This window comes from Nocardia lasii (genome assembly GCF_042658545.1).
In the GTDB taxonomy this organism is placed as follows: domain Bacteria; phylum Actinomycetota; class Actinomycetes; order Mycobacteriales; family Mycobacteriaceae; genus Nocardia; species Nocardia lasii.
The window spans coordinates 145,496-186,423 of sequence record NZ_JBHSQN010000017.1 but is presented as its reverse complement, the minus strand read 5'-3'; the positions used below and the strand labels follow the sequence as shown (position 1 = coordinate 186,423).

Annotated in this window: 44 protein-coding genes; 25 read left to right on the top strand and 19 right to left on the bottom strand. The window is 69.5% G+C overall.

The window, feature by feature from the left end; all coding sequences use genetic code 11:
• The 7 genes from ACFP3H_RS26135 to ACFP3H_RS26105 all read left to right on the top strand — a co-directional run.
• On the top strand, window positions 1-564 hold a 564-nt coding region (locus ACFP3H_RS26135), incomplete at its 5' end, for an SRPBCC domain-containing protein (RefSeq protein ID WP_378609916.1).
• A 128-nt stretch (window positions 565-692) separates the two neighbouring features.
• Window positions 693-1,784 (top strand): ABC transporter substrate-binding protein, encoded by a 1,092-nt coding sequence (locus ACFP3H_RS26130; RefSeq protein WP_378609914.1) that lies wholly within the window; start codon window positions 693-695, stop codon window positions 1,782-1,784.
• Complete coding sequence (locus ACFP3H_RS26125; protein WP_378609913.1) at window positions 1,784-2,644, top strand: ABC transporter permease; 861 nt, start codon at window positions 1,784-1,786, stop codon at window positions 2,642-2,644. Before ACFP3H_RS26130 ends, ACFP3H_RS26125 begins: the two co-directional genes overlap by 1 nt.
• Window positions 2,620-3,384, top strand: coding sequence for an ABC transporter ATP-binding protein (locus tag ACFP3H_RS26120; RefSeq protein ID WP_378609911.1), 765 nt, complete (start codon window positions 2,620-2,622; stop codon window positions 3,382-3,384). Before ACFP3H_RS26125 ends, ACFP3H_RS26120 begins: the two co-directional genes overlap by 25 nt.
• Window positions 3,381-4,730 carry an LLM class flavin-dependent oxidoreductase gene (locus ACFP3H_RS26115; RefSeq protein WP_378609910.1) on the top strand — a complete coding sequence of 450 codons (1,350 nt, stop codon included), beginning with the start codon at window positions 3,381-3,383 and terminating at the stop codon, window positions 4,728-4,730. Before ACFP3H_RS26120 ends, ACFP3H_RS26115 begins: the two co-directional genes overlap by 4 nt.
• Before the next feature lie 211 nt (window positions 4,731-4,941).
• Window positions 4,942-6,156, top strand: coding sequence for an MFS transporter (locus ACFP3H_RS26110; protein WP_378609908.1), 1,215 nt, complete (start codon window positions 4,942-4,944; stop codon window positions 6,154-6,156).
• 141 nt (window positions 6,157-6,297) lie between these two features.
• A complete protein-coding gene (locus ACFP3H_RS26105) occupies window positions 6,298-7,443 on the top strand; it encodes an alpha/beta fold hydrolase (protein WP_378609907.1) in 1,146 nt (381 codons plus the stop codon).
• On the opposite strand, the gene ACFP3H_RS26100 is transcribed toward ACFP3H_RS26105, so the two are convergent.
• A complete protein-coding gene (locus ACFP3H_RS26100; RefSeq protein WP_378609905.1) occupies window positions 7,444-8,028 on the bottom strand; it encodes a TetR/AcrR family transcriptional regulator C-terminal domain-containing protein in 585 nt (194 codons plus the stop codon). It lies immediately after the preceding gene.
• Window positions 8,029-8,178: 150 nt separating this feature from the next.
• Between ACFP3H_RS26100 and bioB the strand changes: the two genes are divergently transcribed.
• The 5 genes from bioB (at window position 8,179) to ACFP3H_RS26075 (ending at window position 11,596) form a co-directional block, all read left to right on the top strand.
• A complete protein-coding gene (bioB, locus tag ACFP3H_RS26095) occupies window positions 8,179-9,192 on the top strand; it encodes a biotin synthase BioB (RefSeq protein WP_378609904.1) in 1,014 nt (337 codons plus the stop codon).
• A gap of 49 nt (window positions 9,193-9,241) precedes the next feature.
• Window positions 9,242-9,451 carry a biotin synthase auxiliary protein BsaP gene (gene bsaP / locus ACFP3H_RS26090; RefSeq protein WP_378609903.1) on the top strand — a complete coding sequence of 70 codons (210 nt, stop codon included), beginning with the start codon at window positions 9,242-9,244 and terminating at the stop codon, window positions 9,449-9,451.
• The gene (locus ACFP3H_RS26085) at window positions 9,451-10,092 is read left to right on the top strand and encodes a DUF2567 domain-containing protein (RefSeq protein ID WP_378609902.1); all 642 of its coding nucleotides are present in this window, start codon (window positions 9,451-9,453) and stop codon (window positions 10,090-10,092) included. Before bsaP ends, ACFP3H_RS26085 begins: the two co-directional genes overlap by 1 nt.
• A gap of 153 nt (window positions 10,093-10,245) precedes the next feature.
• Window positions 10,246-11,355 (top strand): AI-2E family transporter, encoded by a 1,110-nt coding sequence (locus tag ACFP3H_RS26080; protein WP_378609901.1) that lies wholly within the window; start codon window positions 10,246-10,248, stop codon window positions 11,353-11,355.
• An 85-nt stretch (window positions 11,356-11,440) separates the two neighbouring features.
• Window positions 11,441-11,596 (top strand): hypothetical protein, encoded by a 156-nt coding sequence (locus ACFP3H_RS26075; RefSeq protein WP_378609900.1) that lies wholly within the window; start codon window positions 11,441-11,443, stop codon window positions 11,594-11,596.
• 1 nt (window position 11,597) lies between these two features.
• On the opposite strand, the gene ACFP3H_RS26070 is transcribed toward ACFP3H_RS26075, so the two are convergent.
• The 6 genes from ACFP3H_RS26070 to nadA form a co-directional block, all read right to left on the bottom strand.
• A complete protein-coding gene (locus ACFP3H_RS26070) occupies window positions 11,598-11,975 on the bottom strand; it encodes a type II toxin-antitoxin system VapC family toxin (protein WP_378609898.1) in 378 nt (125 codons plus the stop codon).
• Window positions 11,972-12,214, bottom strand: a complete 243-nt coding sequence (locus tag ACFP3H_RS26065; RefSeq protein WP_378609896.1) for a FitA-like ribbon-helix-helix domain-containing protein — start codon at window positions 12,212-12,214, stop codon at window positions 11,972-11,974. The genes ACFP3H_RS26070 and ACFP3H_RS26065 overlap by 4 nt, the downstream gene beginning before the upstream one ends.
• Window positions 12,215-12,262: 48 nt before the next feature.
• A complete protein-coding gene (locus tag ACFP3H_RS26060; protein WP_378609895.1) occupies window positions 12,263-13,411 on the bottom strand; it encodes a hypothetical protein in 1,149 nt (382 codons plus the stop codon).
• Between the two features lie 60 nt (window positions 13,412-13,471).
• A complete protein-coding gene (nadC, locus tag ACFP3H_RS26055) occupies window positions 13,472-14,332 on the bottom strand; it encodes a carboxylating nicotinate-nucleotide diphosphorylase (RefSeq protein WP_378609893.1) in 861 nt (286 codons plus the stop codon).
• Window positions 14,333-14,472: 140 nt separating this feature from the next.
• Window positions 14,473-16,128 carry an L-aspartate oxidase gene (locus tag ACFP3H_RS26050; protein ID WP_378609892.1) on the bottom strand — a complete coding sequence of 552 codons (1,656 nt, stop codon included), beginning with the start codon at window positions 16,126-16,128 and terminating at the stop codon, window positions 14,473-14,475.
• Between the two features lie 31 nt (window positions 16,129-16,159).
• Window positions 16,160-17,197: a quinolinate synthase NadA gene (gene nadA / locus ACFP3H_RS26045; RefSeq protein ID WP_378609890.1), complete on the bottom strand. Its 1,038-nt coding sequence runs from the start codon at window positions 17,195-17,197 to the stop codon at window positions 16,160-16,162.
• 78 nt (window positions 17,198-17,275) lie between these two features.
• On the opposite strand from nadA, the gene ACFP3H_RS26040 reads away from it, so the two are divergent.
• Window positions 17,276-17,992: an NUDIX hydrolase gene (locus ACFP3H_RS26040; RefSeq protein WP_378609889.1), complete on the top strand. Its 717-nt coding sequence runs from the start codon at window positions 17,276-17,278 to the stop codon at window positions 17,990-17,992.
• Between the two features lie 276 nt (window positions 17,993-18,268).
• Here the strand turns inward: ACFP3H_RS26040 and ACFP3H_RS26035 are convergent, their stop codons facing one another.
• The 3 genes from ACFP3H_RS26035 to ACFP3H_RS26025 form a co-directional block, all read right to left on the bottom strand.
• Window positions 18,269-18,670 (bottom strand): PIN domain-containing protein, encoded by a 402-nt coding sequence (locus tag ACFP3H_RS26035; protein ID WP_378609887.1) that lies wholly within the window; start codon window positions 18,668-18,670, stop codon window positions 18,269-18,271.
• Window positions 18,658-18,903 (bottom strand): type II toxin-antitoxin system Phd/YefM family antitoxin, encoded by a 246-nt coding sequence (locus ACFP3H_RS26030; RefSeq protein ID WP_378609886.1) that lies wholly within the window; start codon window positions 18,901-18,903, stop codon window positions 18,658-18,660. Before ACFP3H_RS26030 ends, ACFP3H_RS26035 begins: the two co-directional genes overlap by 13 nt.
• Before the next feature lie 143 nt (window positions 18,904-19,046).
• Window positions 19,047-20,225 (bottom strand): winged helix DNA-binding domain-containing protein, encoded by a 1,179-nt coding sequence (locus ACFP3H_RS26025; protein WP_378609884.1) that lies wholly within the window; start codon window positions 20,223-20,225, stop codon window positions 19,047-19,049.
• A gap of 89 nt (window positions 20,226-20,314) precedes the next feature.
• Here ACFP3H_RS26025 and ACFP3H_RS26020 point away from each other — a divergent pair, with 89 nt between their 5' ends.
• The 4 genes from ACFP3H_RS26020 (at window position 20,315) to ACFP3H_RS26005 (ending at window position 26,808) form a co-directional block, all read left to right on the top strand.
• Window positions 20,315-21,169 (top strand): arylamine N-acetyltransferase family protein, encoded by an 855-nt coding sequence (locus ACFP3H_RS26020; RefSeq protein WP_378609883.1) that lies wholly within the window; start codon window positions 20,315-20,317, stop codon window positions 21,167-21,169.
• Between the two features lie 111 nt (window positions 21,170-21,280).
• Window positions 21,281-23,335 (top strand): acyltransferase family protein, encoded by a 2,055-nt coding sequence (locus tag ACFP3H_RS26015; RefSeq protein ID WP_378609881.1) that lies wholly within the window; start codon window positions 21,281-21,283, stop codon window positions 23,333-23,335.
• 52 nt (window positions 23,336-23,387) lie between these two features.
• Entirely contained in the window at window positions 23,388-25,130 is a 1,743-nt protein-coding gene (locus tag ACFP3H_RS26010; RefSeq protein WP_378609879.1) for a penicillin-binding transpeptidase domain-containing protein, read from the top strand.
• Window positions 25,131-25,218: 88 nt separating this feature from the next.
• Complete coding sequence (locus ACFP3H_RS26005; protein WP_378609878.1) at window positions 25,219-26,808, top strand: protein kinase domain-containing protein; 1,590 nt, start codon at window positions 25,219-25,221, stop codon at window positions 26,806-26,808.
• 57 nt (window positions 26,809-26,865) lie between these two features.
• Here ACFP3H_RS26005 and ACFP3H_RS26000 read toward each other — a convergent pair whose 3' ends face one another.
• The 3 genes from ACFP3H_RS26000 to ACFP3H_RS25990 are packed head-to-tail and all read right to left on the bottom strand — an operon-like array spanning window position 26,866 to window position 28,888.
• Window positions 26,866-27,654: an ABC transporter permease gene (locus ACFP3H_RS26000; RefSeq protein WP_378609876.1), complete on the bottom strand. Its 789-nt coding sequence runs from the start codon at window positions 27,652-27,654 to the stop codon at window positions 26,866-26,868.
• The gene (locus ACFP3H_RS25995) at window positions 27,651-28,385 is read right to left on the bottom strand and encodes an ABC transporter ATP-binding protein (RefSeq protein ID WP_378609875.1); all 735 of its coding nucleotides are present in this window, start codon (window positions 28,383-28,385) and stop codon (window positions 27,651-27,653) included. Before ACFP3H_RS25995 ends, ACFP3H_RS26000 begins: the two co-directional genes overlap by 4 nt.
• Before the next feature lie 20 nt (window positions 28,386-28,405).
• A complete protein-coding gene (locus tag ACFP3H_RS25990) occupies window positions 28,406-28,888 on the bottom strand; it encodes an MTB12 C-terminal domain-containing protein (protein WP_378609873.1) in 483 nt (160 codons plus the stop codon).
• Between the two features lie 162 nt (window positions 28,889-29,050).
• On the opposite strand from ACFP3H_RS25990, the gene hisD reads away from it, so the two are divergent.
• From hisD to hisH, 4 genes are read left to right on the top strand one after another with little or no spacing between them, the layout of a single operon-like run.
• The gene (hisD, locus tag ACFP3H_RS25985; RefSeq protein WP_378609872.1) at window positions 29,051-30,388 is read left to right on the top strand and encodes a histidinol dehydrogenase; all 1,338 of its coding nucleotides are present in this window, start codon (window positions 29,051-29,053) and stop codon (window positions 30,386-30,388) included.
• Window positions 30,385-31,506: a histidinol-phosphate transaminase gene (locus ACFP3H_RS25980; protein ID WP_378609870.1), complete on the top strand. Its 1,122-nt coding sequence runs from the start codon at window positions 30,385-30,387 to the stop codon at window positions 31,504-31,506. The genes hisD and ACFP3H_RS25980 overlap by 4 nt, the downstream gene beginning before the upstream one ends.
• A 20-nt stretch (window positions 31,507-31,526) precedes the next feature.
• Complete coding sequence (hisB, locus tag ACFP3H_RS25975) at window positions 31,527-32,144, top strand: imidazoleglycerol-phosphate dehydratase HisB (protein WP_378609929.1); 618 nt, start codon at window positions 31,527-31,529, stop codon at window positions 32,142-32,144.
• Window positions 32,141-32,770: an imidazole glycerol phosphate synthase subunit HisH gene (gene hisH, locus ACFP3H_RS25970; RefSeq protein WP_378609869.1), complete on the top strand. Its 630-nt coding sequence runs from the start codon at window positions 32,141-32,143 to the stop codon at window positions 32,768-32,770. The genes hisB and hisH overlap by 4 nt, the downstream gene beginning before the upstream one ends.
• Before the next feature lie 117 nt (window positions 32,771-32,887).
• On the opposite strand, the gene ACFP3H_RS25965 is transcribed toward hisH, so the two are convergent.
• The 4 genes from ACFP3H_RS25965 to ACFP3H_RS25950 all read right to left on the bottom strand — a co-directional run bounded on the left by ACFP3H_RS25965 (window position 32,888) and on the right by ACFP3H_RS25950 (window position 36,909).
• A complete protein-coding gene (locus ACFP3H_RS25965; RefSeq protein ID WP_378609867.1) occupies window positions 32,888-33,844 on the bottom strand; it encodes an alpha/beta fold hydrolase in 957 nt (318 codons plus the stop codon).
• 52 nt (window positions 33,845-33,896) lie between these two features.
• On the bottom strand, window positions 33,897-34,679 hold the full coding sequence (locus ACFP3H_RS25960) for a helix-turn-helix domain-containing protein (protein WP_378609866.1): 783 nt from the start codon (window positions 34,677-34,679) through the stop codon (window positions 33,897-33,899).
• A gap of 295 nt (window positions 34,680-34,974) precedes the next feature.
• Window positions 34,975-35,559: a Uma2 family endonuclease gene (locus tag ACFP3H_RS25955; RefSeq protein WP_378609864.1), complete on the bottom strand. Its 585-nt coding sequence runs from the start codon at window positions 35,557-35,559 to the stop codon at window positions 34,975-34,977.
• Window positions 35,560-35,664: 105 nt separating this feature from the next.
• Entirely contained in the window at window positions 35,665-36,909 is a 1,245-nt protein-coding gene (locus tag ACFP3H_RS25950) for a DUF2786 domain-containing protein (RefSeq protein ID WP_378609863.1), read from the bottom strand.
• Window positions 36,910-37,097: 188 nt separating this feature from the next.
• Between ACFP3H_RS25950 and ACFP3H_RS25945 the strand changes: the two genes are divergently transcribed.
• Window positions 37,098-37,700 carry a maleylpyruvate isomerase family mycothiol-dependent enzyme gene (locus ACFP3H_RS25945; protein ID WP_378609861.1) on the top strand — a complete coding sequence of 201 codons (603 nt, stop codon included), beginning with the start codon at window positions 37,098-37,100 and terminating at the stop codon, window positions 37,698-37,700.
• On the opposite strand, the gene ACFP3H_RS25940 is transcribed toward ACFP3H_RS25945, so the two are convergent.
• Together ACFP3H_RS25940 and ACFP3H_RS25935 are read right to left on the bottom strand one after the other, a co-directional pair.
• Window positions 37,657-38,139, bottom strand: a complete 483-nt coding sequence (locus tag ACFP3H_RS25940; RefSeq protein ID WP_378609860.1) for a DNA-binding protein — start codon at window positions 38,137-38,139, stop codon at window positions 37,657-37,659. The two genes, ACFP3H_RS25945 and ACFP3H_RS25940, sit on opposite strands and share 44 nt — an antisense overlap.
• The gene (locus ACFP3H_RS25935; protein ID WP_378609859.1) at window positions 38,136-38,375 is read right to left on the bottom strand and encodes a hypothetical protein; all 240 of its coding nucleotides are present in this window, start codon (window positions 38,373-38,375) and stop codon (window positions 38,136-38,138) included. The genes ACFP3H_RS25940 and ACFP3H_RS25935 overlap by 4 nt, the downstream gene beginning before the upstream one ends.
• Window positions 38,376-38,540: 165 nt before the next feature.
• Here ACFP3H_RS25935 and priA point away from each other — a divergent pair, with 165 nt between their 5' ends.
• The 3 genes from priA to hisF are packed head-to-tail and all read left to right on the top strand — an operon-like array spanning window position 38,541 to window position 40,899.
• Window positions 38,541-39,272 (top strand): bifunctional 1-(5-phosphoribosyl)-5-((5-phosphoribosylamino)methylideneamino)imidazole-4-carboxamide isomerase/phosphoribosylanthranilate isomerase PriA, encoded by a 732-nt coding sequence (gene priA, locus ACFP3H_RS25930; protein ID WP_378609857.1) that lies wholly within the window; start codon window positions 38,541-38,543, stop codon window positions 39,270-39,272.
• A gap of 8 nt (window positions 39,273-39,280) precedes the next feature.
• Window positions 39,281-40,111 (top strand): inositol monophosphatase family protein, encoded by an 831-nt coding sequence (locus ACFP3H_RS25925; protein WP_378609856.1) that lies wholly within the window; start codon window positions 39,281-39,283, stop codon window positions 40,109-40,111.
• Window positions 40,108-40,899, top strand: a complete 792-nt coding sequence (gene hisF, locus ACFP3H_RS25920; protein ID WP_378609854.1) for an imidazole glycerol phosphate synthase subunit HisF — start codon at window positions 40,108-40,110, stop codon at window positions 40,897-40,899. The genes ACFP3H_RS25925 and hisF overlap by 4 nt, the downstream gene beginning before the upstream one ends.
• Window positions 40,900-40,928: the final 29 nt, after the last annotated feature.

Here is a 40,928-nt window from a genome sequence, read left to right as displayed (position 1 = left end):
AGTAGGACACTGCCGGAACATCATTGCGAAAGGCCCCCAGCATTGCTGGGGGCCTTTTTGCGTTGCCGATCACCGAACCCCAGCTATCGTGGAGCAATGGCGACCACCAGGATCGGCACGCATATCGACGCGCCGCGTTCGACCGTCTATCGGCTGCTTCTCGACGGCGACGCGGTACGGGTATGGATGGTGCCCGACGGAATGGCCAGCGAGGTACACCGATTCGAGCCGGAGGTCGGCGGGTCGTTCTCGATCACGCTCATCTACGACGCCCAGACCGAGTCGGGACAGTCCGAGCTGCAGCACGATGCCTACTTCGGCACCTTCCGTTCGCTCGTGCCGGACGAGCAGATCGTCGAGGCGCTCGAGTTCGTGACGGTGCGCCCGGATATGACCGGCGCGCAGACCGTCACATTCACCCTCTCCGACGAGGACGGTGGCACCCGGCTCGACATTCTGCACGAGGACGTGCCGGCGGGGCTGAGCCCGGCCGACAACGAGATCGGGTGGCAGATGGCGTTGGCGAAGCTGACCTCGTTGGCCGAGCGCGGCACCGTCGACTGAGGGGCCGACGCACCGGCTGACCTGTGGTGCGGTGAGATCGGCGACGAACTCGGTTGTGGCGGCGGGTAATTCGAATCACGCCAAAGCTAAAGGTATTCTGGACGGTCGCCGATTGTTTGAATTCATTCATGCACCGATCGACTTTCTCCCTGCCCGGCCTGCGTGGCCGCGCCACCGCCGCGCTCGTCGCGATGGCCACCGCCGCAACCCTCGGCCTGACCGGCTGCGCGACGGGTAACGAGGCACCGATCGGTACCCCGGATGCCGCGCTGCCGACCGAGGTCCCGCCCGGCACCACCCTGGTCGTGGCCGATCAGCAGGAGCGTCTGCAGACGGCGCTGCGGTTGTCCGGCGAGCTGGACAAGTTGCCGTTCAAGATCGAGTTCGCGAACTTCGTCGGCGGTCCCGCCATTCTCGAGGCCTTCCGGGCCGGCGCGGCTGATGTCGGCCAGGTCGGCGACGTCCCGCCGATCCACGCCCTGGCCGCGGGCCAGGACGTGCCGATCATCGGCTCCTACCAGACCAGCCCGTCGGCACTGAAACTCGCCGTGGCGCCGGGTCGTTCGATCAGCAAGCTCACCGACCTCAAGGGTAAGAAGATCGCGTACGCCGAAGGCACCGCCCAGCAGGCGTCGGTGCTCAAGGCGCTCACCAAGGCCGGGCTGAAGCCCACCGATGTGGAGCTGGTCCGGCTGCAGCTGGCCGAGTTCCTCGACGCGGTGCGCACCGGCCAGGTCGATGTCGCGCCGCTGATCGAGCCCAATGTGACCCGCCTGCTGCGGACCCAGGGCACCTCGGTGATCCCGGATTCGGAGACCACCGGCATCTACAGCGGACTGGCCTACCTGTACGCGCGTCGCGCGGTGGTTCAGGATCCCGCCAAGGCCGCGGCCACCCGCGCCCTGGTCGGCGCGTTCGTGCGCGCCTGGCAGTGGACCAACACCCACCGCGACGAATGGGCCGCGCGCTACTACGTCGACAGCCAGAAGGTCAGCGCCGACGACGCCAAGCGGATCATCGATTCGCTCGGCACCTACACCTTCCCGCACCTCGACGACGCCCTGGTCGCCCGCCAGCAGGCCACCATCGACGCGATCGACGCCGTGGGCGAGCTGCCCAAGAAGATCAAGGCCGTCGACGGTTTCGACCTGCGCTTCGACGCGGCCGTCACCGAGGCCGTCAATGCCAGCGGGGCGGCGTTCGCGCCGGCGGCGAGCTGATGGCCACCCTCGACACGGGTGTGCTGCGGCGGATCAGGACGAGCACGGCCCCGGTCGAGGCGCTCGCCCCGCGCGGGCGGGGCAGTCGTAGGCTCGGGCCGGGCAAGCCGATCCCGTTCGGCTTCGCGATCGGTCCGGCGCTGCTCATCGGCACCTGGGTGGTCGGCTCCGCGATCGGCGCGATCGACCCGGAGACGCTGCCCGCGCCGTGGACGATCGCGCAGACCGCGGGCGATCTGATCGCCGACGGCCGACTGCAATCCAACCTGCTGACCTCGCTGCAACGCGCGGTGATCGGCCTCGTGCTCGGTGTCGCGATCGGCGTGGTGCTCGCGCTGATCGCCGGCCTGAGCCGGCTCGGTGAAGCCGTGGTCGACGGGCCGGTGCAGATCAAACGCGCCATCCCGACGCTGGCGCTGATCCCGCTGTTCATCGTGTGGTTCGGCATCGGCGAGGAGATGAAGCTGATCGTCATCACGACCAGCGTGCTCATCCCGGTCTACATCAATACCCACGCCTACCTGCGCAGCGTGGACGCGCGGTATGTGGAGCTCGCCGAGACCGTCGGGTTGTCGCGGTGGGGGTTCCTGCGGCGGATCGCGCTGCCGGGTTCGCTGCCGGGCTTCTTCCTCGGGCTGCGGTTGGCGGTGACCATCTCGTGGCTGGCGCTGGTGGTGGTCGAGCAGGTCAACGCGACCAGCGGCATCGGCTACCTGATGTCGCAGGCACGCACCTACGGCCAGATCGACGTGATCGTGGTCGGCCTGGTGATCTACGGACTGCTCGGACTGTTCGGCGACCTCGCCGTGCGGGCAACGGAACGAAAGGTGCTGGCATGGCGACAGACACTGGGCGACTGAGCTCCGACGAGCGGGTCGTCGTGCGCACCCGCGCCCTGACCCGTGGGTTCGGGCAGCGCGTCGTGCTCGACGGCGTCGACATCGAGATCCGGCGCGGGGAGTTCGTCGCGCTGCTCGGTCGCAGCGGTTCGGGCAAGAGCACGCTGCTGCGGGCACTGGCCGAACTCGACTCCGAGGTGCCCGGCTCGGGCGAGCTGACCGTGCCGACGCAGCGCGCGGTGGTGTTCCAGGATTCGCGGCTGCTGCCGTGGTCGCGGGTGCTCGACAACGTGGTGCTCGGGTTGACCGGGCGCGACGCGGCGCAGCGGGGGCGCTCGGCACTGGCCGAGGTCGGCCTCGCCGGCCGCGAGAAGGCATGGCCGCGTGAGCTTTCCGGTGGCGAGCAGCAGCGGGTGGCGTTGGCCCGCTCGCTGGTGCGCGAGCCGGAACTGCTGCTGGCCGACGAACCGTTCGGCGCGCTCGACGCGCTGACCAGGATCAGGATGCACGCGCTGTTGCAGGCGCTGTGCGAGCGGCACCGGCCCGCCGTGCTGCTGGTGACCCACGATGTGGACGAGGCGGTGCTGCTCGCCGACCGGGTGCTCGTCCTCGACGAGGGACGGATCGCCATCGATCAGCGCATCGAGATCCCGCGGCCGCGCAGGCACGCGCACCCGGAGTTCGTGCGCCTGCGTGAGGTCCTGCTGGCCGGACTCGGCGTCGACACCACCGAACTCGAGAAAGTGAAACAGGCGTCATGAGTGCACCGCGTCAGCTCAGTCTCAACGCGTTCATCTACCCCTCCGGCCACCACGAGGCGGCCTGGCGGCATCCCGACAGCAGGCCCGACCGCATCTACGACGTCTCCTACTACCAGGAGATCGGGCGCACCGCCGAGGCCGCCAAGCTCGACGCGGTGTTCTTCGCCGACGGTCCCGCGCTGCGCACCGACGTGCGCCACAACGCCGCGCCGGGCCTCGAGCCGATCACCCTGCTCACCGCGATCGCTTCGGCGACAACACATCTGGGCCTGATCGCGACCGCGTCGACCACCTACTACGAGCCCTACAACCTGGCTCGGCTGTTCTCCTCGCTCGATCACATCTCCGGTGGTCGCGCGGGCTGGAACATCGTCACCACCGGAACCGATTTGGCCGCGGCCAATTTCGGGCTCGAACGTCATCCCGATCACGCGCACCGCTATGCCCGTGCGCGCGAGTTCGTGGACGCGGTGGTGGGGCTGTGGGACAGCTGGGAGGACGACGCGATCGTGCTCGACCGGGCGGCGGGCATCTACGCCGATCCTGACAAGATCCATCCGATCGACTTCGTGGGCGAACACCTCAGTGTGCGTGGGCCGTTCAACTCCGCGCGGACCCCGCAGGGGCGGCCGGTGCTGGTGCAGGCCGGTGCCTCGAACGAGGGTCGGGCATTCGCGGGCAAGTACGCGGAAGCGATTTTCACCGCGCACCAACGACTTTCGGACGCGCAGGCCTTCTACGCCGATATCAAGTCCAAGGCCGCCGAGTTCGGGCGGACCGCCGACGAGGTGAAGATCCTGCCCGGGATCAGCCCGTTCATCGCCGATACCGAGGCGGGCGCGCTGCGGTTGGAGCGCGAGTTCAACGAGCTGACCGTGCCCGAGTACGGGATCAAGCAGCTGGAATCGATCACCGGGACATCGCTGCGCGGCTACGCGCTCGACGAGCCGGTGCCGGTGGAAGCCTTCGCGGGGGCGGGCGATGTCACCGACAACGCGCGCAGCCGGTTGCAGGTGGTGGCCGGCATCGTCGAACGCGAGCGCCCGACCCTGCGCGGACTGCTGCACCGGCTCGCGGGTGCTCGAGGTCACCGGGTCTTCGCCGGGACACCCGAGCAGGTCGCTGACACGATCGAGGAGTGGTTCACCCAGGGCGCGGCCGACGGATTCAACGTGATGCCGCCGTACTACCCCGGCGGGCTCGAGGTCTTCGCCGAGACGGTGGTGCCGATCCTGCAGGAGCGCGGGCTGTTCCGCACCGAGTACACCGGCACGACCCTGCGCGATCACTTCGGGCTCACCCGCCCGGAGAGTCGGTTCGCGCAGTCGCCCGCTGTCGTCGGATGAGCGCGGAATCCGCCGACTGTTGCTGTCCGGGTGGGTATCCGTCGCGGAGTTGTCGACGGTGCGCCGACGCGGTGGACCGTGGCTTCGCTCTCGCGTCGTCGGCGGTTCGGCCGCGGGTTGTCGGGCACTGTGCCGCTCGACCCGGGCGACGCCGGCCCCGGACCCGGGACTGCGGACGCGTTCGGTTCGTGTGCCTGACGGATAGTTCGCGATGAGCGCGACGCTGGAAACCGCACCGCCGCACTTGCGTTCGCTGGTCTGGCCGGTGTTCGCGCCGATGGCGCTGTACGGCACCGGCGCGGGTGCGGCCGCGCCCATGTATGCCCTGCGGGCCCTGGATCTCGGGGCCTCGGCCGGCCTGGCGGGGCTGATCGTGGCGCTCGGCGGGCTCGGGATGGTGCTCGCCGACCTGCCCGCGGGCCGCATCGTCGCCCGGATCGGGGAGCGGGCGGCGATCGGCGTGGGCAGCGTGCTCGGCACGGTGGGTGTGCTCGCGGCGATCTTCGCGCCCGGCCTCGGGGTGCTCGCGGTGGGCATGCTGCTCAACGGTGCCGCGAGCGCGGTGTGGGGATTGGCGCGCCAGACCTATCTGGTGTCGGTGGTCGCGCCGCACCAGCGCGGACGCGCCATGTCGGCGCTGGCGGGTTCGCACCGGCTCGGCTTCTTCTGCGGGCCGTTCCTCGGTGCGGCCCTGGTACACGGGTTGGGGCCGGTCGGGGCGCTGTGGTTGCAGTTGGTGACCACGGTGGTGGCCGCGCTGGCGATGTTGGCGATCCGGTCCAGCGAGATCGGTGATCCGGCGCTGTTGCGGCCGGTGCACACGGTGCTGTCGGAGAACCGCCGGATCCTCGGCACGCTCGGGCTCGCCTCGGTCTCGGTCGGGGCGGCCAGGGCGTCGCGGGCGGTGCTGTTGCCGCTGTGGGCGGCGCATCTGGGAATCGATCCGGCCACCACGAGTTTGCTGTTCGGCCTGGCCGGCGCCATCGACGTGCTGATGTCCTATCCGGCCGGGGTGTGGCTCGACCGGGCGGGCAGCCGGGTCACCGGCACCGCCTGCGGCATCTGCTTCGCCCTCGGGTACGCGGTCCTGCCGTTCACCCACTCCGCGCTCACCATGGGCATCGCGACCATGCTGCTCGGCCTGGCCAACGGGCTGAGCAACGGCCTGATCATGACCGTGGGCGCCTTCGCCTCCCCACCCGACCGCCGCGCGGAATTCCTCGGCGCCTGGCGGTTGACCCACGATGTGGGGGCGTTCGCGGGCCCGGTCGCGGTCGGCGTGATCGGCGCGCTCGCCGGCCTGGCCGCCGCGGGCGCGGTGATGGCGTTCGGCGTCGGCTTGGGCGCGCTCGCGATGTATCGCTGGTTCCCCGGCCGTCTCCGCCCGGAGCCCGCCGCTGTTTCCAGCGTGGATCCCGACCTGTGAGCCCGCGGCACGGGCGTGCGACGGATGCCCACCTCAGCCGTGATTTCCGCAAGATTTTCGGCGAACCGCCCAGCAGCTTCGCGCGCCGCTCCGCGAACTGACGGCCCGACCGGACGACCGAGTCGTCCGTACGGTGGAGGGATGTCGTCATTTCCGGAACGGCATCCGTCCACCGTCGCGGACTTCGACGATGCTCGCCGACGGGAACGGTTGCGAGAAACCCGGCTGGGACACGGTTGGCGCCGATTGCGCCGGACCCGGCTGGTGGTGCTGCGGATCATCGGGGTGCTGCTGGTCGCGCTGATCGTGTTCGGGCAGTACTGGACCCACGATGTGGCCCCCGAACGCGAACGGCTCGCGACGACCTCGCCGGAGCTGCTGCCTGTCGATCTGCCTGCGGATTCCCGCGATTGGGACACCGCGGTGGTCGATCTGGTCGGGCTCGGGGGCGTCAACGCGGTGCCGACCGCCGCGGCGCTGCCGGTGCTGAACCAGCTCGGGGTGGTGTGGGCGGTGCGCTACGACAACGCCGGTATCGACACCAAGGTCATCGCCGACATGATCGTGCGCGCGGCCACCTACGGCAATGTGCGCAATATCGTGCTGGTCGGCCACAGCATGGGCGGGGTGATCGCGCTCGAGGTGGCCCGCCACATCCACGAGCACAGCAATCGGCGGCTGGTGGCGGTGATCCTGGACTGCACACCGTTGGACCTCGACGCGGTGCGCCCCGAAAGTCGCAGTCGCGGTGCCGAACTGGTGCGCTGGCTGGGGTGGTTGCCCGGGGCGAGGGAGAGTCGGTCGCTGCGGTTCGCGGTCGAGATGTCCGCGCGGCGTGAACGTTTCGAGCAGCCGGGCGGACTGCTGCCCGCGATCGACCTCGACGAACTGCGCGAGACCACCTCGGAAGTGTTGCGCGACAAGATCTTCTCCGATGACGCCGCGAGCAACGGACTGATCGAAGCGCAGTTCCTCGCCATCGTCGCCGGTGGCGGCACCGCCGACCTCGCCGCCCTGGCCCGTCCGAATCCGACCAAGCGCAACCCGGCGATCGTGTTCATCCGGCCCCGCGACGCCGCCCGCGACCAGGTGGTCGACGTGGAGTACTCGCACGAGATCCTGATCGAGAAGTCCGGCGGGGTCGACGGCACGCTGCTGGTGGTGCGGCCCACCGAGATCGGACACGCGAACCCGATCCAACGACCCGCCGAGTACAACGCGGTCATCGAATCGCAGGTGCTGCCGTTCGTGCGCCGCTACCAGGACGCCAACCGCGGCGACCCCTGATCAGCGCACCCGCGCCCCGAGCACCGCCCGCACGCCCGCGATGAACAGTTGCAGACCGAAGTCGAAACGCGCGGTGGGATCGGGGGTTTCGAGCAGGGGAGTGGTCTCGGGCGGCAGCGCGCCGACCGAATCCATCTGCATGCGCGACTGCTCGTCGACGGTCTGACCCAGGACGTAGTAGAGCAGGGTGTAGGCCGTGAGATCGGCCTCCTCCCTGGTCATCCCGGCACGAATGACGATGCCCGCCAACCGTTCCCGCGCCTTGCTCGTGGTCAGCCGGGAGGCGTAGGTGGCCGAGACCAGTTCGGCGCCGTCGCGATAGGACAGCAGGCAGTCGCGCAGGCGATGCGCCAGTTCGGTGAGCTGCGCGGGCCACTCGGTGGCCGTGACGGGCGCGTCCATCGGGGCCAGGACGCGGTCGGCCACCGCGCCGAGCAGGCTCTGCTTGTCCTTGACGTGCCAGTACAGCGCACCCGGCTGCACCTGCAACGAGCCGGCCAGGCGCCGCATCGTCAGATCGGCGAGCCCGTACTCGTCCAGGATCGCGACAGCGGCATCGACCACATCCGTCTTGCGCAGGTGCACGCGTGTCCTTCCGTCCGATTTCGCGACCCGAGTGTCGTGACTCACGTTCAGCCGCTACCCTATCCTGAACACCGTTCAAGTTGCACGGCTACGCCGGGTGGATCACACCCGCGGCTCGTGCGAATACCCCCGTCGAAGGGACATCACGTCGTGACGCAGGCCCCCGTCCAGACCGACATTCTGGCCATCGCCCGTGAGCAGGTGCTCGATCGTGGCGAGGGCCTGTCCGAGGCCCAGACCGTCGAGGTGCTGCGGCTGGGCGACGACCGGCTCGAGGCGCTGCTCGAACTCGCCCACGAGGTGCGGATGAAGTGGTGCGGCCCCGAGGTCGAGGTCGAGGGCATCATCAGCCTCAAGACCGGCGGCTGCCCCGAGGACTGCCACTTCTGCTCGCAGTCGGGCCTGTTCCAGTCGCCGGTGCGCGCGGCCTGGCTCGACATCCCCAGCCTGGTCGAGGCGGCCAAGCAGACCGCCAAGACCGGCGCCACCGAATTCTGCATCGTGGCCGCCGTGCGCGGGCCCGACGCGCGCCTGATGGCGCAGGTCGCCGCCGGTGTGGAGGCCATTCGCAACGAGGTCGACATCCAGGTCGCCTGCTCGCTGGGCATGCTCAACCAGGAACAGGTCGACCAGCTCGCCGCCATGGGCGTGCACCGCTACAACCACAACCTCGAGACCGCCAAGTCGCACTTCCCCAAGGTCGTCACCACCCACACCTACGAGGAGCGCTGGGACACCCTGCGCATGGTGCGCGAAGCGGGCATGGAGGTGTGCTGCGGCGGCATCCTCGGCATGGGCGAAACCATCGAGCAGCGCGCCGAATTCGCCGCGCAGCTGGCCTCGCTCGAGCCCGACGAGGTGCCGCTGAACTTCCTCAACCCGCGCCCCGGCACCCCGTTCGGCGATCTCGAGGTGCTGCCCGCCGCCGACGCGCTGCGCGCCATCGCCGCGTTCCGCCTCGCGCTGCCGCGCACCATCCTGCGCTTCGCCGGTGGTCGCGAGATCACCCTGGGCGACCTCGGTGCCAAGCAGGGCATGCTCGGCGGCATCAACGCCGTCATCGTCGGCAACTACCTCACCACGCTCGGTCGTCCGGCCGAATCGGATCTGGATCTGCTCGGCGAGTTGAAGATGCCGATCAAGGCGTTCAACGACACTCTGTAAACCGCTGTGTACGATCGAGAATCGACCCCGACCAGCACGAAGGACTGCGATGGATGAGCGCTACAACCCGTTCACGGGCAAGCGAATCGTGCCCGGACTCGACGACGCGACCCCCGCGTCGGCCGCGCTCGGGCTCGAGCCGCCGCGGTTCTGTGAGCAGTGTGGTCGGCGCATGATCGTGCAGATCAGCCCGGACGGTTGGTGGGCCAAGTGCTCCCGGCACGGAATCATCGAATCGGCCCAGCTGGAACGTCGGTAGTGCTCGGCGGCGGAGAACGCCCGGAGGTGTTGCGGCGCGAGCTGATCGGGGTCGGCGTCGTCACGGGCGTGGTGCTCGTGGCGAGCGCTCTCGCCGGGGTCGTCTGGGGTGTGCTCGCGCCGACCGAACGGCTGCGGGTGACCCAGCCCGGTCGCGCGGCCGTGCTCACCGGGGAGAGCCAGCACCTGTTCGACGGGGTCGGGATGTTCCTGTGCATCGGCGCGGTGGTCGCGGTGCTGAGTGTGGCGGGGGCATGGCGGGTGCGCGTCGCGCGCGGTCCCGCGCTGGTGCTCGGCGTGCTGCTCGCCTCCGCGCTCGGGGCGGCGCTGATGATGTGGATCGGGGAATGGGTTGCGGGCGTTCGACATCCGCGACCCGACGAGCCGGCGATCGGTCAGATCGTCGCGCTGCCCGCCGAAGTCGGGACCTCGCTCGCGCTGGTGGTGCAGCCGTTCCTGGCCGCGCTGATCCTGCTGTTCCTCACCGCCCTGCACCCGCGCACCGACCTCGGCACCGGATCCGCCGGACTGCTCGGTGATCTGCGGCCCGCCGAGTTCGACGAGGACTACCGGCAGCCCTACGGTGTCGAACCCACGCGGCCCACCGCCGACTTCGACCCGAGTTCGCCCCCGCGCGCCTGATTCGTTGTCCAACTCGCCCGTCGGCCAGCCGGGTCGGCGGGCTTTCGGCGGGTACCGTCGGTTCGTTCGATGCTGTCGACGGTGCGCCCCACCTCGCACGACCGGCGTGCGACGCCGAAATCCTCGGTGGTCGGCCCGATCCGAGGAGCGCCGATGGACAAGTCGAGTTCTGCCACCGAAGTTCGTGTCGCCGAGGACTGGTCCATTCCGCGCGGCCTGATCGTGCTGCTGTCGGTGGCCGCCGCGGTGGTGGCGATCGCCGGGATGAAGGCGTTCTCCGGGGTGATCGGTCCGGTGTTCCTCGCGCTCATGCTCACCGTGGCGGTGCAGCCGATTCAGGAATGGGCGCAGCGGCGCGGGTGGCCCGCGTGGACCGGGATGGTCGGGGCGCTGCTGGCGGTGATCGCGATCCTGGTCGGCATCGGCGGCGCGCTGGCGCTGTCGGCGGTGCAGTTGGCGACCCTGCTTCCGCAATACGACGACAAACTCAACGAGCTGCTCGACCACGGGCGCGGGTGGTTGTCGAACTGGGGCGTCGGCGACGAACAGATCCACAACGCGCTCAACGGCATCGACGTCGGCAAGGCGGCCGGGGTCGTGGAACAGGTGCTCGGCGGGGTGCTCGGGCTGTTCTCCAATCTGTTCTTCGTGCTGGCGCTGCTGCTGTTCATGGCCTTCGACGGGATGAGCATGGGGCGTCGCATCCAGGTGGTCAAGGAGCAGCGGCCCGCGATCGCGCAGGCACTGCTGTCCTTCGCGAACGGGACGCGCCGGTATCTGGTGGTGTCCACGGTGTTCGGGGCCATCGTGGCGGTGCTCGACGGTGGGGCGCTGTGGTTGATGGGGGTGCCGCTGCCGGTGCTGTGGGCGCTGCTGTCGTTCATCACCAACTACATCCCCAATGTCGGCTTCGTGATCGGGGTGATCCCGCCCGCGCTGCTGGCCCTGCTCGACAGCGGGCCGGTGCTGATGATCTGGGTGATCGTGGTCTATTCGGTGATCAACTTCGTCATCCAGTCGATCATCCAACCCAAGTTCGTCGGCGACGCGGTCGGCCTCGGCGTCACGGTCACCTTCCTGTCCCTGGTCTTCTGGGCCTGGGTGATCGGCGCGCTCGGTGCCCTGCTGGCGATCCCGCTGACCCTGCTGGTGAAGGCGCTACTGCTCGACATGGACCCGTCCACCCGGTGGGCCGACGTGCTGATCGGCGCCCCGATGGGCAAACCCGCGGACAAGTCCGACGCACCGCCCGACAAGCAATAGCGTCGCCCCCCCCGAAAACCAGTGGATCCCGACCACCCTGGCTCCCTATCCTGAAAGCATCGTATCGACGGGGGAGAACCAGACAATGAAGACCGACAAGAAGCCGGCGCCCGAGCGCCCCGACCTCACCGCCTGGCGCCGCCGCCACGCCCTGCGCACCTCGTCTGCCGCCACCCCCGTCCCCAGCGCCCGCACCTACCGCCGCACCCCGAAACACCGCACCCGCCACCACGATTCCTGAACTACACGACGTCGACTCGGCAGGTGAGGCCCGGGGCGGTGGCGAGGCGGGCGTCGGTGGTCAGGAGGGCGGTGGCGGCGAGGGCTTCGGTGAGGGCTACGTAGGTGGCGTCGTAGGCGCTGAGGTTGCCGCGCAGTTCCCACATTCGGGGGCGGAGGGGTTCGGCGGGGAAGCGGGTCAGGATCAGCTGGGTGAAACCGTCGAAGGCCAGGGCCGCTTGGGTTTCGGTGAGCGCGCCGACGCGGGCGAGTAGTCGCAGGGCGTTGGTGACCTCGCTGTCGATCAGGTGGGGAACGGCCAGTTCCTCGTCGCCGAGGCAGGCGGGGTCGACTACGCCGATGACCAGGTCGACGACCACTGCGGCATCGATGACGATCACTCGCCGCGACCTTCGCGCAGCGCCGACAACACCGTTTCCCGATCGACGGTCGCGCCGACTTCGTCGCGGGTCCGATGAATCACGGTGCTGTTGTGCCGGGCGATCTGCGTGCGTCGCGCCACCTGGTCGAGTTCGCGCAGCAGATAGCGCGTCAGGGACAGACCTTCCGCTGCCGCCGCGGCGGACAACGCGTCGTGAACATCATCGGGCACATCGCGAATCTGAATCACTTTCGGCATAACACCAGCGTATCACCGTGGGTGCAGTATGCACCCACGGTGATCGACTCACCGCGGGGGTGGTTCGGCCTGGGCCGGGTGGGCCCAGAGGGCGACCACGCGGGGTTCGCCGGTGGGGGCCACGTCGCCGTAGAGGGGGATGGCACGGTCCCAGAATTCCCAGATGCGGGAGCGCATGCCCGCGTCGGCGGGGTTGGCCAGGCGCCAGCCGACGGCGAGGGAGACGATGTCGGGGGCGTCGAGGACCAGTTCGATGCGGGCGTGGGGGAAGCGGTCGAGGTAGGTGCGGATGGCGTCGGTGAGTTGGTCGGCGGCCGCGCGCAGGTCGTGGCCACCGTTGCCGTCGCCGCGCAGTTCGAGGGTCGGGGCGTCGGGGGAGGTGCCGTAGCCGACGGCGAAGGTGGGGAAGCGGCCGCCGGTGTCGGCCAGTTCCAGGGCGGTGAGGCGTCGGCCGGGGGCGGAGGTGGCGTCCATCATCTCGGCCATATCGCCGCGCGAGACGATGATGATCAGTCGAATGTGTTGGGCCGCGGTGTCTTCGGCGGGTCCGTCGGGCAGGACCACCGCGGCCTTGTCCACGATCTGCGCGTGCATCACCGTCGGCAGCGGCGTGAACGGGGTCGTCGCCCGCGCGCCGGGGGTGTGTGGCGGCGGCGCCGGATAGGAGAAGGCCGCGGTGGGATGGTGGTCGTCGACGGCGAGCAGGCGGGTACCCGCGCGCGGCAGCCAGTCGTAGCCGATCGCGACCGCGATCGGCCAGGCGAAGTCGGGCACCACCGAGTACCCGGAATCGCTGCTGTCGCCGTTGAGCGCGGCGTCGAAGATCGCGCGCACCTCGGCCACGGTCTCGCGCAGATCCACCACCCCGTCGTCGGTGGCGGTGGAGAACGTGCGCCGCACCGCGCACAGATCCTGGGTCTCCTCGGCCGCCGCCGCGATGGCGGCCTGATGCAGCGAGGGCACCCGGCTGCTGTCGGCGCGCAGGTAGTACAGCGTGCCGGAGGTGTTGCGCCGCCACAGATACCGCAGTTGCAGCAAGCCCACCAGCAGGAACAGGAACAGCAGCACGAAGAACACGATGATCTGCACCACGGCGGCAGGCAGCAGATCCTCGGCGACCAGGCCCATCACCGTGACCAGCAACGTCGAGCACAGCGCCAGAAGCAGTGGCAAACCGTATTGGTTCCAGCGACTCATCCCGCGAGGCTACCGGCGAGCTACCGCCGCGCCATGGATGCCGAACCGCATGTCACAGCCTCACATATCGAGCCCGAGGTCGAGCACCCGCACCGAATGGGTCAGCGCGCCGACCGCCAGGTAGTCCACGCCGGTGCCCGCGTACTCGGCGGCCTGCTCCAGCGACAACCCGCCGGAGGACTCGAGCTTCGTGGCCGGTGCGGCGGTATCGCGCCGCTGCACCGCGGCCTGGGTCTGCCACAGCGGGAAGTTGTCGAGCAGAACCAGTTCGACGTTCTCGGCGAGGACGGCGTCGAGCTGTTCGAGGCTGTCGACCTCCACCTCGCAGGCGATCTCCGGGGCCAGCGTCCGCACCGCCCGCAGCGCGTCGACGACCGAACCGGCGGCGACGACATGGTTGTCCTTGATCAGCGCGGCGTCGCCCAACCCCATCCGGTGATTGACGCCCCCGCCCGCGCGGACCGCGTACTTCTGCAGGGCGCGCAGGCCGGGCAGCGTCTTGCGGCTGTCGCGGATCTGGCACCCGGTGCCCTCGACCGCGTCGACCCAGGCCGCGGTGGCGGTGGCGATGCCGGACAGGTGGCACACCAGGTTGAGCATGGTGCGCTCGGCGGTGAGCAGGCCGCGGGTGGGCGCGACGACGCTGAGCACCGAGGTGCCCGGTTCCACGCGCGTGCCGTCGTCGACCCGCGCCGCGATCTCGTAGCTGCCCGCCCCGAGCACCTCGTCGAGCACGAGCAGACCCACGTCGATCCCCGCGACGGTGCCGTGCTGACGCGAGACGACCGAGGCCTTGCTCACCGCGTCGGCGGGCACGGTGGCCACGGTGGTGATGTCGGGTCCGTAGCGCAGGTCCTCGTCGAGGGCGGTGCGGATCAGCGTCAGCAGCTCATCGCGGTCGAGAGTGGGGTCCAGAGCCATTACTGCACTCCTAGGTCGAGGGCGCGGGGGGCGCCGGGGTCGAAAGGGCGAAGGTGACTTCGCGAAAAAGGATGTACGACTGCGGTTTACGAGGTGCTAGCCCCTGGCGCGGCGACTTCGGTCCGGCCGACCGCGCCCGCTCACCGTGCGCCCATCGGTAGCGCGGCGGAGTTCGACGGCACGGGGGACAGGGTGAGCCCGGTGTGCGGATCGAGGCGGACCGCTGTGCTGTGCAGACGGCCTTCCACGGTGTCCGGGTAGTCGGACCGTGTGTGACAGCCGCGGCTCTCGGTGCGCGCGGCCGCCGCGACCAGCAGCGCCCGCGCGGTGAGCGTGAGCGCCGCGTCCTCGACGCGCCGAACCTGCTGTGCGGCGGTCAGCGAAACCGCCACCGGCACAGCTTGTTTCGTGCGGGCGTCGCGGATGGACCACCCGCTGGATTCGGAGGTGACCGTCGATGTCGCCCCCTCGATCCGTCGCAGTGCCTCGGCGAGTCCGCCGCCGTCGCGCACCACCGACGCGTGCTCGGTCATCGCCTGCTGTATCACCGCGCGGTCGGTGAATTCCACTGTCCACGAGTCGATCTCGTCGACCCGAGCCCGCACGCCGAGCCGTTCGACGGCCGCCGCACCGGCCCGCTCGCCGACGACGAGCCCTTCGAGCAGGCTGTTGGACGCCAACCGGTTCGCGCCGTGCAAGCCGGTCCTGGCCACCTCGCCCGCCGCGTAGAGCCCCGCGATGCCGGTCCGACCGTCGGTGTCGGTGAGCACGCCACCGCACTGGTAGTGCGCGGCCGGGGCGACCGGAATCAGTTGTGCCGCAGGGTCGATGCCCGCGGCCAGGCACGAGGCGGTGATCGTCGGGAAACGCTGGGCGAACCCGTCGATGGCTCGTGCGTCGAGGAAGACGTGATCGGTGCCGAGCGCGCGCATCCGCTGCGCGATCGCGCGCGACACCACATCGCGCGGCGCGAGATCGCCGCGCGGATGCACCCCGGCGGTCACCGAATCGCCGTGGGAGTCGACGAGAATCGCGCCCTCGCCGCGCACCGCCTCGCTGATCAACGGTCGTCGACCCAGCCCGCCGGGCGTGTAGAGCACCGTCGGATGGAACTGCACGAACTCGAGATCGGCCACCGCGGCCCCGGCCCACAGGGCGAGTGCCACACCGTCACCGGTCGCGCCGGGCGGGTTGGTGCTCAGCGCGTAGAGCTGCCCGAGACCGCCGGTCGCCAGCAGCACGGCGGGGGTGTGCACGACACCGAAACCGTTGTCCGACACCGCGACAACCCCGCGCACACCCTCGGGCCCGGTCAGCACCCGCAGCGCGGCCGCACCGAACATCACCGGCAGCCCCGCCGCGTTGAGCGCGCGCTGCACCTCCGCGCCGGTCGCGTCGCCGCCGGCGTGGATGATGCGCCGGGTGCTGTGTCCGCCCTCGCGGGTGCGTGAGATCTGACCGTCGCGGCCGAGGTCGAAGACCGCGCCCAGGTCGGTCAGCGCGGCCACCGCGGCCTGGCCACCCGCGACGATCGAGCGCACCGCGTCGACCTCACACAGTCCCACCCCGGCCTCGACCGTGTCGCGCACGTGCGAGTCGACCGAATCGCCGCGCGGCGCGACCACGGCGATGCCGCCCTGCGCGTACTGGGTGGAGGTGTCGGTCGGGCCGCCCTTGCTCAGGATCAGCACCCGCAGACCGCGCAGCGAGGCGGTGCGCGCCGCCGTGAGACCGGCGACGCCGCCGCCGATCACCAGCAGGTCGGCCTCGGCCTCCCAGGACACCGGAACCGTCATGGCCGTTACCGGTTCGCCCGCACGGCGCCGGTCACTCGCCACCGCCGGAGTTGCCGATCGCGATCATCCGCTGCACCGACGCGCGCCCGGCCTCGGCCATCGCCAGATCGACGTGCACCTCGTCGGCGCCCTCGACCAGGCAGCGCAGCAGCGCGGCCGGGGTGATCATCTTCATGTACGGGCACGACGCGCGGTCGTTGACGGCCTGGAAGTCGATGCCGGGCGCGGCCTTGCGCAGCTGGTGCAGCATGCCGATCTCGGTGGCGACGAGCACCTGCTTGGACTTGGCGGTCTTGGCGGCGTCGATCATGCCGCCGGTGGACAGGATGTGCACCCGATCGGCCGGGAACGAGCCCTCGCCGGCCAGGTACAGCGCCGAGGTGGCGCAGCCGCACTCCGGGTGCACGAACAGCTCGGCATCGGGGTGGGTGCGGGCCTGCTCGGTGAGCTCCTCGCCGTTGATGCCCGCGTGCACGTGGCACTCGCCGGCCCAGATGTGCATGTTGGCGCGGCCGGTCTCGCGCTTGACGTGGGCGCCGAGGAACTGGTCGGGCAGGAACAGTACCTCGCGGTCGGGGTCGATCGAGGCGACCACGTCGACGGCGTTGGAGGAGGTGCAGCAGATGTCGGTGAGGGCTTTGACCTCGGCGGTGGTGTTCACGTACGAGACCACCATCGCGTCGGGGTACTCGGCCTTCCAGGCGCGTAACTCGTCGGCGGTGATGGAATCGGCCAGCGAGCAGCCCGCGCGCGCGTCGGGGATGAGCACGGTCTTGGCCGGGCTGAGGATCTTGGCGGTCTCGGCCATGAAGTGCACGCCGCAGAACACGATGGTGTCCTCCTCGGCCTCGGCCGCGATGCGCGAGAGGGCCAGCGAGTCGCCGACGTGATCGGCCACGTCCTGGATCTCGGGCAACTGGTAGTTGTGCGCGAGGATGGTCGCGTTGCGTTCGCGCGCCAGGCGGCGCACCTCCTGCGCCCATTCCGGCGTCGCCTCGACACCCGCGTAGCCCGTGGGTCCGTCGAATACCGAACCCATCAGCGTCTGCTGTGCAGTCGTCGTCGCCATGGTGGCTCCCTTCCTCGTGCGCGCGGCTACGTCGCCGCGATTCGCACCAAACCAGGTTTTCGACTTATAATCGAAAACGTGCCCCATAGTAACACCATCCATGAATCGCTCACCGCGGTGTTCCAGGTTCGCCGCTTCGACCCCGACATTTCCGCTGGTGGGAGGGTCAAGCACCCGGAGTTGGCGGTTCTGCTGTGGGAACGGGCACTCGATCCGCAGAAGGGAACGTGGTCGCTGCCGGGCGGGCGCCTACGCGACGACGAGGACCTCGACACCTCCGCGCGTCGCCAGCTCGCCGAGAAGGTCGACGTGCGCGAGTTGGCCCATCTCGAGCAGCTGTCGGTGTTCTCCGATCCCGACCGGGTGCCCGCGCCGCGCCGCATCGCCTCGGCCTACCTCGGGCTGGTTCCGCTGACCACCGAACCGGAATTGCCCGACGACACCACCTGGCACCCGGTGGCGAACCTGCCCGACATGTCCTTCGACCACCGCACCGTCGTCGACCACGCCCGCACCCGCCTGGCCGCCAAACTCTCCTACACCAACATCGCCTACGCCCTGGCCCCCGACATCTTCACCATGTCGACCCTGCGCGAAATCTATTGCGCCGCACTCGGCTACGACGTAGACACCACCAACCTCCAACGAGTCCTCACCCGCCGCAAGGTGATCACCCCCACCGGCGACACCGCCCCACCCGGCCGCACCGGCGGCCGCCCCGCCGCCCTCTACCGCTTCACCGACTCCGGCCTACGCGTCACCGACGAGTTCGCCGCTCTCCGGCCGCCGTCCTGAGTTCGATCTCCGTCGCGCTGGTCACCTGTCTCACCACCGACGAATCCGACCTCGCCCGCAGCGCCGCCCTGATCGGCGTCCCCGTCGACGAACTCCGCACCACCGGCCTGACCGGGTCCCCCGCCGAAATAGTCGACCGCATAGGCCACTACGCCGCTCTCGGCGCCACCCGCGTCTACCTCATGATCCCCGAACTGGAATCAGACCCCGCCCCCCTCGAACCCATCGCGGCCCACATTCTTCCGCAATTCTGAAACCGGCTCAGCGCATCCGGCGTCAGACCGGCAACACTTCAACGAGGTCTTCCAGTCCGCGGAAGTCGTCGATATTGCGGGTGTAGAGAGTCGCGGCGTGCGCGTGTGCGGTTGCCGCGATGATGAGATCCATTGTGCGAGCGCGCGGTTGCCGCCCGGCCTTGACGACGGCTGCTGCGATGAGGCCGTAGCTGGCGGCCACCGCGTCATCGACGGGTAGTGCGTCGAAGCGGCGTTGCAGCAAGGTCAACCTGCGTAAGCGTTCGGCTCGCACTGAATCGGACTTCGCGACCAGGACGCCGAAATGGAGCTCTGCGACCGTGGCTGCGCTGATCGTGAGGAGGCCGGGAATCGGTGTGATGCCTTCGGTGATCACGACGCTGGTATCGAGGATGGCCCGGCCCTCGGCGGTCACCTCGTCCACGGATCGCGTAGCTGCTGATCGAGCAGATCGCGGTCGCTGTCCCAATCCGGATCCGCAGGACCCGACCACAGTTCGGCGATGTCGTCGTAGCGTCGCCACTGTGCGGGAGAGACCGGTACCAGGCGCACGCTCGGCCGACCTGCCACCGTGATGGTGACGTCTTCACCATTCTCCGCCATGCGTACCAGCTCGGAGGCCTGTTGTCTCAGCTCGCGCAACCCGAAAGTGCCCATACTCCGAGTGTAGCACTTGTGCTACACGGCGTGGACGTGCTTCGTGGGGGCGCCGCCGGAAGTCGGCAAGATTCTGCCGGTTGGGGGTATTGCGGGGTCGGTTCGAGCTGAGATTCGGTCCAATCGGCAGGATTCTGCCGGTATCAGGTGGTGAGTTCTCGTTGGAGGGGGGTGCGGAAGCGGGGGATGGAGCGGGTGGGGCCGTACCAGGTGGTGGTGCGGGTGGTTTCGTGGTCGATGAGGGCGCGGGTTTCGGGGGTGACGGGTTCGAGGAGGCGGGTGGCTATTTCGCCGTCGGGGCGTTGGGCCCAGCCGCCGACGATGCGGCCGTCGGCCCAGATGGTGGGGCCGATGTTGCCGTTGGTGTCGAAGAGGGCGGGGGCGTGGGGGCCGAGGAACCAGGCTCGGGATTGCCAGCCCATGGGGGTGGGGTCGAGGGCGGGGAGCAGCGCGGCCCAGGGTTCGGGGGCGGGGACGGGGGCGAGGTCGTCGGTGAGGATGATGCCGGGGGTGCCGTCGAGGTCGACCTCGGTGATGTCGAGCTGCGCCAAGGCTTTTCGGACTTCGGTGAGGGTCCAGCCGGTCCACCACTTCAGGTCGGTGACCGGGGCGGGACCGAAGGTGTAGAGCCATTTGCGGACCAGTTCCACGCGGGCCTGGTCAGGGGGCAGGGGTGAGAACCCTTGGGGTAGCCAGGTTTCCACCGGCGACCAGGTGTACTGGCTGCTGGTCCAGCTCCCGTTCGGGCGCCCGCGCACGATGCGGCCCTCCGCCCCGAGCACGACCAGGACCCAGGTGGTGATGCTGGTGGGTTTGGAGTAGGACTTGCCGGGGGCGGTGTCGATCTGGGTGCGCAGGCGCGGCACGTCCTTGCTCAGTTGGACGCCGGTGGCCGCGCCGCGCGCCAGCAGGGCCGCGTGGGTCTCGGCTTCGACCTCGGCCAACCACGGCGAGATGTCCCCGTCGACCGCACCGGCCTGTTCGATGTAGCGGCCGTAGGCGCGGCGCTGCTTGTGCGCCAGCGCGTCGCAGGTGGAGGACTGCAGCACCGGCAGCAGCTCGGTGGGGGCCACGAACATGGTGCGGCGCATGGCGAGCATGCGCAGCAGCGCGCGGTCGTCGTAGAGGGCCCGCTCGACGTCGGCGGGGACGAGATCCAGGCCGCGGGCACCCACCGACAGGAACACTGTCGCCGGGTCGGTGGCGTGCAGGACCACCAGCGAGCGAGCGATCTCGACCGGGTCGTCCACGCGGGCCGAGGGCGCGAGTCGGTGCCTGGTCGCCAGGCGGGCGCGGCGCTGCGCGACGTCGATCGTGAGCATGTGCGGATCGTAGGCGCGGGCACCGACAAGCGGGAACAACCCGCGACACCGTGCGGTTGTGCGAGACAGGCGAACGAAAAGAGGATGCGATGAGCGACGATCACCGGTGGCTGGGCGAAGAACTCGATCTGGACGTGTACCTGGCGCGCATCGGCTACGACGGGCCGCGAACCGCGTCGGTGCCGACCCTGCGCGCGCTGGTGCGCGCCCACACCACCACGATCCCGTTCGAGAACCTCGAGATCCTCCTCGGACGCGGAATCCCCCTGGATCTGAACTCCTTGCAGGACAAACTGATTCGGCAGAAGCGCGGCGGCTACTGCTACGAGAACGTCACCCTGTTCGCCGCCGCGCTCGAACGGCTCGGCTTCGGCGTCACCGGACTCAGCGGCCGCGTCACCGTCGGGGTGGCCGACACCGGCGTGCTCCGCCCGGCGACCCACGCCCTGGCCCGCGTCACCACCCCCGACGACGACCGGGTCTGGATCTGCGACGTCGGATTCGGCTTCGGGCCGCTCGAACCGTACGAATTGGTCGACAGCGCGGGCGAATTCGCCCTCGGACAGTGGCGCTACCGCCTCGAACGGCGCCTCGACGACCCGGCCCTGTGGGTGCTGTACCAGCACGGTGCTGACGGCTGGCTCGACCGCTACACCTTCACCGAGAACCCGCAGTTCCGCATCGACTACGCGGTCGGCAACCACTTCGTGTCGACCGCGCCGCGCTCGCCGTTCACCACCCGCCCGTTCGTGCAGCGGTTCCTGCCCGACGCGCACCACGTCCTCGACGACCTCACCTGGACCTCGCAATACCCCGACGGCACCGCCACGTCCCGCGAACTGGAACCCGCCGAGCTGCCCAAGATTCTCGCCGAGGTGTTCGACATCGACCTCGCCGACGCCGACGCCCGAGCCCTGGTCGAGACCCCCTGGCGCACCCCCTAGCACCCCGGCGAAACGGCCCGGCGGTTTGCGTCCACGGTGGACCTGCGGCAAATTAATGGTTACTTGCCGGGAAACAACTCCTCTGTGGGGGCCGATTCTGTGGGGTCGTTGGTGCCGAATGTTCGATCCGCTCCGCCTGCCACCTCGGGCGCGGAGCTACGCGGCGGCGCCACCAGACGGGGCGATCTGGACGGGCTGCGCGGGATAGCGATCGCGCTGGTGGTCGCGTTCCACGTGTGGGCGGGCCGCGTCTCGGGCGGGGTGGACGTCTTCCTGGTGCTGTCGGGATTCTTCTTCACCGGCGCCGTGGTGCGCACGGTGGAACGCGGCGGCGGGGTCGCGCCGATGCAGACGGCGAGACGGACCGTGCGTCGTCTGATGCCGTCGCTGGTGGTCGTGCTGGCCGGCGTGCTGGTCGCGACGGTGGTGTTGCGGCCCTACACCCAGTTGGGCGAGGCGGCCGCGCAGACGATGGCCTCGATGTTCTATGTCCAGAACTGGTACCTGGCGATCGCCGAACAGGACTACCTCTCACCCGATCCGTCGGTGAGTCCGCTGCAACACCTGTGGTCGATGTCGGTGCAGGGCCAGTTCTACCTGGCGATCGTGGTGCTGCTGGCGGGGTGGGCCTGGTTGCGCAGGCGCGGTGCGGCCGGGCGGACCACGCTGACGATCGCGCTGGTGGGCTTGGGCGCGCTGTCGTTCTGGTACGCCACCGCCGGTCACGCCCAGCACCAGGCGTGGACCTACTACGACAGTCTCGCGCGCGGGTGGGAGCTGCTGGCCGGTGCGGTGTTGGCGCTGGCCGCGCCCTGGCTGCGGCTGCCGAACCGGGTGCGCGGGCTCGCGGCGGCGCTCGGCGTGGCGATGGTGTTGGCGTGCGGGCCGATCTTCGACGGGGCCAATCAGTTTCCTGGCGTCGCGGCGCTGTGGCCGGTGGGTGCGGCCTGCCTGGTGATCGTCTCGGGCTTCGGCACGGCCACGGCCTGGCCGAACCGGGTCCTGGCCGGGCGCGTGTGCACCGAACTCGGCGCCATGGCCTATCCGCTGTACCTGTGGCACTGGCCGATCCTGATCTTCTATCTCGGTGAGACCGGGACGGCCAACGCCGGGGTCGTCGACGGGCTGGTGGTGATCGGCGTCTCGCTGGTCCTGGCGTACGCGACCACGCGACTGATCGAGACACCGCTGCGCCTGCCCCCGCGCGGGGCGCACGTGGAGAGGCACCGGGGGACCGGGTTCCTGGTCGCGGCCACGGCGGCGGCGGTGCTGATCGGCTCGCTGGGCTGGCAGCTGGTGTTGCTCGCCAATCCCGCGGTGCCGCCGCAGGCCCTGGACGTGCACCGGTATCCGGGGGCGGCCGCGCTGTTCTCCGGCGCCGAATACTCCCCGGAACCCATGCGCCCCACCGTGTTCGAAGGCCAGGCCGACACCCCGGCGCCGACCACCGACGGCTGTATCACGCCCAACCGCGAGGTCCGGGTCTGCACCTACGGCGATCCGAACGCCGACCGGTCGATCGCGCTGGTGGGCGGTTCGCACTCCGAGCACTGGCTGCCCGCGCTGGAGGTGCTCGGCCGCGAACACGGGTTCCGGGTGATCTCCTACCTCAAGGAGGGCTGTCCGGTCGTGCTCGTCGACCAGCCCTCCTACGCCGAATGGCCCTTCCCCGAATGCCACGAGTGGTCCCTGGAGGTCCTCGACCGACTCGCGGCCGAACCGCCGAACTGGGTGCTGACCCTGTCCACCCGCTACCGCATGAACGGCCTCGGCGACGAGGTGCCCGCCGAATACCTCGAGGTGTGGTCGGCGCTCCAGGACCGCGGGCTCAATGTCCTGGCCCTGCGCGACACCCCCCGCCTGCGCCGCGACGGCGTGCTCTACCGCGCCACCGACTGCCTGGCCCACCGCGGTGATCCCGACAGCTGCGGCCAGAACCGCAACGACGTTCTCGACCCGCACGACCCGGCCGCCGAACCCGCCGCCGGCTACCCGAGCGTGTATCCGATCGACCTGTCCGACGCCCTGTGTCGACCGCAGCGCTGCCGGGTGGTCGAGGGCAATGTGCTCATCTACCGCGACGACCACCACCTCACCGCCAGCTACGCGCGCTCGCTCGCCCCCGAGCTCGGCCGCCAGATCGGGGCGGTCACCGGCTGGTGGTAGCCGGTGGTCACAGCAGCCCCACCGGCCCCACGGAGGGGTTACCCTCGGACGGGTGCGGATCCCACGCAAGGCCTCGATCCTGGTCGTCGTGCTCGCGGCGCTTCCGCTGGGCTGCTCCTCGGGGCCCGATCAACCGCAGACGGTCGCCGAATCCTTCGCCGCCGCGCTGACCAGCGGTGACGCGTCCGCCGCCGCGGCCATGACCGACGCGCCCGAGCAGGCGGGCCCGGTGCTGAGCGCCCTGTTCGACAACCTCGGCAAGAACGACACCGTGCGCGTCGCGAGCACCGACGACGACTCCTTCACCCTGGAATCGACCTGGAAGTTCGGGCCGGACGGTCGCAACGAGTGGACCTACACCAGCACCGGCCGGGCCGCCGACGACAACGGCTGGAAGATCGACTGGAACCCGCAGACTGTGGCGCCCGGCCTCGACCTCGGTCCGCTGAGTTACAGCCCGGTCGTCGCGAAACCGGCTCGGGTGCTGGACGCCTCGGGTGGGGAGCTGATGACCGAGCAGGTGGTGACGCTGGTGACCGTCGCGCCCGATGCCGATCTGGGCGCTGTCGCGGGGGTACTCGCGCCGCAGGGTGTCACGGTGGCCGGATTGCAGGCCGAACTCGGTGCGGCGCAGGGTAAATCGATCACCGCCGTGGCCCTGCGCGAAGCCGACATCGCGCCGGTGCGCGCGGCGCTGACGGGAATGCGCGGGGTCGGCCTGACACCGCAGACCCGGCTGCTGACCGTCGACAAGGCGCTCGCCGGTCCCACCGTCGCGGGGCTGGCGCAGCTCTGGCAGGAGCAGACCGACGCCACCGCGGGCTGGGCGGTGCGGGCGCGGACCCCCGAGGGCACCCAGCGCATCGCCGGGCCCGACGCGAAGCCGAGCGCCGACATCGCCGCCACCCTCGACATCGACCTGCAGAACGCCGCCGAGGACGCCCTCACACCCATCACCACCCCGGCCGCCATCGTCGCGCTGCGGCCCTCGACCGGGGAGGTGTTGGCGCTGGCCCAGAACGCCCCGGCCGACGCCGAGGGCGCGATCGCGCTGACCGGGCTCTACCCGCCGGGCTCCACGTTCAAGACCGTCACCGTGTCCGCCGCGCTGCAGGCGGGCGACCTCACGCCCGACACCGTGCTGCCGTGTCCGGGTCGCGCCACCATCGAAGGTCGCACGATTCCCAACGACAACGGCTTCGACCTCGGTATGGTGCCCCTGCACACCGCGTTCGCACGCTCGTGCAACACCACGATGGCCGAACTTGGAGTGACATTGCCCGCTGACGCGCTCACCGCGGCCGCACTGCAGCTCGGACTCGGGGTGGATTATGTGACACCCGGCTTGACGACTGTCACCGGGAAGGTTCCGCCCGCCGAGACGCCCGCCCAGCGGGTCGAATCGAGCATCGGGCAGGGCACCGTGACGGCCTCGCCGTTCGGGATGGCGCTCGTCGCCGCCTCGCTGGCCAACGGATCCGCGCCCGCGCCCAGCATCGTCCGCGGGCGGCCGGGCACCCCCGACCGCGCCCCGGTGGCGGTGCCGCCGACGGTGACCTCGCAGATAGAGACCATGATGGCCGAGACGGTGACGGCCGGAACGGCCACCGCGCTGCGCGATATCCCCGGCCTGCTCGGCAAAACCGGGACCGCCGAATATCTCGACGACACCCACGCCCACGGTTGGTTCGTCGGAATCGACGGTGACCTGGCGTTCGCGGTATTCGTCGCCGACGCGGGCAGCTCGGGACCGGCGGTCGAGGCGGCGGGACGGATGCTGCGTGTGACACGATGAGTCATTCCACCCTCCGCAGGCGAGCAATCCCCCCGCTGCCGCACGCGGTCATCACCCCGCCAGCTACACTCGACGGCGGACCATATCCATGGTCAATACGCGGGATGTCACAATTTCGAGAAGGTTCGGAGTAGGCGCCATCGATACCGGTCAGAAGATCGCGGAGCATTACCGCCTGGTCGAGCGTATTGGTAGCGGCGGCACAGGCGTTGTATGGCGTGCTGTCGACGAACGCCTCCAACGCTCCGTGGCAGTGAAGCAGATCCACATCAAACCCAGCTTGCCCGAGGGCGAGCGGGATGTGTTGCGCCAGCGCGCGATTCGGGAAGCCCGCAACGCGGCACGCTTCCAGCATCCCAATGCCATCGTGGTCTTCGACATCACCGAGCACAACGGTGATCCGTGCCTGGTGATGGAGTACCTCAAGTCGGTCAGCCTCGCCGGCGAGTTGGGCCAGAAGGGCCCGCTGCCGCTGCGTGAGGTCGCCCGCATCGGGGAGAAGGTCGCGTCCTCGCTGATCGCCGCCCACCAGGCCGGACTGGTGCACCGCGACGTGAAACCGGGCAACATCCTGCTCGGCGACCACGGTGAGGTGAAGATCACCGACTTCGGCATCTCCCGTGCCGCGGGCGATGTGACGCTGACCGAGACCGGATTGATCTGCGGCACCGCGGCCTACCTCGCGCCCGAGGTGGCGCGCGGCTCCGATCCCACCCCCGCCGCCGACGTATTCGCCCTCGGGGCAACGCTTTTCCACGCACTGGAAGGCGAACCGCCCTACGGCGCCAACGCCAACCCGCTCGCCGTGCTCTACGCCGCCGCCAACGGGCAGGTGCGCGAGCCGCACAACGCAGGGCCGGCCACCGATTTCCTGCTCGACCTGCTCAGCCCCGACCCGCTCGACCGTCCCACGATGACCGAGGCTCGCGACGCGCTGGCCCAGTTCGCCGAGGACGAGAACGCGGTACTGGCCGGATTCGTGCCCGCCAGCGAGGCCTTCAACCGGCGCAACGCCGCCGCGACCACCCAGGTGATCCGCCAGTCGGGCGGCCGGGCCTCGCACGCGGGCGCCTCGACCCGCCAGGTCAGGTCCGCGCCGCGTCCGCAGCCGCGCCACGACACCGCCGCGCACCCGCGCACCCAGGCTCAGCCCGCACCCCAGCCGCGCAAGCAGGCGGGCAAGGGTCGGGCCGTGCTGATCGGTGCCGGCGTCGGCGCGGTCGTCGCCGCGGTCGCGGTGGCGATCAGCGCCATGAGCAGTTCGGACTCCGATGGTCCGGGGGTACAGGCGAATCCGACGACGTCGATCCAGGCGCCCGTCACCACCAAGCCCACCAGCACGGCTCCGCCGATCGGGCAGGCGAGCAATATCGGCACCGTCGACATCGGGTCCGCGGGCCTGCTCGTGGAGAACTTCTTCAGCAACCCGGGCGGGTCCTGGACCCTGCTCACCCCCGCCGCCCAGCAGCTCTACGGCAGCGAGTCCGAGTTCCGCGAGTACTGGAGTGCGCGCACCATCCAGAGCTTCGCCAGCATCACCGCCGTGAGCGGCAACAACGCCGACGGGTCGACTGTCATGCGGCTGGCCAGCATCACGGTCAACGGCTCGACCAAGGCCATGGAGATGCGCGTGGTGAATTCCGGCGGCAGCCTGCGCATCGACGGGGACACCCGCTAGACGGACACGCGAAAAGCGGGCGAGCCGGTTGGCTCGCCCGCTTTTTTCGTCGGGAGATCAGTCGGTGTTCGGTTCCCGGCGCGACAGCCGGATCGTGCCGAGGACGAAGATCGCCAGGCACAGCACCACGAAATACAGCAGCGAGCCGTCGGGGCCGCCGAACAGGGTCTTGATGGTCGAGAGCTGGCCCGCGCCCAATTCGGCGTTCTTGAACGGCGAGAGCCGCTGCAAGGTGGTGCCCAGCGTACCGGGGACGAAGGTGACGAACACTTCGATGCCGAACTTCCACAGCAGCACGATCGTCACGACCAGGGCCGGTTTGGGCACGAACGCGGCCACCCCGAGCCCGAGCGCGCACACCGCCACGGTGACGATCGGCACGCAGATCAGCAGGCGGATGCCCTCGGGGGAGAAGGCGTCGACCCGGCCCCAGATCGTCGGGAACAGGCGGGGGAAGACCCCCAGCAGCACGAACGTGGTGGCGAAGGTGACCGCGGCGCTGATCAGGCCGAACACGGCCAGCTCGGCGATCGGCAGCAGCCGGCGCCGGGGCTGGATGCCGAAGACGGTCTCGGCGGTGCGGTCCTTGAATTCCGCGCCGAGTGCCGACACCCCGGCCGACATCAGGATGAAGGTGGAGAACACCAGCACCCAGTAGGCCGCGTTGTCGGTGTCCATGCCGCCCGCGCCCTGGATCACGTTGGCCGCCGCGGCCTCGGCGATACCGAAGTTCAGGGCCAGCGGCAACAGCACGGCCGCCGGAATCACCGCGTACCACAGGGGATTTCGGCCCCCGACCTTCGTGGCCTCGCTGCGCACCGAGCGCGCCAGGTAGGTGGCGATCACGCGCGCACCTCCTGGCCGTATTCGGCGCTGTCGGTGGTGAGCTCGAGGTAGGCCGACTCCAGCCGACGCGGGCCGCTGCCGCGCTCGATCAATTCCCGAGCGGGACTGTCGGACAGCACTTTTCCCCTTCCCAGTACGACGATGCGGTCACCGGTGATCTCCACCTCGGCCAGATTGTGCGAGGCGATGAGCAGGCAGTGCCCGGCGCTCGCCAGCTCGGTGACCAGCGCGCGCAACCACAGGATGCCCTCGACGTCGAGACCGTTGGCCGGCTCGTCGAGGACCAGGGTGCGCGGGGTGCCCAGCAGGGCCGAGGCGATGTTCAGCCGTTGCGACATGCCGTAGGAGAACTTGCCCACGGGGCGTTTCGCCACGGCGGTCAGGCCGACCCGGTCCAGGGAACGACGCACCTCGGCCGGGCCGAGACCGCCGAGGCGGGCCTGCCAGAGCAGGTGCCGCTCAGCGGTGTGGCGCGGGTTGCGCAGGAACGGGCCGAGGCCGAAGCCGATCGCGGACAGCGGGTTTCGCAGGTCCGGCAGCGCCGCGTCATCGATCGTGACGCGGCCGGAATCGGGTCGGGTGAGACCGGCGATCATGCGCATCACCGTCGTCTTGCCGGCCCCGTTGGGGCCGAGCAGGTAGGTGATCGACCCGGCGGCCGCGGTGAAGCTGACGTCATCGACAGCGGTGGTCGTGCCATAGCGCTTGGTGACGCCGCGAACGCTGATCATGGGATTTTCCCGGTCCTGGCTCAGTAACCGAAGTCGGGGTCACCCGAGCACTGGTTCTCCTGGCAGATCCGCTTCCAGTCGTACTTCCACAGGCCGCCCTCGCGGACGAAGTAGTAGGTCATGGTGGTGGCGGGGTAACCGGCCATCACGCCGTTGACCCGCACCGACAGCGAGTCGCCGGACACGGTGGGGCCCTCGACGACGCGACCCTGGATCGAGAAGAAGTCCATGGTCTTGCTCTGCTGCATCACCATCTCGAGCGCGGGCCGCGCCGAGGAGCCGTGGTAGCTGACCTCGATCTTGGGATCCATGCCGATGTTCGGGTTCCAGAACGCGGCGAACTGCTTCTCCAGCTGGTGCACGCTCGGATTCGCCTCGCGCACATATAGATCCGAGGCGACCGAATCGCGGATGGAGACGTCGGCGGCGGCCGGGGAAGCCAGGCCGAGGCCGATGATCAGCGCGAAGAAGCCCGCGGAAACGATCTTGAGCAGGTGTGACATGGGTGGAGCCTTTCGTGCGGGGTGCGGTGCGCCGGACTGTAGCGAGAGTTAATTAGGTTAGTCAAACCTTAGTTGTCGGGATGTGCCGGAAAAGCGGGAGCGGGCGACCATTAGGCTGGTGAGGACCTTCGCGCCCAGGACAGAACAGGACCGTTACCCGATATGACTCCCCGCCTCGAGCTCGCCCGCGTCGATCTGCGCGGTCGTACTCCCTCCGCTGCCGAGCTGCGTACCGCGCTGCCGCGCGGAGGGGTCGACGTGGACTCGGTGCTGCATCATGTGCGGCCGGTCGTCGAGGACATCCGCGACCGGGGTGTGGCGGCGGCGCTGGACTACAGCGAGAAGTTCGACGGTGTGCGCCCCGCCGTGGTGCGGGTGCCCGTCGCCGAGCTGGGCAAGGCCCTCGCGGAGCTGGATCCCGCCGTGCGGGCCGCGCTCGAGGTGGCGATCGAACGGACCCGCAAGGTGCACGCCGACCAGCGGCGCACCGACACGGTGACCGAGGTCGTGCCCGGCGGGACCGTCACCGAGAAGTGGCTGCCGGTGGAGCGGGTCGGGCTGTACGTGCCCGGCGGCAATGCCGTGTACCCGTCGTCGGTGGTGATGAACGTGGTGCCCGCGCAGGCCGCGGGGGTGGAGTCGCTGGTGGTGGCCTCGCCGCCGCAGGCGCAGTTCGGTGGGCTGCCGCACCCGACCATCCTGGCGGCCGCCGCGCTGCTCGGCGTCGACGAGGTATGGGCCGTCGGTGGGGCGCAGGCCGTGGCGCTGCTGTCCTACGGCGGCACCGACACCGACGGCGGCGCGCTCGAGCCGGTCGACCTGATCACCGGGCCGGGCAATATCTACGTGACCGCGGCCAAGCGGCTGTGCCGTGGACTGGTCGGCATCGACGCCGAGGCCGGGCCGACCGAGATCGCGGTGCTCGCCGACGCGACCGCCGATCCGGTGCACGTGGCGGCGGATCTGATCAGCCAGGCCGAGCACGATGTGCTGGCCGCGAGTGTGCTGGTCACCGACTCGGTGGCGTTGGCCGACGCGGTCGATGCCGCGGTGAATGCCCAACTGGCCGTGGTGAAGCACCACGATCGCGTGCGGGAAGCGTTGAGCGGCAAGCAGTCCGGGATCGTGCTCGTCGACGATATCGCGCAGGGCCTGCGGGTGGTCGACGCCTACGCCGCCGAACACCTCGAGATCCAGACCGTCGACGCCGCCGCCGTCGCGGCGCGGGTGCGCAGTGCGGGTGCGATTTTCGTGGGTCCGTGGGCACCGGTGAGCCTGGGCGACTACTGCGCCGGTTCCAATCACGTGCTGCCCACCGCCGGGTGCGCGCGGCACTCCTCGGGGCTGAGCGTGCAGACGTTCCTGCGTGGCATCCACATCGTGGAATACACCGAGGCCGCGTTGAAGGATGTCGCCGGACACGTTGTGGCCCTGGCCAATGCGGAGGATCTGCCCGCGCACGGCCAGGCCGTGCAGGCGCGTTTCGAGGCGCTGTCATGAGCACGGTGCCCGGAGCTTCGGCGACCCTGGATCAGCTGCCGCTGCGCGACAACCTGCGGGGCAAATCTCCCTATGGCGCACCGCAATTGACGGTGCCGGTGCAGCTCAACACCAACGAGAACCCGCACCCGCCGAGCAAGGCGCTCATCGACGATGTGGCCGAATCCGTGCGCGCGGCCGCCGCCGAACTGCACCGCTACCCGGATCGCGACGCGGTCGCGCTGCGCTCGGAGCTCGCGGAGTACCTGACCCGCCAGACCGGCTTGGCCGTCGCGGGCTCGAATGTGTGGGCCGCCAACGGATCCAACGAGATCCTGCAGCAGTTGCTGCAGGCGTTCGGTGGGCCGGGGCGCAGCGCGTTGGGTTTCGTGCCGTCGTACTCGATGCACCCGATCATCTCCGAGGGCATCGATACCGAGTGGGTCGAGGCCAAGCGCAGCGGTGACTTCTCCCTCGACATCGACTACGCGGTGGCGCAGATCGTCGAACGTCGGCCCGATGTCGTGTTCGTGACGAGCCCCAACAATCCCACCGGACACAGCATTCCGATCGACGAGCTCGAGCGGATCCTCGCGGTCGCGCCCGGCATCGTCGTCGTGGACGAGGCCTACGGGGAGTTCTCGGCCGCACCGAGCGCGATCACCCTGATCGACCGGTTCCCGACCAAGCTCGTCGTCACCCGCACCATGAGCAAGGCGTTCGCCTTCGCGGGTGGCCGGCTCGGCTACCTGGCGGCCTCGCCCGCGGTGATCGACGCGATCCTGCTGGTGCGCCTGCCCTATCACCTGTCGGTGGTCACCCAGGCCGCCGCGCGCGCGGCCCTGCGCCACGCGGACGAAACCCTCGGCAGCGTCGCGGAACTGGCCGCCCAGCGCGACCGGGTCGCGGCCGCGCTGACCGCGCTCGGCTTCGACGTGATCCCCAGCGACGCCAACTTCGTCCTGTTCGGCCGATTCACCGACGCCGCCCGCGCCTGGCAGCACTACCTCGACGCGGGCGTGCTGATCCGCGACGTCGGCATCCCCGGCTACCTGCGCGCCACCATCGGCCTCGCCGCCGAGAACGACGAATTCCTGCGCGTGAGCGGCGACATCGCGGACACCGAACTCACCGACTGAATCCACCTGTGGAGGAGCACATCATGAGCAGAACAGCGCGGGTGGAACGCGTCACCAAAGAGTCCTCGATTCTGGTGGAGCTGAACCTCGACGGCACCGGGCAGACCGAGATCTCCACCGGTGTCCCGTTCTACGACCACATGCTCACCGCGCTCGGCGCGCACGCCGGGTTCGACCTGGTGGTGCGGGCCGAGGGCGATATCGAGATCGAAGCGCACCACACCGTCGAGGACACCGCCATCGTGTTCGGCCAAGCGCTCGGGCAGGCGCTCGGCGACAAGAAGGGCATCCGCCGCTTCGGCGACGCGTTCATCCCGATGGACGAGACCCTCGCCCACGCCGCCGTCGACGTGTCCGGGCGGCCCTACTGCGTGTTCACCGGCGAACCGGAACACCTGGTGCACACCATCATTCCGAGCGCTGGCCCCGGCGCCTCCTACTCCACGGTGCTCAACAAGCACGTGTTCGAGTCGATCGCGCAGAACGCCCGCATCGCCCTGCACGTGCGGGTGCTCTACGGCCGCGACCAGCACCACATCACCGAAGCCGAATTCAAGGCTGTCGCACGGGCATTGCGTGTCGCCGTCGAGATCGACCCCCGGGTCACCGGTGTTCCGTCCACGAAGGGTGTGCTGTGAAATCGGTCGTCCTGCTCGACTACGGCTCGGGCAACCTGCACTCCGCCGAACGCGCCCTGGTACGAGCCGGTGCGCAGGTCGAAGTCACCGCCGATCCCGCCGCCGCGCTGGCAGCCGACGGACTCGTCGTCCCCGGCGTCGGCGCCTACGCCGCCTGCATGGCCGGCCTGCTCGAGGTGCGCGGTGACCGCATCATCGGCCAGCGCCTCGCCGGCGGCCGACCCGTCCTCGGTATCTGCGTCGGCATGCAGATCCTGTTCGACCGCGGGGTCGAATTCGGTGTGGAGACCGAAGGGTGCGGTGAATGGCCGGGCGTCGTCGCCGGGCTCGACGCGCCCGTCCTCCCGCACATGGGCTGGAACACGGTGAAAGCTCCCGCCGACAGCACCCTGTTCGCCGGCATGGACGCCGACACCCGCTTCTACTTCGTCCACTCCTACGCCGCCCAACAGTGGGAACTCCCCGAAACCGAACACATCGCGCCCCCGAAACTCGCCTGGGCCGAACACGGCGTGCCGTTCCTCGCCGCCGTCGAGAACGGGCCGCTGTCGGCGACCCAGTTCCACCCGGAGAAGTCCGGGGACGCAGGCGCGCAGCTACTGCGCAATTGGATCGGGTCGCTGTAGGTCAGGCGGTGCGCGGGTCGTCGGCTGTCGACTCGACGGACTCAGCCGGGATGTAGAACATCTCCACGCCACTGTCGATGCCAGTTGCCCTTGGGCACGATGGCGATGGGTTCGTGACTACGCACGGTGGGTCCCTTCTTCGGTCATGGTGCGGGCAGGATCGGCGGCGAGGAAGTCGCGGGCCAGTGCCGCGCAGCGGGGTGCGTCGTCGAACCAGGGGGCGTGACCGCCCGCGACGGTGAGCAGCTGGGCGCCGGGAATCTTCGCCACGGAAGGTCGCGCCCGGTCGGGTGCGCACATGAGGTCGTCTTCGCCCCAGACGAACAGGGTCGGGGTGTCGATTCGGGCGAGTTCGGCGTCGGTGAGGACGTTCTCGGGGCGGGCGGTCGCGCCGTCGATCAGGCGGCGCAGCAGGGCTCGGTAGGACGCTGCTCGGCCTGGTAGGCGCAGGGGTAGGCGGTGGAGGTCGAGCATGTCGGCCGACATCGCGCGGGCCGCGTTCGCGCCGATGGCCTCGGTGAGGGCGAAACGGGCGATGCAGCGGGGGGACGGGAGTTGCATCAGGCTCTGGTCGAGGCGGCCTCGGATCGGGGAGGTCAGGGATTGGAATTCGGCGATGACACGGGTGCCGGGGAGGGCGGTGGCGGGGGTGGCGACGATCGCCGCTCGCGCGACTCGGTCGGGTGCGTCGAGCATGGTCCAGAGGGTGAACAGGCCGCCCAGGGAACTGCCGACGAAGGCGGCCTGTTCTATGTCGAGTGCGTCGAGGGTGCCGGTGAGCACGTCGACCGCCAGCTCACGGACCGGTGGACCCTGCCAGGTGTAGGGCGGGGCGAGGCTGTGGCCGGGGAGGTCGATCAGGATGTGGCGGAAGCCGGAGAGGCCGGCGATCAGGGGTGCCATGCCCATGGCGGGTGCGGAGATGCCGTTGATGTGGACGAGCGGTTCACCCTCGCCGACAGTCAGCACGCGAGCCACTGGGTTGCGTTGTGTCAGTACATGTTCGGTGATCGTCAGTCCGTACATGGCGGCGACGCGTTGTTCGGCTGCGCGGATCCGTTGCTCGAGGCTCATGCACCTACTGTCCGGCTCGCGGCGGGCGGCGTCTTGGACGAATGTTCGCCGATCAGCTCGTCGCGAGCGCGCCGGGGGTGATTCCGGCGAAGGTCGACATGTCGCGGTGGAGGTGGGACTGGTCCGAATAACCGCATGCCGCAGCGACTTCGGCGACCGGACGGCCGGCCGTTAGAAGATCGAACGCGGTTCGGAATCGGACCACCATCGCCGCACGCTTGGGCGTCACTCCGACCTGCGCGGTGAACCTCGACCACACGCGTTGGCGACTCCACCCGGTCAGCTCGGCCAACTCCCGAACCCGCACGGCGCCTTTGTGTTCGACGATCCGCTCCCAGCACGCGGCAACTTCGGGATCGACCGCCCTGGATGTTTCCCTGGCGGCGAGAAACGTCGTGGTCACCGCGAATCGTGCTGCCCACGTGGTGGTTTCGGACAACTGCTCGCGCAGCAACCGTGCCGCCGAACCCCAGATGTCGTCCGGTCCCACCACCGCGCCGTCCGGATCGGCCGCAGCGACACCGAGCAGGCGGTAAGCGAGGATCGGCGACATCCGCAACTCGACGCACTCGACGCGCTCGGCACGGACCTGACGAATGCCAGGAGCGAGACCGGCGACCAACCCGTCGAAGCGAGGCTGCTCAGGGCTGTCCACGGTCAACGGACTGTCCCCGAACTGGATCACCACGGTGACCTCGGGTCGAGCGACAATCCGCATCTCGCACCCCACGGACTCCCGATCCCTGAACCCGTCCATCGAGACGCCCGCCATCGCCGTCGACCGGGCCAGATCCCAGCCGACATCCAACTCCCGTTCGGACATGATCGGCCGCACCCATCGAGCGTACGAGCGTGGTCGCGGGCCTGGCAACCGGCGCTCTCGGGCCGGCGTAAGGAGTCTGCAGGCGGCCGCTGCGATCGTTCACGCGTCCTGTTCTCGGAGGCGCGTCGATGGCAGGAGAAATTGTGGGCAGCACGGTCGGTGGTCAGGAACCTTGGTCGCCGCGCTGCATCACGTGTCCGGGGCCGAGTACTTCGAACTCGGCGATCCGCAGGCGCGGGCCGTCGTCGACGTCGACCAGCTGTTCAGCGATCGGACGAACCCGAGAGCGGACTGCCCCCACTGATCGTCAGTCGACCCAATCGAGCAGTGGGGTGGTGTCGGCAGTGATGCCGATCGGGTCGGGGAGCGGGACAGCGCGGCCGAAAGCGTAGCGGCGGATCTCCTGGTAGCGACCATCGTTCGGTTCGCTGTACAGGACGATTTCGGCGGTGTCCCGGTCGACGAGGAGGTACAGCGGGATTCCCGCCTCGGCGTATGCCGTCGGCTTCTCCACGCGGTCTCGCTTGTTGGTGTCCGAATCGTGTGAGGTGACCTCGACGGTCATCACGGTGTCACGCGAGGGGGCCCACTCGCCGTGTCCGACGAACGCGTCCAGCGGCGCGACCACTCCGTCCGGGCGGGCGCGGCTGTCACGGTATCCGTTGATCTTCAATCCCTGCCCTTGGTGCAGAAACAGACCGGGTGCCAACGGCATGAGAAGCAGCAACAGCCAGTTGATGATGCGGTTGTGATCACCATCCGGCACGGTCTTGAACCCCAGCTTCCCGTCGATGTACTCGAGCTGTAGAGCATCTGTGGTTCGTTCGACCGCTGCGGCGATCGCTTCGAAATCCGTAGTGGTGACTGGATCGTGGTGTACCGCCGTCATCATCCACCTCCTGATTCGTAATACTACCTGCGCTGATGCTCGGGCGGCCCTGGATAAACCAGCTCGGCGACAAGTCGGAGGCGAACGTGATCTGCGGGACGTGCAGGGTCAATTGCTGCCGAAGTGGGCTTGGTCGGCGGCCTCGGTGCCTGCGGTCCAGCCTTCGGCGCTGCGGATGGTGATGCCTCGGGAGCGGACGGTGGGGAAGTAGGTGTCGAAGGCCTTGTCCACGCGTTGTCGGTGGGAGGCCAGGACGGGGAGTAGCTGGGGTGGGGCGTCGGCGATGGTGGCTTCGGTAGCTTCGGTGAGGAGTTCGCCGATTCTGGTGGCGTAGGCGGTGAGGAACGCTTTGCGGTAGTGGCGGGAGCGGGAATCCTCGGTGGTGGCGTTGTCGATCATCGCGCGGGTGGCTTGGACCAGCAGGGACGTGGCGAGGATTTCCACCGCGTCGAGGTCGGGGTCGTCGCCGACGATCGTGACGAAACCCCAGTCGGCGACGAAGATCGCGCGGGCACGGTTTGCCCGGGTGACCATGTCGATCAGGAGGGCTTTGGCGTCGGTGTAGGGGGTCTCGAGCCAGATTCTGCGGGCGGCGGGGAGATCGGGGTCGGTGAGCTCGGTGTGGAGCAGGGCGCGGTCGATGGCGTATTTGGTCATGAGTTCCTGCGCCTTCGCGGAGAGGGTTTCCGCTTCTTCGGCGAAGGAGGTGGACTCGGCTTTGGCCAGCAGGCCACGGACCCGGCCGAGGGTTTTCTCGTCGACATGCTGGTGGGTGGTGCGGCGGTGGGTGCCGGGGAGCGGGGTGATCTGCTCGAGTTTCGGGAGCTGGATCAGCAGAGCCAACGCGCTCATGGCCGCGGTGAGAGCTTCCTCGGCGGTGAGAAGCGCGCGGTCGGCCCACTGTCGGAGGTGGGGGTGCGCGCGGGTCCACCACACCGTGGCGTCGAGTTCGGTCAGTTGCGACTGCCAGATCTCGTCGACGGATTCGGTGGGGAAATCGGCGCGGTGCTCGGCCATCAGATCGGTCAGATACGCGGTGGCGAACTCGTCCACCCGCCTGCGCGCGGCCTGGTGGACGTCGGTGGGTAACCAGCCGAAGTCGAAGGCGCGGGCGATGATTCGCTGCCCGGCGAGTTGGACGCCGGCCGACAGATCCGCGTCCTTCACCTGGTCGACGAATCGGACGATCGCGTTCCTGTCGCCCTGGGCTGCCAGGAAGGCCACGGTCGCGATCGCGTCGGCGACCTGCGCCGGGTCGCCCGACAGTGCCGCGTCGACCGGAAGTCCGGCGGTGGTCGGTGTGCGACCGGTGCGACGCCGACGATTCTGCTTGGCCAAGGCAATCCTGTTCATGGAGATCGCCACCAGGGAGGAAACGGGCGGCGGCGCGAAGTTCGCGGCGTCCATTGTCGCGCATCGCCTGGACCGCCCGGACAGCTGCGCGGATCGGCGGACCATCGTTGATCGCGATCGCTTCTCGCCCACCAAGATCCGACCGTGGGTGGATACGGGACACAGCGGGCGCGTCCTAGGGTGGAGGTATGAGTTATCGGGGGATGTTGAACGAGGAACGGGCCGAACTGGTCGAACTGCTGCGCGGGTTGACCGAGCAGGAATGGGAGTCGCAGTCGCTGTGCGCGGGGTGGCGGGTGCGTGATGTCGTCGCGCATCTGCTGATCGACACGATGAAACCCCGCGCCTACCTGGCCGCCGTGGTGAAGAATCGCGGGGCGGTCGATCGCATCAACAACGCCCTCGCCGCCTCGTTCGCCGACCTGTCCACCACCCGCCTGGTCGACGGATTCGAACACAACGCGGGCCACCTGTCGAAGTACGCCCCACGCCTGGCACTGTCGGACATGTTCGTGCACCAGCAGGACATCCGCCGCCCCCTCGGCCGTCCCCGGACGATCCCCGCCGACCGCCTCACCGCGGTCCTGTCCTACCCCGACCCCTTCGCCCGCCCCGGCACATTCACCAAGGGCCTGTGCTTCACCGCCACCGATGTCGCCTGGTCCTCGGGCACCGGCCCGGAAATCCGCGGCCCCGGCGAGGCCATCGCCCTGGCCGCCGTCGGCCGCCCCGCCGCCCTGGCCGACCTCACCGGCGACGGACTTCCCGAACTCCGCCGCCGACTCGGCTGAGACGACCGGGTTCGTCGACGACGAGGGCCTGCCTGAGCTGCCTCTTGATCGGGATGATCTGTATTCCCTTGCCGCACAGCAGGGTTAGATCCTCCGGATCCGAAGTGAAGACCGAGACCGGCCGTTCGGCTCGCCGGGCGATGGCGGCGAGGGTCGCATCGATGGCGAATTTGTGGCCGTGAAGCTGGTGGGAACGCAGCAGTTCGGCGGCGTCGTCACTGACCTCGCGGGTGATGTCATGGACGTCGAGACGGGACAGGTTCCAGGCGATGCGGGCGCGCTGAACCTTCGAGTCCTCGGCTTCCAAGCGAGTCATCGCGGTGGTTCCGACGCGGACGCCTTCCCTGCGGGCCGCCTCGATCAGCACCAGCGCCGCCCGATCCTGTCGATAGAGCAGAGAAAGGCCTTCGCAATCGAGCAGTAGCGTTCCCGGCATCAAGCAGCCGAGTCAGCGCTACCGCGCAGGAGCGTGCGCGCCGCATCGATGTCATGTTCGTCGAGGGGCTCGTGGTCGCGTTCGTAGTCGGCGACGATCTCGCCGAGCTTGTCCATGGCGACCTGACGTTCCAGGGCAAGGGCGATATAGGCGGAGAAGCCGCCGGAACCCACCTGTTCGCGCACGGCCTCGGCAAGGTCCTGAGGCAGGCTGACGGAGTATTTCTTGCTGCGACTCATGCCATTATCCTACCGCTGGTAGCAACACTTCGGCCACTGTCGTCGAGTGCCGGTGCCACTGAACTCGGTGACGGTCGCGCCCTGGACGGGGCGCACGCGCATCGACACGGCGCGGTGGTAGAGGGGTTGCGGGGACACCGGGGCAGACCTACTAGTCTGGTCGACGTGAGTCTTGTGTTGTTGCCCGCTGTCGATGTCGCCAATGGTGAGGCCGTGCGCCTTGTGCAAGGGGAGGCCGGTAGCGAAACGAGTTATGGGTCGCCTCGGGATGCGGCGTTGGCGTGGCAGCAGGCGGGGGCCGAGTGGGTGCATCTGGTCGATCTGGATGCGGCGTTCGGTAAGGGGAGTAATCGGGACCTGATCGCGCAGGTCGTGGGGGAGCTCGATGTGAAGGTCGAGCTGTCCGGTGGGATTCGTGACGACGACTCGTTGAAGGCGGCGCTGGCCACCGGGTGTGCGCGGGTGAACATCGGGACCGCGGCGATCGAGGATCCGCAGTGGTGTGCGCGGGTGCTCGGGGAGTACGGGGACCGGATCGCGGTCGGGCTCGACGTCAAGCAGATCGACGGGCAGTGGCGGTTGCGTGGGCGCGGGTGGGTGACCGACGGCGGTGACCTGTGGGAGGTGCTCGAACGACTCGAGCGCGACGGCTGTTCGCGCTATGTCGTCACCGACGTCTCCAAGGACGGCACGCTGACCGGCCCCAACCTCGAGCTGCTCAGCGATGTCGCCAATGCCGCCGAGGCGCCCGTGATCGCCTCCGGCGGGATCTCGGTACTCGACGATCTCGTCGCGATCGCGGGCCTGACCGGCGACGGGGTGGAGGGCGCGATCATCGGCAAGGCGCTGTACGCGGGCCGGTTCACCCTGCCCGAAGCCCTGGCCGCGGTGCGCTGACACCGCCGATGACCACCGCGCCGAGCACCGCCGAACTGACCGACCTGCTGACCGTCGCCACCCAGATCCTGGACGGGGTGGTGCCGCGGTTCGTCGAAGGACTCGGCGCGCCGAGCGCGGTTACCAAGGGCCGCAACGACTTCGCCACCGAACTCGACCTCGAGCTGGAACGCACCATCTCGACCGAGCTGCGCCAGCGCACCGGGATCGCGGTGCACGGCGAGGAGTTCGGCGGGCCCGCGCTCACCTCGGGCACGGCGTGGGTGCTCGACCCGATCGACGGCACCTTCAACTACTCCTCGGGCCATCCCATGTCGGGCACGCTGCTGGCACTGGTGCACGAGGGCGAGCCGGTGATCGGCCTGACCTGGCTGCCCATGCTCGGGCGCCGCTATGCCGCGGTGTCCGGCGGGCCGGTGTCTCTCGACGGGGTGGCGCTGCCGCCGCTGGAACCGGCCAAACTGTCCGACTCGATGATCGGGTTCGGCGCCTTCAACCTCGACTCGGCCGGCCGCATCCCCGGCCAGTTCCGCTTCGACCTGCTCGGTGCGCTGAGTCGGCTGTCCTCGCGCGTGCGCATGCACGGCGCGACCGGCATCGACCTGGCGTTCACCGCCTCCGGGGCGCTCGGCGGCGCGGTCGTGTTCGGGCATCATCCGTGGGACAACGCGGCCGGCGTCGCGCTGGTGCGCGCCGCGGGCGGGGTGGTCACCGACCTGGCCGGCGCGCCGTGGACGATCACGTCGGGTTCGGTGCTTGCCGCCGCGCCGGGCGTGCACCAGGAACTGCTGGAAATGATCTGCACCGTCAGCGAAGAAGAACGAGGAACACCATCATGAGCAGCACCGCGCCGAGCACCCTGGCGGTCCGCGTGATCCCCTGCCTGGACGTCGACGCGGGCCGCGTGGTCAAGGGCGTCAACTTCCAGAACTTGCGCGACGCGGGCGACCCGGTGGAACTGGCGGCGACCTACGACGCCCAGGGCGCCGACGAACTCACCTTCCTCGACGTCACCGCCTCCACCGGCGATCGCGGCACCATGCTCGACGTGGTGACCCGCACCGCCGAACAGATCTTCATCCCGCTCACCGTCGGCGGCGGCGTGCGCACGGTCGAAGACGTCGACCGGTTGCTGCGCGCGGGCGCGGACAAGGTGTCGGTGAACACCGCCGCCATCGCGCGCCCGGAGGTGCTGTTCGAGATGTCGCAGCGCTTCGGCGCCCAGTGCATCGTGCTCTCGGTCGACGCGCGCACCGTGCCCGACGGTCAGCCCGACACCCCCTCGGGCTGGGAGGTCACCACGCACGGCGGCAAGCGCGGCACCGGCATCGACGCCGTCGAATGGGCGATCCGCGGCGCCGAACTGGGCGTGGGCGAGATCCTGCTGAACTCGATGGACGCCGACGGCACCAAGGCCGGTTTCGACCTGACGATGATCGCCGCCGTGCGCGCGGCGGTGCGGGTGCCGGTGATCGCCAGCGGCGGCGCGGGCGCGGTGGGCCACTTCCCGCCCGCGGTCCACGCCGGCGCCGACGCCGTGCTGGCCGCCAGCGTGTTCCACTTCGGCGACCTCACCATCGGCGAGGTCAAGACCGCGATGCGCGCCGACGGGATCACCGTCCGCTGAGATAGCGCCCGGACACACCGAGACCCCGC

Excerpts from the sequence above, each read along its gene's own strand:
- ACFP3H_RS25925 (WP_378609856.1), top strand. The coding sequence starts at position 39,281 with ATGACCACCGCGCCGAGCACCGCCGAACTGACCGACCTGCTGACCGTC.
- ACFP3H_RS26130 (WP_378609914.1), top strand. The coding sequence starts at position 693 with ATGCACCGATCGACTTTCTCCCTGCCCGGCCTGCGTGGCCGCGCCACC.
- ACFP3H_RS25980 (WP_378609870.1), top strand. The coding sequence starts at position 30,385 with ATGAGCACGGTGCCCGGAGCTTCGGCGACCCTGGATCAGCTGCCGCTG.
- ACFP3H_RS25995 (WP_378609875.1), bottom strand. The coding sequence starts at position 28,385 with ATGATCAGCGTTCGCGGCGTCACCAAGCGCTATGGCACGACCACCGCT.
- ACFP3H_RS26120 (WP_378609911.1), top strand. The coding sequence starts at position 2,620 with ATGGCGACAGACACTGGGCGACTGAGCTCCGACGAGCGGGTCGTCGTG.
- hisD (WP_378609872.1), top strand. The coding sequence starts at position 29,051 with ATGACTCCCCGCCTCGAGCTCGCCCGCGTCGATCTGCGCGGTCGTACT.
- ACFP3H_RS25990 (WP_378609873.1), bottom strand. The coding sequence starts at position 28,888 with ATGTCACACCTGCTCAAGATCGTTTCCGCGGGCTTCTTCGCGCTGATC.
- ACFP3H_RS26005 (WP_378609878.1), top strand. The coding sequence starts at position 25,219 with ATGGTCAATACGCGGGATGTCACAATTTCGAGAAGGTTCGGAGTAGGC.
- ACFP3H_RS25935 (WP_378609859.1), bottom strand. The coding sequence starts at position 38,375 with ATGAGTCGCAGCAAGAAATACTCCGTCAGCCTGCCTCAGGACCTTGCC.
- ACFP3H_RS26105 (WP_378609907.1), top strand. The coding sequence starts at position 6,298 with ATGTCGTCATTTCCGGAACGGCATCCGTCCACCGTCGCGGACTTCGAC.
- ACFP3H_RS26110 (WP_378609908.1), top strand. The coding sequence starts at position 4,942 with ATGAGCGCGACGCTGGAAACCGCACCGCCGCACTTGCGTTCGCTGGTC.
- ACFP3H_RS26125 (WP_378609913.1), top strand. The coding sequence starts at position 1,784 with ATGGCCACCCTCGACACGGGTGTGCTGCGGCGGATCAGGACGAGCACG.
- ACFP3H_RS25945 (WP_378609861.1), top strand. The coding sequence starts at position 37,098 with ATGAGTTATCGGGGGATGTTGAACGAGGAACGGGCCGAACTGGTCGAA.
- ACFP3H_RS26030 (WP_378609886.1), bottom strand. The coding sequence starts at position 18,903 with ATGGGCACTTTCGGGTTGCGCGAGCTGAGACAACAGGCCTCCGAGCTG.
- ACFP3H_RS25950 (WP_378609863.1), bottom strand. The coding sequence starts at position 36,909 with ATGAACAGGATTGCCTTGGCCAAGCAGAATCGTCGGCGTCGCACCGGT.
- ACFP3H_RS26050 (WP_378609892.1), bottom strand. The coding sequence starts at position 16,128 with ATGACGGTTCCGGTGTCCTGGGAGGCCGAGGCCGACCTGCTGGTGATC.
- ACFP3H_RS26020 (WP_378609883.1), top strand. The coding sequence starts at position 20,315 with ATGAGCGACGATCACCGGTGGCTGGGCGAAGAACTCGATCTGGACGTG.
- hisF (WP_378609854.1), top strand. The coding sequence starts at position 40,108 with ATGAGCAGCACCGCGCCGAGCACCCTGGCGGTCCGCGTGATCCCCTGC.
- ACFP3H_RS26075 (WP_378609900.1), top strand. The coding sequence starts at position 11,441 with ATGAAGACCGACAAGAAGCCGGCGCCCGAGCGCCCCGACCTCACCGCC.
- nadA (WP_378609890.1), bottom strand. The coding sequence starts at position 17,197 with ATGGCGACGACGACTGCACAGCAGACGCTGATGGGTTCGGTATTCGAC.
- bsaP (WP_378609903.1), top strand. The coding sequence starts at position 9,242 with ATGGATGAGCGCTACAACCCGTTCACGGGCAAGCGAATCGTGCCCGGA.
- ACFP3H_RS26115 (WP_378609910.1), top strand. The coding sequence starts at position 3,381 with ATGAGTGCACCGCGTCAGCTCAGTCTCAACGCGTTCATCTACCCCTCC.
- ACFP3H_RS26025 (WP_378609884.1), bottom strand. The coding sequence starts at position 20,225 with ATGCTCACGATCGACGTCGCGCAGCGCCGCGCCCGCCTGGCGACCAGG.
- ACFP3H_RS26080 (WP_378609901.1), top strand. The coding sequence starts at position 10,246 with ATGGACAAGTCGAGTTCTGCCACCGAAGTTCGTGTCGCCGAGGACTGG.
- ACFP3H_RS26060 (WP_378609895.1), bottom strand. The coding sequence starts at position 13,411 with ATGAGTCGCTGGAACCAATACGGTTTGCCACTGCTTCTGGCGCTGTGC.
- ACFP3H_RS25965 (WP_378609867.1), bottom strand. The coding sequence starts at position 33,844 with ATGAGCCTCGAGCAACGGATCCGCGCAGCCGAACAACGCGTCGCCGCC.
- ACFP3H_RS26065 (WP_378609896.1), bottom strand. The coding sequence starts at position 12,214 with ATGCCGAAAGTGATTCAGATTCGCGATGTGCCCGATGATGTTCACGAC.
- nadC (WP_378609893.1), bottom strand. The coding sequence starts at position 14,332 with ATGGCTCTGGACCCCACTCTCGACCGCGATGAGCTGCTGACGCTGATC.
- ACFP3H_RS25955 (WP_378609864.1), bottom strand. The coding sequence starts at position 35,559 with ATGATGACGGCGGTACACCACGATCCAGTCACCACTACGGATTTCGAA.